Source organism: Kitasatospora sp. NPDC030952, assembly GCF_055571335.1.
Window position 1 is genome coordinate 123,409 of sequence record NZ_JBVIFM010000003.1, and the last position, 56,579, is coordinate 179,987.

The 56,579-nt window shown below is 72.3% G+C and carries 51 protein-coding genes, 1 tRNA gene and 1 pseudogene (1 of these 53 running past the window's edge); 10 read left to right on the plus strand and 43 right to left on the minus strand.

Annotated features, from left to right (window positions below):
- Window positions 1–2,255, plus strand: a pseudogene (locus ACZ47G_RS08170) (hypothetical protein); the annotation flags it as partial.
- A 117-nt stretch (window positions 2,256–2,372) separates the two neighbouring features.
- On the plus strand, window positions 2,373–3,302 hold the full coding sequence (locus tag ACZ47G_RS08175) for a coiled-coil domain-containing protein (RefSeq protein ID WP_188306039.1): 930 nt from the start codon (window positions 2,373–2,375) through the stop codon (window positions 3,300–3,302).
- A gap of 84 nt (window positions 3,303–3,386) precedes the next feature.
- Here ACZ47G_RS08175 and ACZ47G_RS08180 read toward each other — a convergent pair whose 3' ends face one another.
- Window positions 3,387–3,698: a hypothetical protein gene (locus ACZ47G_RS08180; protein ID WP_402818902.1), complete on the minus strand. Its 312-nt coding sequence runs from the start codon at window positions 3,696–3,698 to the stop codon at window positions 3,387–3,389.
- Complete coding sequence (locus ACZ47G_RS08185) at window positions 3,695–4,492, minus strand: alpha/beta fold hydrolase (RefSeq protein ID WP_465740646.1); 798 nt, start codon at window positions 4,490–4,492, stop codon at window positions 3,695–3,697. The genes ACZ47G_RS08180 and ACZ47G_RS08185 overlap by 4 nt, the downstream gene beginning before the upstream one ends.
- A gap of 183 nt (window positions 4,493–4,675) precedes the next feature.
- Here ACZ47G_RS08185 and ACZ47G_RS08190 point away from each other — a divergent pair, with 183 nt between their 5' ends.
- Together ACZ47G_RS08190 and ACZ47G_RS08195 are read left to right on the plus strand one after the other, a co-directional pair.
- The gene (locus ACZ47G_RS08190; RefSeq protein ID WP_465740647.1) at window positions 4,676–5,680 is read left to right on the plus strand and encodes an ABC transporter ATP-binding protein; all 1,005 of its coding nucleotides are present in this window, start codon (window positions 4,676–4,678) and stop codon (window positions 5,678–5,680) included.
- A 1-nt stretch (window position 5,681) separates the two neighbouring features.
- Window positions 5,682–6,449 carry an ABC transporter permease gene (locus ACZ47G_RS08195; protein WP_465740648.1) on the plus strand — a complete coding sequence of 256 codons (768 nt, stop codon included), beginning with the start codon at window positions 5,682–5,684 and terminating at the stop codon, window positions 6,447–6,449.
- 24 nt (window positions 6,450–6,473) lie between these two features.
- Here the strand turns inward: ACZ47G_RS08195 and ACZ47G_RS08200 are convergent, their stop codons facing one another.
- The gene (locus ACZ47G_RS08200) at window positions 6,474–6,797 is read right to left on the minus strand and encodes an ATP/GTP-binding protein (RefSeq protein ID WP_465740649.1); all 324 of its coding nucleotides are present in this window, start codon (window positions 6,795–6,797) and stop codon (window positions 6,474–6,476) included.
- Between the two features lie 230 nt (window positions 6,798–7,027).
- Here ACZ47G_RS08200 and ACZ47G_RS08205 point away from each other — a divergent pair, with 230 nt between their 5' ends.
- Window positions 7,028–8,338 carry an LLM class flavin-dependent oxidoreductase gene (locus ACZ47G_RS08205; RefSeq protein ID WP_465740650.1) on the plus strand — a complete coding sequence of 437 codons (1,311 nt, stop codon included), beginning with the start codon at window positions 7,028–7,030 and terminating at the stop codon, window positions 8,336–8,338.
- A gap of 63 nt (window positions 8,339–8,401) precedes the next feature.
- Here the strand turns inward: ACZ47G_RS08205 and ACZ47G_RS08210 are convergent, their stop codons facing one another.
- Window positions 8,402–8,794, minus strand: a complete 393-nt coding sequence (locus ACZ47G_RS08210; protein ID WP_380452930.1) for an SCO5389 family protein — start codon at window positions 8,792–8,794, stop codon at window positions 8,402–8,404.
- Between the two features lie 483 nt (window positions 8,795–9,277).
- Between ACZ47G_RS08210 and nucS the strand changes: the two genes are divergently transcribed.
- A complete protein-coding gene (gene nucS / locus ACZ47G_RS08215; protein ID WP_465740651.1) occupies window positions 9,278–9,937 on the plus strand; it encodes an endonuclease NucS in 660 nt (219 codons plus the stop codon).
- Between the two features lie 4 nt (window positions 9,938–9,941).
- Here nucS and ACZ47G_RS08220 read toward each other — a convergent pair whose 3' ends face one another.
- The 5 genes from ACZ47G_RS08220 to ACZ47G_RS08240 form a co-directional block, all read right to left on the minus strand.
- Window positions 9,942–12,233, minus strand: a complete 2,292-nt coding sequence (locus tag ACZ47G_RS08220) for an ATP-binding protein (protein WP_465740652.1) — start codon at window positions 12,231–12,233, stop codon at window positions 9,942–9,944.
- Between the two features lie 292 nt (window positions 12,234–12,525).
- A complete protein-coding gene (locus tag ACZ47G_RS08225) occupies window positions 12,526–12,843 on the minus strand; it encodes an STAS domain-containing protein (protein ID WP_465740653.1) in 318 nt (105 codons plus the stop codon).
- A 433-nt stretch (window positions 12,844–13,276) separates the two neighbouring features.
- Window positions 13,277–14,146: a 3-hydroxyacyl-CoA dehydrogenase family protein gene (locus ACZ47G_RS08230; RefSeq protein WP_465740654.1), complete on the minus strand. Its 870-nt coding sequence runs from the start codon at window positions 14,144–14,146 to the stop codon at window positions 13,277–13,279.
- A 258-nt stretch (window positions 14,147–14,404) separates the two neighbouring features.
- Window positions 14,405–15,055, minus strand: coding sequence for a response regulator (locus tag ACZ47G_RS08235; protein ID WP_465740655.1), 651 nt, complete (start codon window positions 15,053–15,055; stop codon window positions 14,405–14,407).
- Window positions 15,052–16,254, minus strand: coding sequence for a sensor histidine kinase (locus tag ACZ47G_RS08240; protein WP_465740656.1), 1,203 nt, complete (start codon window positions 16,252–16,254; stop codon window positions 15,052–15,054). The genes ACZ47G_RS08235 and ACZ47G_RS08240 overlap by 4 nt, the downstream gene beginning before the upstream one ends.
- A gap of 156 nt (window positions 16,255–16,410) precedes the next feature.
- On the opposite strand from ACZ47G_RS08240, the gene ACZ47G_RS08245 reads away from it, so the two are divergent.
- Window positions 16,411–17,004 carry a hypothetical protein gene (locus ACZ47G_RS08245; protein WP_465740657.1) on the plus strand — a complete coding sequence of 198 codons (594 nt, stop codon included), beginning with the start codon at window positions 16,411–16,413 and terminating at the stop codon, window positions 17,002–17,004.
- Between the two features lie 5 nt (window positions 17,005–17,009).
- Here ACZ47G_RS08245 and ACZ47G_RS08250 read toward each other — a convergent pair whose 3' ends face one another.
- The 26 genes from ACZ47G_RS08250 to ACZ47G_RS08375 form a co-directional block, all read right to left on the minus strand.
- Complete coding sequence (locus ACZ47G_RS08250) at window positions 17,010–17,582, minus strand: cob(I)yrinic acid a,c-diamide adenosyltransferase (protein ID WP_465740658.1); 573 nt, start codon at window positions 17,580–17,582, stop codon at window positions 17,010–17,012.
- Window positions 17,583–17,668: 86 nt separating this feature from the next.
- Window positions 17,669–18,169, minus strand: a complete 501-nt coding sequence (locus tag ACZ47G_RS08255; RefSeq protein ID WP_188302971.1) for a DUF2550 domain-containing protein — start codon at window positions 18,167–18,169, stop codon at window positions 17,669–17,671.
- 150 nt (window positions 18,170–18,319) lie between these two features.
- Window positions 18,320–18,703, minus strand: coding sequence for a F0F1 ATP synthase subunit epsilon (locus ACZ47G_RS08260; RefSeq protein WP_030282045.1), 384 nt, complete (start codon window positions 18,701–18,703; stop codon window positions 18,320–18,322).
- Between the two features lie 184 nt (window positions 18,704–18,887).
- Window positions 18,888–20,333, minus strand: coding sequence for a F0F1 ATP synthase subunit beta (atpD, locus tag ACZ47G_RS08265; RefSeq protein ID WP_465740659.1), 1,446 nt, complete (start codon window positions 20,331–20,333; stop codon window positions 18,888–18,890).
- A gap of 2 nt (window positions 20,334–20,335) precedes the next feature.
- Window positions 20,336–21,250: a F0F1 ATP synthase subunit gamma gene (locus ACZ47G_RS08270; RefSeq protein ID WP_465740660.1), complete on the minus strand. Its 915-nt coding sequence runs from the start codon at window positions 21,248–21,250 to the stop codon at window positions 20,336–20,338.
- Between the two features lie 32 nt (window positions 21,251–21,282).
- Window positions 21,283–22,857 (minus strand): F0F1 ATP synthase subunit alpha, encoded by a 1,575-nt coding sequence (atpA, locus tag ACZ47G_RS08275; protein ID WP_465740661.1) that lies wholly within the window; start codon window positions 22,855–22,857, stop codon window positions 21,283–21,285.
- 156 nt (window positions 22,858–23,013) lie between these two features.
- Window positions 23,014–23,829, minus strand: a complete 816-nt coding sequence (locus ACZ47G_RS08280; protein ID WP_465740662.1) for a F0F1 ATP synthase subunit delta — start codon at window positions 23,827–23,829, stop codon at window positions 23,014–23,016.
- A complete protein-coding gene (locus ACZ47G_RS08285) occupies window positions 23,826–24,383 on the minus strand; it encodes a F0F1 ATP synthase subunit B (protein ID WP_188302976.1) in 558 nt (185 codons plus the stop codon). The genes ACZ47G_RS08280 and ACZ47G_RS08285 overlap by 4 nt, the downstream gene beginning before the upstream one ends.
- Before the next feature lie 40 nt (window positions 24,384–24,423).
- Window positions 24,424–24,660 (minus strand): ATP synthase F0 subunit C, encoded by a 237-nt coding sequence (gene atpE / locus ACZ47G_RS08290; protein ID WP_097236234.1) that lies wholly within the window; start codon window positions 24,658–24,660, stop codon window positions 24,424–24,426.
- Between the two features lie 89 nt (window positions 24,661–24,749).
- Window positions 24,750–25,562: a F0F1 ATP synthase subunit A gene (gene atpB, locus ACZ47G_RS08295; RefSeq protein WP_380452903.1), complete on the minus strand. Its 813-nt coding sequence runs from the start codon at window positions 25,560–25,562 to the stop codon at window positions 24,750–24,752.
- Window positions 25,563–25,847: 285 nt separating this feature from the next.
- On the minus strand, window positions 25,848–26,291 hold the full coding sequence (locus tag ACZ47G_RS08300; protein ID WP_465740663.1) for a hypothetical protein: 444 nt from the start codon (window positions 26,289–26,291) through the stop codon (window positions 25,848–25,850).
- A 297-nt stretch (window positions 26,292–26,588) separates the two neighbouring features.
- Window positions 26,589–27,869, minus strand: coding sequence for an MraY family glycosyltransferase (locus tag ACZ47G_RS08305; protein WP_465740664.1), 1,281 nt, complete (start codon window positions 27,867–27,869; stop codon window positions 26,589–26,591).
- Window positions 27,870–28,048: 179 nt separating this feature from the next.
- Window positions 28,049–29,323 (minus strand): serine hydroxymethyltransferase, encoded by a 1,275-nt coding sequence (locus ACZ47G_RS08310; protein WP_465740665.1) that lies wholly within the window; start codon window positions 29,321–29,323, stop codon window positions 28,049–28,051.
- A 107-nt stretch (window positions 29,324–29,430) separates the two neighbouring features.
- Window positions 29,431–30,072, minus strand: coding sequence for an arsenate reductase/protein-tyrosine-phosphatase family protein (locus ACZ47G_RS08315; protein WP_380452987.1), 642 nt, complete (start codon window positions 30,070–30,072; stop codon window positions 29,431–29,433).
- A gap of 32 nt (window positions 30,073–30,104) precedes the next feature.
- Window positions 30,105–30,752, minus strand: a complete 648-nt coding sequence (locus tag ACZ47G_RS08320; protein ID WP_380452896.1) for an L-threonylcarbamoyladenylate synthase — start codon at window positions 30,750–30,752, stop codon at window positions 30,105–30,107.
- 169 nt (window positions 30,753–30,921) lie between these two features.
- Window positions 30,922–31,788 carry a peptide chain release factor N(5)-glutamine methyltransferase gene (gene prmC / locus ACZ47G_RS08325; RefSeq protein ID WP_380452894.1) on the minus strand — a complete coding sequence of 289 codons (867 nt, stop codon included), beginning with the start codon at window positions 31,786–31,788 and terminating at the stop codon, window positions 30,922–30,924.
- Between the two features lie 63 nt (window positions 31,789–31,851).
- On the minus strand, window positions 31,852–32,928 hold the full coding sequence (prfA, locus tag ACZ47G_RS08330) for a peptide chain release factor 1 (RefSeq protein WP_380452892.1): 1,077 nt from the start codon (window positions 32,926–32,928) through the stop codon (window positions 31,852–31,854).
- Window positions 32,929–33,075: 147 nt separating this feature from the next.
- Window positions 33,076–33,297, minus strand: a complete 222-nt coding sequence (rpmE, locus tag ACZ47G_RS08335) for a 50S ribosomal protein L31 (RefSeq protein ID WP_030235761.1) — start codon at window positions 33,295–33,297, stop codon at window positions 33,076–33,078.
- Window positions 33,298–33,460: 163 nt separating this feature from the next.
- Entirely contained in the window at window positions 33,461–34,597 is a 1,137-nt protein-coding gene (locus ACZ47G_RS08340; protein WP_465740666.1) for an LCP family protein, read from the minus strand.
- A gap of 140 nt (window positions 34,598–34,737) precedes the next feature.
- Entirely contained in the window at window positions 34,738–36,846 is a 2,109-nt protein-coding gene (gene rho / locus ACZ47G_RS08345) for a transcription termination factor Rho (RefSeq protein ID WP_465740667.1), read from the minus strand.
- A gap of 579 nt (window positions 36,847–37,425) precedes the next feature.
- Window positions 37,426–38,364, minus strand: coding sequence for a homoserine kinase (gene thrB / locus ACZ47G_RS08350; RefSeq protein WP_465740668.1), 939 nt, complete (start codon window positions 38,362–38,364; stop codon window positions 37,426–37,428).
- Between the two features lie 366 nt (window positions 38,365–38,730).
- Window positions 38,731–39,828, minus strand: coding sequence for a threonine synthase (gene thrC, locus ACZ47G_RS08355; protein WP_465740669.1), 1,098 nt, complete (start codon window positions 39,826–39,828; stop codon window positions 38,731–38,733).
- Between the two features lie 10 nt (window positions 39,829–39,838).
- Window positions 39,839–41,131 (minus strand): homoserine dehydrogenase, encoded by a 1,293-nt coding sequence (locus ACZ47G_RS08360; RefSeq protein WP_380452882.1) that lies wholly within the window; start codon window positions 41,129–41,131, stop codon window positions 39,839–39,841.
- 138 nt (window positions 41,132–41,269) lie between these two features.
- Entirely contained in the window at window positions 41,270–42,661 is a 1,392-nt protein-coding gene (lysA, locus tag ACZ47G_RS08365) for a diaminopimelate decarboxylase (RefSeq protein ID WP_465740670.1), read from the minus strand.
- A gap of 86 nt (window positions 42,662–42,747) precedes the next feature.
- Window positions 42,748–44,409, minus strand: a complete 1,662-nt coding sequence (gene argS, locus ACZ47G_RS08370) for an arginine--tRNA ligase (RefSeq protein ID WP_465740671.1) — start codon at window positions 44,407–44,409, stop codon at window positions 42,748–42,750.
- Between the two features lie 84 nt (window positions 44,410–44,493).
- The gene (locus tag ACZ47G_RS08375) at window positions 44,494–44,922 is read right to left on the minus strand and encodes a response regulator (RefSeq protein WP_465740672.1); all 429 of its coding nucleotides are present in this window, start codon (window positions 44,920–44,922) and stop codon (window positions 44,494–44,496) included.
- Window positions 44,923–45,093: 171 nt separating this feature from the next.
- On the opposite strand from ACZ47G_RS08375, the gene ACZ47G_RS08380 reads away from it, so the two are divergent.
- Window positions 45,094–45,165 (plus strand) — tRNA-Arg (locus ACZ47G_RS08380).
- 137 nt (window positions 45,166–45,302) lie between these two features.
- Here the strand turns inward: ACZ47G_RS08380 and ACZ47G_RS08385 are convergent.
- The 4 genes from ACZ47G_RS08385 to ACZ47G_RS08400 form a co-directional block, all read right to left on the minus strand.
- Window positions 45,303–46,283, minus strand: a complete 981-nt coding sequence (locus ACZ47G_RS08385; protein ID WP_465740673.1) for a trypsin-like serine peptidase — start codon at window positions 46,281–46,283, stop codon at window positions 45,303–45,305.
- Between the two features lie 102 nt (window positions 46,284–46,385).
- A complete protein-coding gene (locus ACZ47G_RS08390; RefSeq protein WP_465740674.1) occupies window positions 46,386–47,342 on the minus strand; it encodes a carbohydrate kinase family protein in 957 nt (318 codons plus the stop codon).
- A 98-nt stretch (window positions 47,343–47,440) separates the two neighbouring features.
- A complete protein-coding gene (locus ACZ47G_RS08395) occupies window positions 47,441–49,096 on the minus strand; it encodes an MFS transporter (protein ID WP_465740675.1) in 1,656 nt (551 codons plus the stop codon).
- Window positions 49,097–49,280: 184 nt separating this feature from the next.
- Window positions 49,281–51,038 carry a DUF885 domain-containing protein gene (locus tag ACZ47G_RS08400; RefSeq protein WP_465740676.1) on the minus strand — a complete coding sequence of 586 codons (1,758 nt, stop codon included), beginning with the start codon at window positions 51,036–51,038 and terminating at the stop codon, window positions 49,281–49,283.
- 153 nt (window positions 51,039–51,191) lie between these two features.
- On the opposite strand from ACZ47G_RS08400, the gene ACZ47G_RS08405 reads away from it, so the two are divergent.
- Window positions 51,192–51,962, plus strand: a complete 771-nt coding sequence (locus ACZ47G_RS08405) for a TetR/AcrR family transcriptional regulator (RefSeq protein WP_380452869.1) — start codon at window positions 51,192–51,194, stop codon at window positions 51,960–51,962.
- Between the two features lie 43 nt (window positions 51,963–52,005).
- Here ACZ47G_RS08405 and ACZ47G_RS08410 read toward each other — a convergent pair whose 3' ends face one another.
- Window positions 52,006–52,857: a fumarylacetoacetate hydrolase family protein gene (locus ACZ47G_RS08410; RefSeq protein ID WP_465740677.1), complete on the minus strand. Its 852-nt coding sequence runs from the start codon at window positions 52,855–52,857 to the stop codon at window positions 52,006–52,008.
- Window positions 52,858–53,138: 281 nt separating this feature from the next.
- On the opposite strand from ACZ47G_RS08410, the gene ACZ47G_RS08415 reads away from it, so the two are divergent.
- Window positions 53,139–53,837 carry an MBL fold metallo-hydrolase gene (locus tag ACZ47G_RS08415; RefSeq protein WP_465740678.1) on the plus strand — a complete coding sequence of 233 codons (699 nt, stop codon included), beginning with the start codon at window positions 53,139–53,141 and terminating at the stop codon, window positions 53,835–53,837.
- Here ACZ47G_RS08415 and ACZ47G_RS08420 read toward each other — a convergent pair.
- From ACZ47G_RS08420 to ACZ47G_RS08430, 3 genes are all read right to left on the minus strand, one after another.
- Window positions 53,793–55,004: a serine/threonine-protein kinase gene (locus ACZ47G_RS08420; RefSeq protein WP_465740679.1), complete on the minus strand. Its 1,212-nt coding sequence runs from the start codon at window positions 55,002–55,004 to the stop codon at window positions 53,793–53,795. The genes ACZ47G_RS08415 and ACZ47G_RS08420 overlap by 45 nt on opposite strands.
- A 144-nt stretch (window positions 55,005–55,148) precedes the next feature.
- On the minus strand, window positions 55,149–56,138 hold the full coding sequence (locus tag ACZ47G_RS08425) for an ABC transporter substrate-binding protein (protein ID WP_465740680.1): 990 nt from the start codon (window positions 56,136–56,138) through the stop codon (window positions 55,149–55,151).
- A 55-nt stretch (window positions 56,139–56,193) separates the two neighbouring features.
- A protein-coding gene (locus tag ACZ47G_RS08430; RefSeq protein WP_465740886.1) for an amino acid ABC transporter ATP-binding protein crosses the window boundary here: on the minus strand, window positions 56,194–56,579 show its 3' portion. 367 nt of this gene lie beyond the right edge of the window; the window shows 386 of its 753 coding nt (coding positions 368–753); its start codon lies beyond the right edge, outside the window — the gene reads right to left on this strand; its stop codon occupies window positions 56,194–56,196.

Here is a 56,579-nt window from a genome sequence, read left to right on the forward strand (position 1 = left end):
ACGTCCGCACCGAAGCCGAGCAGACCGCCGCCGAGCTGCGCGCCCTCACCCAGCGGGAGACCGCCCAGCACCGCGAGAGCGCCGAGGCGTACGCCGACCGCGTCCGCACCGAGGCCGAGCAGCACGCCACGGAGCTGCGCACCGAGGTCGAGCAGTACGCCGTCGACCGCCGCACCGAGGCCGACGAGCTGCTGGAGCAGGCCGGCGCCGCCGCCGAGCAGCGCCGGACGGAGGCCGCGGAGGACGCCAAGGCCACCCGGGAGAAGGCCGCCGCCGAGCTGGCACTGGCCAACGAGCAGGCCGAGACGGTCCGGGCCGAGGCCGGCCGGGAGCTGTCCGAGGCCCGCGCCACCGCCGAGGCCATCCGCGCCGAGGCCGCCGCCGAGCTGGAGCAGGCGCGCGCCGACGGCGAGGACGTGGTCGCCGCCGCCCGCGCCGAGGGCGCCGAGCTGATCGCCACCGCCGAGGAGGAGGCCGCCGAGGTCCGCCAGGCGGTGGCCGGCCTGCACGAGGCCGCCGCCGAGCAGATCGCCGCGCTGCGGGCCACCGCCGAGCAGGAGGCCGCGGACACCCGCGCCCGGGCCGAGCAGGACGCCGCCGAGCTGACCGAGCGCACGGCGCGGGAGACCGCCGAGGTGCGCGAGCTCGCCGACCGCTACGCCGCCGAGGTCCGCGAACTCGCCGAGCGCGAGACCGCCGAGCAGCGCGAACTCGCCGAGCGCGAGACCGCCGAGCAGCGCGAACTCGCCGACCGCTACGCCGCCGAGGTGCGCGAGCTCGCCGACCGCGAGACCGCCGACCTGCGGGCCCGGACCGAGGCCGAGACCGCCGCCCTGCGCGAGCAGACCGAGCTGGAGCTCACCGCCGAGCACGAGGCCGCCGAGGCCGAACTCGGCCGCCGCCGGGCCGAGGCCCAGGCCTACGACGAGCAGCTGCGCTCCGACGCCGAGGCCGAGCTGCGGGCCGCCCAGGAGGCCGCCGAGCAGCAGCGCGCGGACGCCGAGGCGCAGGCCGCCCGGACGGTGGCCGAGGCCGAGGCCCAGGCCCTCCGGACGGTCACCGACGCCGAGGAGCTGGCCGCCGTACTGCGCGCCGAGGCCGAGGAGTACGCCCTCGCCACCCGCACCCTGGCCGACGAGTACGACACCGCCGCCCACGCCCGCGCGGACGTCTACGACGCGGAGACCCGGGAGGCCGCCGAGCAGTTCGACAAGGCCACCCGCGACCGGGCCACGGCCGTCCTGGAGAAGGCCTTCGCGGACGCCGAGTCGCTCGGCGAGGACGCCCAGACCACCGCGCTGGCCACCACCGCCGCCGCCGAGGAGCAGGCGGACGCGATGGTCGCGGCCGCCCGCAAGGAGGCCGACCGGCTGGTCGCGGCCGGCGAGGCGGCCGGTCAGGCCGCGGTCGAGAAGGGCCGTTCCGACGCCGACGCGCTGCTCGCCGAGGCCCGCCGGGACGCCACCGCGATCCGCGAGCGCGCCGAGGAGCTGCGCGAGCGCACCGACGCCGAGGTGGAGGCGCTGCACGAGCGGGCCCGCAAGGAGAACGCGGCGGCCATGAAGTCGGCCGGCGAGCGGGTGGACGCGCTGGTGACGGCCGCCCAGGAGCAGCTGACCGAGGCCGAGGAGCAGGCGGTGGCCACCGTCGCCGAGGCCGAGGACCGCGCCGCCGCCCTGGTCGCGGCCGCCGAGGAGCGGGCCGGCGAGCTCACCTCGGAGGCCTCCGCGGAGGCCAGCAAGGTCCGACTGTCCGCCGTCCGCAAGGCGGAGGGCCTGCTCAAGGAGGCGGAGACCAAGCTCGCCAACTCCACCGACCGGGCCGAGTCGCTGATCGAGAAGGCCGAGGCCAAGCTGCGCGCGGCCGAGGCGGAGGCCGAGGAGCGGCTGGACGGCGCGGCCACCGAGGCGGAGAAGCGGCTGCGCGACGCCGACCGCACCGCGGACGAGCAGGTCGAGCTGGCCAAGGCGGAGGCCGAGCGGCTGGTCGCCGAGGCGAAGGCCGAGGCCAAGCGGGTCACCGACGAGGGCCGGCGGGAGCTGGACGAGCTGGTGCGCCGCCGCAAGGACATCAACACCGAGATCTCCAGGGTCCAGGACGTGCTCTCGGCGCTGGAGGCGTTCGAGGCACCGTCACCGGTCGCCCAGGCCAACGGGGGAAGCAACAGCAAGAAGGACGGGGGCGCCAAGGCCGGTGCCGGAGTCGGCTCCCCCCGGTCGGGTGGCAATCGTTCCAAGAACGCACCACCCGATTGAGCGGACATTGACGGTCATTGTCCGTGAGAGAACGGCATTTCGCCGTCGACACTCCGGTACCGTGTCAGGATTCCCTCAACCACCTCAGCGGTTTGACGACAGGAAGCCCAGAGTCCCATGAGCGACAGTCACTCCCCTCACGGCTTCGACCTGGTGCGCCGTGGGTACGAGCGCGCCCAGGTCGACGAGCGGATCACCAAGCTGGTGGCCGATCGTGACAGCGCACTGACCCGGATCAGTGCGCTCGAGAAGCGCATCGAGGAGCTCCACCTGGAGACCCAGACCGCGCAGGCGGCGGTCGCCGAGCAGGAGCCCTCCTACGCCGGGCTCGGCGCCCGGGTCGAGAAGATCCTGCGGCTCGCCGAGGAGGAGGCCAAGGACCTGCGCGACGAGGCGCACCGCGCCTCCGAGCAGCACCGCGAGCTGGCCGAGGCCGCCGCCCAGCAGGTCCGCACCGAGGCCGAGAACTACGCCAAGGACCGCAAGGCCAAGGCGGAGGACGAGGGCCTGCGGATCGTCGACAAGGCGAAGAGCGACTCCGCCCAGCTGCGCGCCGAGGCCAACAAGGACGCCCAGAACAAGCGTGAGGAGGCGGACGCCCTCTTCGAGGAGACCCGCACCAAGGCCGCCCAGGCCGCGCTGGAGTTCGAGACGAACCTGGCCAAGCGCCGCGAGCAGTCCGAGCGCGACCTGGCCGCCCGTCAGGCCAAGGCCGAGAAGCGCCTCGCCGAGATCGAGCACCGGGCCGAGCAGCTGCGCCTGGAGGCCGAGAAGCTGCGCACCGACGCCGAGCGCCGGGCCCGCCAGACCGTCGAGACGGCCCAGCGCCAGTCCGAGGACATCGTGGCGGACGCCAACGCCAAGGCGGACCGCATCCGCAGCGAATCCGAGCGCGAGCTGGCGGCGCTGACCAACCGCCGCGACAGCATCAACGCCCAGCTGACCAACGTCCGCGAGATGCTGGCGACGCTGACCGGCGCGGCCGTGGCCGCCGCCTCGCTGCCGAACGACGACACCATGGGCGTGCCCGCCCAGCAGTCGCGCTGACGCAGCCGCGGCCGTGACCGCGGACGCCGTCACGGACAGGCCCTCACCCTGGCGGGTGAGGGCCTGTCGCGCGTCGCGGTGTCACTACCTCGGGTAGGCCCCGTCGGGCCGCTGGTGCCCGCTGCTGAGCTGGTTCCCCTCGTCGTCCGAGACGGTGCCGAACCAGGAGGTGCACCAGACCGACACCGAGTCGGGCCAGTACTGCACCTCGAACGGGTGCCCGGATCCGTAGTCGCCGTACGAGGTGACGATGAAGGTCTCGCCGGGGCGCATCCAGTAGTCCTCGCCGAGCGGCTCCAGGGTCAGCTCCACCAGTCCTTCGCCGCGGTTGGTCACCGGCATCCGGCCGGTCACCTCCAGTGCGGAGAAGTCCCAGCCCGCCGGGTCCGGGCTCATCCGGCCGCCACCCGGAGGAGCAGCCGGCGGACGGCGGCGTCGAACGCCCCCGGGGACTCCAGGGCGCTCAGGTGGCCCACGCCGGGGACGACGATCAGCTCGGCGTCCGGGCGGGTCCGGGCCATCAGCTCGACCTCCTCCAGCGGCACCAGGGCGTCCAGGGCGCCCGCCAGGAGCGAGACCGGCACCCGGAGCCCGGCCAGGACGTCCAGCGCGTCGGGGCGGGCCGCCATCGCCCGCTGGGCCCAGGCGACGGCGGCCGGCGACGCCGCGGCCACCATCGTCTCCACCCGCTCCACCAGGTGCTGCGAGTCGGGCCCGAGCTGCCCGGCCGCCACCTGCTCGTCCAGCAGCAGCCGGACGCTGTCCCGGGCGGTGACGGCGGCCGCGATCCGCTCCCGGTTGCCCCGGACGGCGTCGGTGTCGGCGGTGGCGCGGGTGTTGGCCAGCAGCAGGCCGGACAGCCGGTCCGGGTGCCGGCGGGCGAAGGCGAGCGCCACGTAACCGCCCATGGAGAGCCCGCCGACCACCGCGCGGTCGATCCCGGCCGCGTCCAGCAGCAGCGCCAGGTCGTCCGCGACGAGGTCCAGCGAGGGCTCGTCGGTGCCCAGTTCGGTGCCGCCGAAGCCCCGCTGGTCGGGGGCGAGCACCCGGACCTCGTCCCCACCGAGGCCGGGCAGCGCGTCCAGCTGGGCGGACCACATCGAGGAGTTCAACGGGAAGGCGTGCAGCAGCACGAGGGGTGTTCCGGTACCGCTCTCACGAACGGAAACTGCCGAGGGGAGCTCGCTCATGCGCCCACCTCGCTACGCTCGGCAGGGGCATTCGCCAACGCGCACCTCACATCGATTCGCTCGCTCTGCTCGCTCATGCCGCCCACCGTATTCCGGTGCGCCCGGTGAGCCCACTCAGCGGGCCCACTCGACGGGCCACGCCATCCGCTTTGTCCTAGCCTGACAGAGAGTAAGGGAGCGCGAATGATCGAGTTGCACGACCTGACAAAACGTTACGGCAAGACTCTCGCGGTGGACCGGCTGAGCTTCTCGGTCCCCCAGGGCGTGGTCACCGGCTTCCTCGGCCCCAACGGCGCGGGCAAGTCCACCACCATGCGCATGATCCTCGACCTGGACCGCCCGACCAGCGGCCGGGTCACCATCGACGGCAAGCGCTACGGGCAGCTCAGCGAGCCGCTCAAGTACATCGGCGCCCTGCTGGAGGCCAAGGCCGTCCACCCCGGCCGCACCGCCCGCGACCACCTGCTCTGGCTCGCCCAGAGCAACCGGATCCCCGAGCGCCGGGTCGACGAGGTGCTCGCCCTGGTCGGCCTCACCCCGGTCGCCCGCAAGCGGGCCCGCGGCTTCTCGCTCGGCATGGGCCAGCGCCTGGGCATCGCCTCCGCGCTGCTCGGCGACCCGGAGATCGTCATGTTCGACGAACCGGTCAACGGCCTGGACCCGGAGGGCATCCTCTGGATCCGCAACCTGATGAAGCGCCTCGCCGGCGAGGGCCGGACGGTCTTCGTCTCCTCCCACCTGATGAGCGAGATGGCCGTCACCGCCGACCACCTGGTGGTCATCGGCAAGGGCCGGCTGCTCGCCGACCTGTCGATGCCGGAGTTCATCCGGCGCAACTCCCGCTCCGCCGTACGGATGCGCACCCCCCACCCCGAGCGCCTGCTCGACGTCCTGGCCGGCGCCGGCGTGCGGCACGAACCGGGCCCGGGCGGCTCCTACGAGGTGGTCGACGGCGACATCGCCCGGCTCGGCGAGCTGGTCGCCGAGCACGGCCTGGTGCTGCACGAACTCAGCCCGCAGCAGGCCTCGTTGGAGGAGGCGTTCATGCAGATGACCGCGGACTCGGTGGAGTACCACGCGGGCGACGGCCCGGGCCGGGACGCGGCCGGCTCACCCGGCGCCTGGGGCGCGGGCTGGAAGGCGGACGGCACCCGGCCGACCGCGGCGGCGCGGCAGGAGGAGAACTGAGATGACGTCCTTCCCGGCGATCCTGCGCTCCGAGTGGACGAAGATCCGCAGCGTCCGCTCCACCGTCTGGACGCTCGCGCTGGCCTTCGTGGTCACCGTCGGCATCGGCGCGCTGCTGTCCCTGCTCACCAACAACAACTTCACCGAGTTCAGACGCCACGAGGAGACCCCGTTCGACGCCACCGGCACGGCGTTCTCCGGCATCATGCTCGGCGAGCTGGCCATCATCGTCTTCGGCGTGCTGGCGATCGGCAACGAGTACAGCAGCGGAATGATCCGGGTCACCCTGGCCGCCGTCCCCCAGCGCGGCACCCTGTTGGCCGGCAAGGCGATGGTGCTCGGCGGGCTGGCCTTCCTGGTCTCGCTGGTGACCGCCTTCGTCACCTTCTTCGTCGGCCAGGCGCTGCTCGGCTCGCACTCCACCACCCTCAGCGAGCCGAACGTGCTGCGCGCGGTGCTCGGCGCCGCGCTGTACCTGACGATGCTCTGCCTGTTCTCGGCCGGCGTCACCGCCATGCTGCACAACCAGACGCTCGCGCTCGGCGTGCTGGTGCCGTTCTTCTTCCTGCTCTCGCCGATCCTCTCGGCGGTGCCGAAGGTCAAGACCCTGGCCCACTACTTCCCCGACTACGCGGGCTCCCGGATGCTCCTGGTGTACGAGCAGAACGGCCAGCCGTACGGGCCGTGGGCGGGTTTCACGATCTGCCTGGCCTGGACCCTGGCAGCGCTGATCGGCGGCGCGCTGGTGCTCAAGAACCGTGACGCGTAGGGCCTTTCCGGGGAGAGCCCGGCTTCAGTAGCGCGGAGCGCCGCGGCCTCGCAGGACGTTGGAGGCCCGGCGCTCCCGCGCTCCCCAGCACGCGCGGTGCCAGTGCCGCCGGTCGTCCACGCCGCCGCCGTGCATCGGCCAGGCCACCACGTGGCCGACCCCGGGCCGGATCTCCTGGTCGCAGCCCGGGCAGCGGTAGAAGCGCCCCGCGGTGCCGGCGACCGTCTGCACCACCCAGTCGTCGCCCTGGTAGTTCTCGGTACGGCGCAGCGATCCGCCGAGCGGGGCGGCGGCCGGTTCGGCGCTCTCACGGGGGGCGTCGCTCTTGATCCGGTTGCGGCGGGGCACGGCGGACTGCCTCTCTTCCGGGGGGCTTGAGTTCGTTCCAGCCTACGGGTGTCAAACCCTTTTACCGGCCCCTATCACGGCGTCGGCCGACCGTCCGGCCTTTTTGCCGAGATCCACCCGGTCATCGGGGAAATTCGGGGTTCCGCGTGCCATTGGCACATGACATCGGATACCCACGAGTGGACAGGCGGGGCCCGCAGACCCTGCGTGCACCCGAGGAGGCCCCCAGGATGACCAAGACCAGCCCCCGCGCCGAGACCCGCCGGCCCGTCGGCGTGCGCCCACCCGCCCCCGGCCCGACGCTCACCTCCGTACCGCCGCTGACCGCCGTCACGGGCGAACCGCTGACCGCCGCGCAGCGCAACGGCGCACTGCCGCCGGACACCGCCCCGGTACGGGTCGGCGCGTTCCTGTTGTCCGCCCAGTTCCCCGGGCAGAGCCACGGCGAGGCGCTGGAGCGCACCGTCCGGGCCACCGTCGAGGCCGAACGCGCGGGCCTGGACAGCGTCTGGCTGGCCGAGCACCACTTCGTCCCGTACGGGGTCTGCCCCAACGCCGCGACCCTGGCCGCACTGCTGCTCGGGCGCACCCGCCGGATCGGCATCGGCACGGCCGTCAGCGTGCTCTCCACCAGCCACCCGGTGGCGCTCGGCGAGCAGGCCGCGCTGCTCCACCTCACCTCCGGCGGGCGCTTCACGCTCGGGGTGGGCCGCGGCGGGCCGTGGATCGACCTGGAGGTGTTCGGCGCCGGCGTGGACGCCTTCGAGAGCGGCTTCCCGGAGCGGCTGGACCTGCTGCTGCGCTGGCTGCGCGGCTCCCGGGTGGGCGCGGACGGACCGCAGTTCGCCTTCCCCGAGGTGGCGGTGGTGCCGCAGGCCACCGAATCGCCGCGCCGCCCGGGCCTGGGCAGTTGGCTCGGCCTGGACGAGCCGACCGGCCCGGTGCGCTTCCCGCGCCAGCGCCAGGACACCGACGGCCCGGCCGAGGAACTCACCGCCGCCGGACGGCCGGTGGCCGGACCGCCGGTGGTGGTCGCCTGCACCTCCCCGGGCGGGGTGAAGCTGGCCGCCGAGCGCGGGCTGCCGATGCTGCTCGGCATGCACTCCGGCGACGACGACAAGCTGCGGATGCTGGAGCTCTACCGCGCCGCCTGGCTGGCCGCCGGGCGCGGCGAGGAGCAGCTGCGCCGGGTGACCCGCCAGCACGTCGCGGCCGGCGTGGCCCAGGTGGACGACCGCACCTCGGCCGCCCGCGCCACCCTGCTGAACGCGATGCCCGGCTGGTTCGAGTACGGGCTGGGCGCCCACCGCACCGTGGACGGCCGCGAACGCAAGATGCGCGACCCGCACCAGTACACCGAACTGCTCTGCGACCTGCACGCGGTGGGCACTCCGAGGCAGTGCGCCGACCGGCTGCTGGCCACCGCCGAGCGCACCGGCATCCGGCGGTTCGCCCTGCTCGCGGAGGGCAGCGGCGACCGCGAGACGACCCTGCACAACATCGCCCGGCTCGGCTCCGAGGTGCTGCCGCAACTGAGTTGACCCCGGCGCGGACCGCCGCCCTCCCCCCGCACCGGGGGACGGGGGCGGCCGGCACCGGCCGGGTCAGCAGTCCCGCAGCTCCTCGGACTGGTTGAGCAGCTGCTCCCGGACGGAGGTGAAGCGGCCGTACCGCGCCTCGTTGGCCTCCGACGGCAGGAACACCGCCACCCGGTGACAGTTCTGGAACGCCAGCCGGACGCCGAAGTGGCGCTGCAGGGCGCCCCGGATGGCATCGCTGGCCAGGGCGCGCAGCAGCTGGCCGCGGGCCTGCTCGCTGGGCGGCGGCACCTGGTTGTCGGCGAAGTCGGTGCCGTCGACCTTCGCCTGGGCCACCAGGGAGCTGATCAGGTCCCAGGCGTACGGCAACGAGACGCGGACGCAGTCGACGAATTCCCGCTCGTCGACCTCGCCCCGCTCGGCCTTTTCCAGCAGGGCCGGTGAGACGTCGAGCGACATGGATTCTCCTCTCGCGGTCCACCCGCGGCGGCGCCCGGGTGGTCATGCGTAGTCCAAGCTCACAGTGAGGGTGGGCGATATCGCAGACGGTGTCCGGAACACCGTGGGACGGGGGTTTCCGGCACCTGTTGCGAAGGGCGGCGGCGCCACGGGACGTGACGTCCTGAACACCGACCGCGTCAGAACAGCGTGGCAGTCAACGGCGGAGCGGGCTGGTCGTTCCTACGGATTGCTCCGGAAATACGCCGCGGTGCACCAGATTGGCCGGATCCCGTCGGATCGTTCACCTGAAGTCTCCATCCCCGTTGACAGCGACCCCGCATCCGTGGCGTCACACACCGTAGCGACCCCAGGGGGCGTACGCCAGAGCGCGGCGGGCGGCGGCGGGACCACCGAACCTCCATGTTCGCGGGGTTCGCGGTTTCTTCACCCGGTCGTCTCGGAATCGCATCAACTGGCCCCGGTGGGCTAGCGTGGTCGACCGTGCGTCTCGTAATTGCCCGCTGCTCAGTCGACTATGCCGGTCGGCTCTCCGCCCATCTGCCCTCCGCCACCAGGCTGATCCTGGTCAAGGCCGACGGCAGCGTCAGCATCCACGCCGACGACCGCGCCTACAAGCCGCTCAACTGGATGTCCCCGCCGTGCGCCCTCAAGGTGGCCGACGGGGTCTGGACGGTGGAGAACAAGGCCGGCGAGAAGCTCATCATCACGCTGGAGGAGGTGCTGCACGACTCCTCGCACGAGCTGGGGGTGGACCCCGGCCTGATCAAGGACGGCGTAGAGGCCCACCTCCAGGAGCTGCTCGCGGACCGGATGGAGGTGCTCGGGTCCGGCTGGTCGCTGATCCGCCGCGAGTACCCGACCGCCATCGGCCCGGTCGACATCCTCTGCCGTGACGCCGACGGTGCCACGGTCGCCGTCGAGATCAAGCGCCGCGGTGAGATCGACGGTGTCGAACAGCTCACCCGCTACCTCGAACTCCTCAACCGGGACCCGCTGTTGGCCCCGGTCAAGGGCGTCTTCGCCGCGCAGGAGATCAAGCCCCAGGCCCGCGTCCTGGCCACCGACCGGGGCATCGGCTGCGTGGTGCTGGACTACGACGAGCTGCGCGGCATCGACGACGACAAGCTCAAGCTGTTCTGACCGGTCAGCCCGGTCCGCTCTTCGCCGAGGTGGTCGGGCTGGCCGTTCCGGTCGGGGTCGACGACGGCGTGGACGGCGTCGAGGACGCGCTCGGACTGGTCGCCGGGGCCGACGGAGTGTGGCTCGGCACCGACGACGGCGAGGACTGCGGCCCCGGCGGCTGAGACTGCTGCGGCGGCTGCGGCTGGCCCGGCGCGGGCGGCTGCGGCTGCCCCTGCGGGGCGTCCGACTGGGTCGCCCCCGGCGAGCTGCTCGGCCGCTTCGTCGGCGAGGCGCTCGGCGAGTGCGACGCGCTGCCGCTCGCCGAGGGCTCCGGGCTGGTCCCCGTCCCGGCCGGAGCCCCCGGCGCGGTGCCGCCGCTCCCGGCGGTGCCCGGAGCGCTGTCGGCGGACGGCAGCGGCAGCGGCGCGTTGCCGGTGTCGCCGACCTCGTCCATCCGCCCGTGCGGGTCGTTCCCCTTGGCCCCGTCGGGCCCGGCGAGGCTCATCGCCACCGCCGTACCGAGCACCCCGAAGGTGAGCAGGGCGGCGGAGGCCACCACCACCCGACGGCGCTTCCCGGCACGGGCCTTCAGCCCGGCCGGCACCCGGGCCGCGATCTTGCGGATCACCGGCCCGCGGCCCGCCGCCGCCCCGGCGGGCGCGGCGGCCGGCAGCTGCCGGCCGTCGGCGCGCAGCAGGTCGAGCATCCGGCCCGCGGCGGCGACCCCGCGCTGCTCACCGGCGGCGGCCCGCAGGGTGAGCGCGCTCTCCAGTTCGGCGATCGCCCGGGACGGCTGCCGGAGGCAGATCGCGTGGACGCCCGCCTCGTGGTGGAACCAGGCCTGGTCGACCGCCGAGCCGGTGCTCCGGGCCGCCTCCATGCCGAGTTGCAGCACCCGCTCCCAGGCGCCCCAGCGCAGCGCCAGTGCCAGCGCGGGCGCGGCCGCCCGGGCCAGCCGGACGACGGCGTCGTGCCGCCCGGCGGTCCGGTCCGCGAGCAGCACGCCGATCAGTACCTCGGCCTCGGCGGCGATCTGCGCCAGCGACACCGAGCTGTGCCCGACCCACCAGGCGAAGTGCTGGGCGGCGCCGTCGACGCAGCCGCGGGCCGGCCAGTGCGGGGCGAGCAGTTCGAGCGCCCCCGCGGTGAGCCGGTGGTGCCCGCCGATGGACACCGCGAGCCCGGCGTCGGCGAGTTCGGCCAGCGCGCTCTCGCCCTGGCCGACGTCGATCAGCGCGGGCAGGTGCGGCGCGGTGGGGCACTCTCCGCCGAGCGCGACGGCCAGCCTCAGCACGGCCTGCGCGGGCTCGCTGAGCCCCTCGGCGAGGCGGACGGCGGGCGAGGCGGTCTCGGCGACCGAGGGCAGCGGTACGGTGCGCCGCAGCGCGTTCTCCCGGATCGCCGGGTCGGGGTCGTGGACGGGCTCCTCGAGCGCGCCGAAGACGTCCCGCCGGTCCTCCTCGGCGGCGACCAGCGCGTCCACCGAGACGTCCCGCTGGCGCAGCAGCGCGGCGGCCTGGACGAAGCGCAGCGGCAGTCCCTCGGACTCGAACCAGAGGTCGACCGCCCAGGCCTTCTCGGCGACGTCCAGGGGCCGTCCGGCCAGTCGGCCGGTGAGGGCGAGGCAGGCGGCCCGGGACAGCCCGGGGACGAGGTGGTCCCGCAGCCGGGAGCCGGCCGGCAGCGGCGGGCCGTCCGGGGCGCCCGAGATCAGGAAGGCGCAGCCGGGGGCGGTGGCGAGCAGTTCCTCCAGCTCGGCGCCGGTCGGCTCGGCCCCGTCGATCACGACGACCGCGCGGACCTCGGCGAGGTGGGCGGTGAGCTGGCCGGGGTCGGGCCGGTAGCCGGGGGCGTGGTGAGTGGCCGCGAAGAGGTCCTGGAGCAGGTCGGCGGCGGTGCGGCGGTGCCCGCAGAGCTGGACGACACCGCCGGGGGCGAGGTCGGCGGCGGCTTCGGCGACGGCCGACAGCAGGGTGCTGCGGCCCGAGCCGGCCTGGCCGACCAGGCGTATCGAGCGCCCCTCGGCGAGCAGGCCGAGCAGTTCGGCGATGTCGGCCTCGCGGTCGAGCAGCGGCAGGTCGGTGGGCCCGGCGCCGAGGGCGAGCGGGCCGACCGCCCGGCCGACGCCGCCGAGCGGGCCGCGCGCGGGCTCGCTGCGTTCGATCCGGCGCGGGCGGGGCCGCCACTCCTCCGGACAGGGTCGGGCCTCGGAGCCGTCCGGGGCGCCGACGCCGACCAGCAGGCCGCCGGAGACCAGTTCGCCGCCGCGGGTGCGGACGGCCTCCTGCCGGAACTCGCCGGATGGCTGTGCCACGTTCTGCTCCGCATCGTGTTCGGCCGCCGGCGCCCCGCGCCGGCCGGCACACGTCTCGGTCGCGGCCGCGGGCGGGCGGTGGGCACCCGGCCCCGGGCGGCCGTCATCTGACGGGCAGACTCTTGCACATCCGGGCCCGGCCGTGCAGCGCGGTCCGGGTGCGGGGAAGGTGAAGGCCTGCCGGGTCGTCCCCGACCTGCCGGGCGGTCCGCCGGGCCGGCGCGCGGCACTCGGCGCGCACCGCCGCACGCGCCCCCTGGTGGGCCCAAGGCCCGAAGGCGGGCCCCAGGAGCTAGAGGACCTGCACCTCGGGAATGCCCCCGTCGACGGCGAGGATGCGGTGCAGCTTGGTGGCCACCAGCAGCCGCTGGAGCTGGGCGGGGACGGAGCGCAGCACCAGCCGGCGGCCGATCCGGCCGGCCCGCCGGTGGGTGCCCATGATCACGCCGAGGCCGGTGGCGTCCCAGAACTCCAGCCGGCCGAGGTCGAGCACGAGGTCGCCGAGGCCACCGTCCACGGCCTGGTGCAGCCGGACGCGCGCGTCGGCGGCGGTGCGCACGTCGAGGCGGCCTTCGATGGCCAGCGCCGTGTGGTTGCCGGTGATGCGCATGCTCTCCTCCTTCGCCTGGGTGGCCTGGCTGGTCCGGTTCTTCCGGGGGGGGGTGGGTCCGGCCCCGGCCGCGACGGGCCGGGAGGCGGGGTGGCCGCTGGTTCGGGGTGGCCGCTGGATCGAGGTCGGGACCGCCCGGGCGGGACGCCGGTGGCGGCTCGGTCCGCGCCCGGCCCCGGTCGGAATGCCGGGTTCCCTCATCTGACGGTGGAGCAGCGCCGCAGGTTGCTGCTTTCCGCCCTGATCTGAAGCAACTTCACTCGTCCGAGGGAATATACGCAGGAACTCTCCACACCTACGCTCGATTACCGCCCAAATCACCCGTCTGCGGCACCCTGCGTGAGGAAACTCACCCGCCCCGGAACAGCGGGCCGTACGATGCCCGATCGCACGGCCCACCAGGTCGTTCAGGGCCGGGAGAGGCCGCTGGGGCTCACTTGCCCTCGTACGGGTAGAAGCCGCGGCCGCTCTTGCGGCCCAGGTCGCCGGCGGTGACCATGCGGGCCATGATCTCCGGGGCGGCGAACTTCTCGTCCTTGGTCTCGGTGTAGATGTTGTGGGCGGCGTGCAGCAGGATGTCGACGCCGGTCAGGTCGGCGGTCTGCAGCGGGCCCATGGCGTGGCCGAAGCCGAGGCGGCAGGCGGTGTCGATGTCCTCGGCGGTGGCGACGCCCGACTCGTACAGCTTGGCGGCCTCGACGACCAGCGCGGTGATCAGCCGGGTGGTGATGAAGCCGGCCACGTCGCGGTTGACCACCACGACCTCCTTGCCGACGCCCTCGGCGTAGGCGCGGGCGGCGGCCAGCGTCTCGTCGCTGGTCTTGTAGCCGCGGACCAGCTCGACCAGCTTCATCATCGGGACCGGCGAGAAGAAGTGGACGCCGACGACCGACTCCGGCCGGCCGGTGACGGCGGCGATCCGGGTGATCGGGATGGCGGAGGTGTTGGAGGCCAGGACGGCGCCGTCCTTGGCGAGCTTGTCCAGCTCGCGGAACAGGCCCTCCTTGACCTCCAGGTTCTCGAACACGGCCTCGACCACGATGTCCGCCTCGGCGACGGCGCCCAGGTCGGTGGTGGTGGTGATCCGGCCCAGCGCGGCCTCGGCGTCCTCGGCGCTGAGCTTGCCCTTGGAGACGAACTTCTCGTACGAGGCGCGGATGCCGGTGAGGCCGCGCTGCAGCGCTTCCTCGGTCACGTCCCGCAGCACCACCGGGTGGCCGGCCTGGGCGGAGACCTGGGCGATGCCGGCGCCCATCAGGCCGGCACCGATCACGGCGATCTGCTTGCTGGACGCATTGCTCATGGCTGGGTCTCCCGATGCCGTCGCCGCCCCGCGGGCGGGCCCTGAAGGCGGCTCAGGGCAGGGGTCGCCCACCCGGGAGCCGCTGTGCTCAATTCTCCCGCCGCGCTGGCGCTCGGCGGTCGCTCTCGCGAAGCGCTCAGGCCGAATCGTTCACTCGCTCCGCTCGCTCACGCGGGGACTCTAATGCCCAAATCGCCCGTGCAATAGCAATCGGGAGTGTGATCTGCAACCGACCTGGTCACCCGACCAGGATGGTCGTCAGATGGTCAGACCGAGGTCCTGGGCCAGGATCGCCGCCTGTACCCGGCTGCGCAGCCGCAGCTTCGCCAGGATCCGGCTGACGTGGGTCTTGGTGGTCGCCTCCGCCATCTCCAGCCGGGCCGCGATCTCCCCGTTGGACATCCCGGCGCCGAGGCAGGCCAGCACCTCCCGCTCACGCCCGGTCAGCCCCGCCACCGCCGTCCGGGCCTCCGGTCCGACCGGCCGCTCGGGGCGGGCGAAGGTCCCGATCAGCCGCCTGGTCACCGAGGGCGCCAGCATGCCCTCGCCGCGCGCCACCGTCCGGATGCCCTCGACCAGGGTGTCCGCCTCCAGGTCCTTGAGCAGGAACCCGGCCGCGCCGGCCCGCAGCGCGCCGTAGACGTACTCGTCCAGGTCGAAGGTGGTCAGCACGAGCACCTGGGCGGCGCCGGCCTCGACCACCTGCCGGGTCGCCGAGACGCCGTCCAGCCGGGGCATCTGCACGTCCATCAGCACCACGTCGGGCCGCAGCTCCAGCGCCAGCCGGACGGCCTCCTCGCCGTCGGCGGCCTGCCCGACCACCTCGAACCCGGGCTCGGCCCGCAGGATCATCACCAGCGCCGCCCGCACCGCCGCCTGGTCCTCGGCCACCAGCACCCGGATCGTCATGCCCGTCCCTCGCTCTCCCGGCCGCGCGGCAGCACCGCGCGCACGCTCCAGTACCCGTCCCGCGGCCCGGCCTCGAAGCTGCCGCCGAGCAGCCCGGTCCGCTCCGCCATGCCCACCAGCCCGGCCCGGGCGCCGGGCAGCCCGCGGCCCGGCTCGCCGCGGTACGGGCTGTCGACGGCGATCCGCAGTTCCTCGGGGCCGAACTCCAGCCGCAGCGCGACCAGTCCGGGCCCGGCGTGCTTGAGCGCGTTGGTCAGCGACTCCTGCACGATCCGGTACGCGGCCAGCCCGACCGGCACCGGGACGTCTCCGCGCTCGCCCAGCTCGGTCAGCTCGAACGCCAGCCCGATGTCCTCTCCGGCCGCCCGGGCCTTCGCCAACAGGGCGTCCAGCGCGGCCAGGTCGGGCGCGGCGTAGGACTCGTCGGCCTCTCCCCCGCCGCTGTCCCGGAGCAGCCCGATCATGCGGCGCATTTCGGCCAATCCCTGGACGCTGTTCTCCCGGATCACCGCCAGCACCTCCACCAGCGGATCGTCCGCGGCCAACCGCTGCCGCCGGGCCACCGACTGGGCCCCGGTGGCGTGGATCGCGATCGCCGACAGGTGGTTGGCCACCACGTCGTGCAACTCCCTTGCCATCCGCGCCCGTTCGGCGCCGACCGCCTCGCGCCGGTCCATCTCCGAGAGCAGCGCGGTCTGTTCGGCCCGCAGCCGCTCGGTCTCCGCCTCGTGCCGGTGCCTGCGCATCAGGTCGCCGGTCCACACCGGCGCCAGGAACACCAGCGAACTGACCACCACGATCAGCACCCCGGCCGAGGTCCCGGACGTGTACCAGGCCAGGCTGGAGAGCACCAGCACGGTCGCCCCGCCGCTCAGGTGCAGCACCCGGGACATCCGGCTGGAGCCGTAGAGCACCGCCGCGTACAGCAGGTCGGTGTACATGATCGTGGTCGCCAGCAGGCTGCCGGCGAACACGCTCCCGGCGAAGGCCAGCCCGCCGACCGACACCGCGACCACCGGCCGGGTGCGCCGGAACAGTTCCAGCCCGGCCATCACCAGCAGCGGCAGCACCACCGCCCAGAGCGGCAGCCGATCGGCGCGGTCGTACACCTTGAAGACGATCAGCACCGCGCCGCCGAGCAGCCCGCACAGGGCGATCAGCCGGTCCAGTTGCCGCGGGGGGAGGGACGGTACGAGCACGACCCCATCTCACCATCCCCGACGGCCCACCCGGCTCCGGTCCGCGGAGGAGTCCGCTACATCGAAAGGTGCAGGCCCGGACGGCACCGGACGACGACGACACCGCACCGCGCCCGCGCGAGGCTGGAGCCACCGCCGAAACGACCGGAGCTCAACATGATCGTCACCCTCATCGTCGCGGCCGAGATCTCCTGGTGGATCGTGCTCGGCCTCGCCCTCTCCGCCCGCTACCTGCTGCGCTGGCGCCGCACCAGCACCGTGCTGCTGATCGGCCTGCCGGTGGTGGACCTCGCCCTGTACGCGCTCACCGTGCTCAACCTGCGCGGCGGCGCCGAGGCGAGCTGGATGCACGCGCTGGCCGCGAGCTACGCCGGTTTCTCGGTCGGCTACGGCCCCTCGCTGGTGGCCTGGGCCGACCGGCACTTCCTGCACCGCTTCGCCGGCGGCCCCAAGCCGCCGCCCTCGCCGAAGTACGGCCCGGAGCGGACGGCGTACGAGTGGCAGATCGCCAAGCGCACGGTCGTCTCGGCCGTGATCACCCTGGCCCTGATCAGCCTGCTCGTCCCGCTCTCCGCGGGCTCCGCCCACTTCGGCGCCTTCGCCCCGTGGTACTGGAAGCTGGGCATCGCGGCCGTGGTCAACGTGATCGTGGCCGGCTGCTACTCGATCTGGCCCAAGGAACCGCCGGCCGGCGTCACCGTGGTGGACGGCCGGGTGGCCGAGCAGCCCGCTCCGGAGAAGGTGCCCTGAGGCTCCTAACGGTTCTCGCCCGGCACCCAGAGCACGTCCCCGCGCTCCTTGTTGGCCACCCGGGCCAGGATGAACAGCAGGTCGGACAGCCGGTTGAGGTACTTCGCGGTCAGCGGGTTGACGGAGTCCCCGTACTCGGCGATCGCCGCCCAGGTCGAGCGCTCGGCCCGCCGCACCACCGTGCAGGCCAGGTGCAGGTGGGCCGCGCCGGGCGTGCCGCCGGGCAGGATGAAGCTGCGCAGCTTCTCCACCTGCTCCAGGTAGTGGTCGCAGTCCCCCTCCAGCCGGTCGATGTAGGACTGCAGCACCCGCAGCGGCGGGTACTTCGGGTCCTCGACCACGGGCGTGGAGAGGTCGGCGCCGACGTCGAACAGGTCGTTCTGGACCCGGATGAGCACGGCCGCCACGTCCTCGGACAGCGCACCGACCGCGAGGGCCACCCCGATCGCCGCGTTCGCCTCGTTGGCGTCGGCGTACGCCATCAGCCGCGGGTCGGTCTTGGTGGTCCGGCTCATGTCGCCGAGCGCGGTGCTGCCGTCGTCCCCGGTACGGGTGTAGATGCGCGTCAGATTGACCATGCCGCCACCCTAGCCGCCCAGGTTAGGCGACGTTGACCCTCCCCCAGCCTCCGGCCGGGGGTGCCCCCATCCCGAGAGTCTCGTCGCTACGCGACATTGACTCTCTGCCCGGGCGGGGCCGCCTCCAGCCAGGCCAGGAAGCCGGTGAGCGCGTCCTCGCTCATCGCCAGCTCCAGCGGCGCCCCGTTGTGCAGGCAGCGCAGCACCACCGAGCCGGAGAGCAGCGCCAGCTCCTCCTGGCCCTCCGGGTAGCGCCGGCCGAGCACCTCGATCTCCCGCCGCGGCAGCACCCGGCGCGGGCGCGGGGCGTACGAGAAGACCCGGAACCACTCGATCGAGTCGCCGCTGTACCGGCCGATACCAAAAACCCACCCCTTGCCGTCGGTCGGGGGGACCGGGGCGGAGGTGGGTTTGCCGTTCTCGTCGAGGTCGGGCTGCGTCGAGGCGTCGGCGGGCATTTTGAGCCGGTAACTGCAGTCGAACGTGCCGCCGACCCGCTGGATCAGGCGGCGGCGTACGGCGAAGGCCATCAAGCCGATCACTCCCAGCGCCACGACCGCCGCACACACCACAAGCGCGAGGACCATGCTCACCTACCTCCTCGCTACCCGCGTTCCCCGTTTACGGTCGTACCGGACGACCGCGCTGACCTACCAACTACGACGACAGTCCCGGGGTCACGCTCGCGCGTCCCCGGGACCGTCGGTCGACCCCGCCAAGCCGGGGGTCCGGCACACTCAGGCGTGGGCCTTGAGGCCGCGCGCCGCGAACAGCCGCACCTCGGCGCGACGCTCGGCGTGCGCGTCCAGGTCGGACTTCGCCTGCTCCAGTGCGCGCTCGGCACGCGCGACGTCGATCTCGTCCGCCAGCTCGGCGATCTCCGCGAGCAGAGACAGCTTGTTGTCGGCGAAGGAGATGAAGCCGCCGTGCACCGCGGCGATGACGGTGCCGCCGTCCACCGTGCGGATGGTGACCGGACCGGTCTCCAGCACGCTCAGCACCGGGGTGTGGCCCGGCATGATGCCGGTGTCACCGGAGGCCGTACGGGCGACGACGATGGTGGCCGCACCGGACCACACCTTGCGGTCGGCTGCGACCAGCTCGACGTGCAGCTCAGCCAACGTGGGCTCCTAGGCTCATGCAACCCCCGATTACTCGGGAGTTTCGGTAAGAATAACGGCCCCGCGCCCCCGGCATGAAACCGGCGGCACGGATTTGACCGGAATCACAGCCGATGCGACGCGAGGGGTGGTCCCCAGGCTCGGGGGCCACCCCTCACGGTCACTCAGCTGCTACCGGCCGCGATTACTTCTTCGCCAGCTCGGCGGCGTTCTTCTCGAGGTCCTCGATGCCACCGCACATGAAGAAGGCCTGCTCCGGGACGGAGTCGTACTTGCCGTCGGCGATCGAGTTGAAGGCCTCGATGGTCTCCGACAGCGGCACGGTCGAGCCCTCGACACCGGTGAACTGCTTCGCCACGTAGGTGTTCTGCGAGAGGAAGCGCTCGATGCGACGGGCCCGGTGCACCGTGATCTTGTCCTCTTCGGACAGCTCGTCCATGCCGAGGATCGCGATGATGTCCTGGAGGTCCTTGTACTTCTGCAGGATCCCCTTGATGCGGAGGGCCGCGTCGTAGTGGTTCTGCGCGATGTACCGCGGGTCGAGGATGCGGGACGTGGAGTCCAGCGGGTCGACGGCCGGGTAGATGCCCTTCTCCGAGATCGGACGCGACAGAACGGTGGTCGCGTCCAGGTGGGCGAAGGTGGTGGCCGGCGCCGGGTCGGTCAGGTCGTCCGCGGGGACGTAGATCGCCTGCATCGAGGTGATCGAGTGACCGCGGGTCGAGGTGATGCGCTCCTGCAGGAGGCCCATCTCGTCGGCCAGGTTCGGCTGGTAGCCCACCGCGGAGGGCATGCGGCCGAGCAGGGTCGACACCTCGGAACCGGCCTGGGTGAACCGGAAGATGTTGTCGATGAAGAGGAGCACGTCCTGCTTCTCGACGTCACGGAAGTACTCCGCCATGGTCAGCGCGGAGAGCGCGACGCGCAGACGGGTGCCCGGCGGCTCGTCCATCTGGCCGAAGACCAGCGCGGTCTTGTCCAGAACGCCCGAGTCGACCATCTCGTCGATGAGGTCGTTGCCCTCACGGGTGCGCTCGCCGACGCCGGCGAACACCGACACACCACCGAAGTTCTCGGCGACGCGGTAGATCATCTCCTGGATCAGAACGGTCTTGCCGACACCGGCACCACCGAACAGACCGATCTTGCCACCCGTGACGTACGGGGTGAGCAGGTCGATGACCTTGATGCCGGTCTCGAACATCTCGGTCTTGGACTCGAGGTCCTTGAAGTCCGGGGCCTTGCGGTGGATCGGCCAGCGGACCTCGACCTGCTTGTCGAACTCCGCCTTGTCGACGTTCAGCACGTCACCGAGGGCGTTGAAGACCTTGCCCTTGGTGATCTGGCCGACCGGGACGGAGATCGCGGCACCGGTGTCGGTGACCTGCGAACCGCGGACCAGGCCGTCGGTCGGCTGCATCGAGATGCCGCGGACCAGGCCGTCGCCGAGGTGCTGGGCGACCTCGAGGGTGAGGGTCTTCTTGCCCGTGCCGTCGGGGTTGTCCACCTCGACGTGCAGGGCGTTGAACATGTCCGGAATCGCGTCGACGGGGAACTCCACGTCGACGACCGGGCCGATGACCCGCGCGACGCGGCCCGTCGCCGTGGTCGGCTCAACAGTGGTGGTCATACTCATTCGCTCCCGCGGCTAGCGTCGGCGAGGGCGTTGGCGCCGCCGACGATCTCGCTGATTTCCTGGGTGATCTCGGCCTGACGGGCCGAGTTGGCAAGCCGCGTGAGCGACTTGATGAGCTCGCCGGCGTTGTCCGTCGCGCTCTTCATCGCGCGGCGGCGGGCGGCGTGCTCGGAAGCAGCCGACTGCAGCAGCGCGTTGTAGATCCTGCTCTCGACGTACCGCGGCAGCAGCGCGTCGAGCACGCCCTCCGCCGACGGTTCGAAGTCGTACAGCGGGAAGATCTCCGACTTGGCCGGCGTCTGGTCGCTGAGCTGGACCTCGTCCAGCTTCAGCGGCAGCAGCCGCGCCGCGACCGCGTCCTGCGTCAGCATGGACACGAACTCGGTCGAGACCACGTGGAGTTCGTCCACGCCGCCGGTCTCGGCCGCGAAGGCCTCGATCAGCTCGGCCGCCACCGTCTTCGCGTCGCCGTAGGTCGGCTTGTCCGAGAAGCCCGTCCACGAGTTCCCCACCGCCAGGTTGCGGAAGGTGTAGTACGACAGACCCTTCCGACCGACGATGTAGGTCACGACGTCCTTGCCCTCGCCGCGCAGGCGCTCGGTGAGCGTCAGCGAGGCCTTGATGGCGTTGGACGAGTAACCGCCGGCCAGGCCGCGGTCCGCCGTGATCAGCAGGACGGCCGCGCGCTCGGCGTTCGGGTTCTCGGTGGTGAGCGGGTGCTTGGCGTTGGACCGGGTGGCCACCGCCGTCACCGCCCGGGTGAGCTCATCGGCGTACGGAGCGGAGGCCGCCACCGCGCGCTGCGCCTTGCCGATGCGCGCCGCGGAGATCATCTCCATCGCCTTGGTGATCTTCTTCGTCGCGGTGACAGAGCGGATCCGGCGCTTGTAGACCCGAAGCTGTGCTCCCATGGGTCGTTACGTCCTTTCCCTCGCTACCGGACTCAGGCCTGCTCGGAGAGCAGCTTGCCGTCGGCGGTCTGGTAACCCTGCTTGAACGACTCGATCGCGCCGGTCAGGGCGTCGACGGTGCCGTCGGCCAGCAGGCCGGTCTCGACGATGCCGGCCAGCAGGTCCTTGTGCTGCAGGCGGACGAAGTCGAGGAACTCGCGCTCGAAGCGGCGGATCTCCGCGACCGGGACGTCGTCCAGCTTGCCGGTGGTGCCGGCCCAGATGGAGACGACCTGCTCCTCGACCGGGAACGGCTGGTACTGGCCCTGCTTCAGCAGCTCGACCATGCGCGCACCGCGCTCCAGCTGGGCCTTGGAGGCCGCGTCCAGGTCGGAGCCGAAGCCGGCGAAGGCCTCCAGCTCACGGTACTGGGCGAGGTCCAGGCGCAGACGGCCGGCGACCGAGCGCATGGCCTTGATCTGGGCGGAGCCACCGACGCGGGAGACCGAGATACCGACGTTCACGGCCGGGCGGATGCCGGCGTTGAACAGGTCGGACTCCAGGAAGCACTGGCCGTCGGTGATGGAGATGACGTTGGTCGGGATATACGCCGAGACGTCGTTGGCCTTGGTCTCGATGATCGGCAGACCGGTCATCGAGCCGCCGCCCAGGGCGTCGTTCAGCTTGGCGCAGCGCTCCAGCAGACGGGAGTGCAGGTAGAAGACGTCACCCGGGTAGGCCTCGCGGCCCGGCGGGCGGCGCAGCAGCAGGGAGACGGAGCGGTAGGCCTCGGCCTGCTTCGACAGGTCGTCGAAGATGATCAGGACGTGCTTGCCGTCGTACATCCACTCCTGGCCGATGGCCGAACCGGTGTACGGGGCGAGGTACTTGAAGCCGGCCGGGTCGGAGGCGGGAGCGGCCACGATGGTGGTGTACTCCAGCGCGCCGGCCTCCTCCAGGGCGCCGCGGACGGACGCGATGGTGGAGCCCTTCTGGCCCACGGCGACGTAGATGCAGCGGACCTGCTTCTCCGGGTCGCCCGAGCGCCAGTTGTCGCGCTGGTTGATGATCGTGTCGACGGCCACCGCGGTCTTGCCGGTCTGGCGGTCACCGATGATCAGCTGACGCTGGCCACGGCCGATCGGGGTCATCGCGTCGATGGCCTTGATGCCGGTCTGCAGCGGCTGCTTGACCGACTTGCGGGCCATGACGCCGGGGGCCTGCAGCTCAAGGGCGCGGCGGCCGGTGGCGGCGATGTCGCCCAGGCCGTCGATCGGGTTGCCCAGCGGGTCCACGACGCGGCCGAGGTAGCCGTCGCCGACCGGAACCGAGAGGACCTCGCCGGTGCGGCGCACGGTCTGGCCCTCTTCGATACCGCCGAACTCACCGAGGACGACGACACCGATCTCGCGGGTGTCGAGGTTCAGCGCGAGGCCGAGCGTGCCGTCCTCGAACTTCAGCAGCTCGTTCGCCATGACCGAGGGCAGGCCCTCGACATGCGCGATGCCGTCCGCCGCGTCAGTGACCGTACCGACCTCTTCCACAGAAGCGGCGTCCGGCTGGTACGACTGGACAAAGTCGGCCAGCGCGTCCCGGATCTCCTCCGGACGGATCGTAAGCTCCGCCATCAGGCTTCCCTGCTCTCCTAGTTTGCGATCCTCGGCCCGCCATTGAGGGCCGCAAGTACTCGACTCTCGGCCGGGTCGTATGAACCGGCCGTACGTTTTGCCGACTCCTTGGGGAGCCGGTTTCCCGACCGAGGGTCGGATGTGCTGCTGGTTTGCTCAGCCTTCGAGCGACTGGCGAGCGCCTTCGAGGCGGCTCGACACGGTGCCGTCGATGATCTCGTCGCCGATCTGCACCCGGACGCCGCCGACGACCTCGGGGTCGACGTCGATGTTCAGGTGGACCTGGCGGCCGTACATCCGGCCCAGAGCACCGGACAGGCGCTCCTTCTGGCTGTCCGACAGCGGCACCGCACTGGTGACCAGGGCCACCATGCGGCCGCGGCGCGCGGCGGCGAGCTTCGAGTAGGACTCGAGGCCCTGCTCCAGGCTACGGCCACGCGGCACGTTGACCAGGGCGGTGACCAGCCGGACGGTGCCGGCGTTGGCACGGCCGCCGAGCAGCTTGTTCACCAGCGCGGCCTTGGCCACGGCACCGGCCTTCGGCTCGGTCAGCGCGGCGCGCAGCTCGTGCGAGCCGCTCACCACCCGGCCGAAGCGGAACAGCTCGTCCTCGACGTCGTCCAGGGCGCCGGCCTTGTCCGCGGCGATGACCTCGGCGTACGCGGCCAGCTCCTCGGTCGCGTCCACCAGGTCGCGCGAGCCCGACCAGCGGGAGCGGACCAGGCCGGAGACCAGGTCGACGGTCTCGCCGGAGACCTGACCGGTCAGCAGCGAGGTGACCAGCTGGGCCTTGTCCTGACCCGACCGGGACGGGTCGGTCAGGACTCGGCGCAGCGACACCTCACGGTCCAGTACGGCCGTGACGGCGGCGAGCTCCTCGGCGAGCTTGGCCGCGTCCACCGAGGTGGAGTCGGTCAGGCTGTCGAGGTTCTGCCGACCGGCGGCGAGGGCCTCGCGGCTGGCGCCGATCACTTGGCCGCACCCTGAGCAACGGCGGCCTTGGCCTCCAGCTCGTCCAGGAACCGGTCGATGACGCCGCTCTGCCGGGCGGAGTCCTCCAGGGACTCGCCCACGATGCGGGAAGCCAGCTGGGTGGCCAGCGAACCCACGTCCTGACGCAGGGCGGCGGTCGCCTGCTTCTTGTCGGCCTCGATCTGGGCGTGCCCGGCGGCGACGATGGCCTCGCGCTGACGCTGGCCCTCCTCGCGCATCTCGGTGAGCTGGGCGGCACCCTGCTCGCGAGCCTGCTCGACGATGCGGGCGGCCTCGTGGCGCGCCTCGGCGAGCTCGGCACGGTACTGCTCAAGCACGGCCTGGGCCTCGGCCTGAGCGGCCTCGGCGCGCTCCATGCCGCCCTCGATGGCGTCCCGGCGCTCCGACAGCACCTTCTCGATGCTGGGGAGGAGCTTCTTGCCGAGCAGACCGAAGACGATGAAGAAGCAGAGCAGGCCGATGATGACCTCGGGCCACGCGGGGAGAAGAGGGTTCATCTTCTCCTCGGCCGCGAAGGCGACCACGGGGTTCATATCTGAACCTTTCGTCTGGGGGACTACCGGTGCGCCGGAATTACTTGCCGGTACCGAACACGAACGGCATGACGATGCCGATGAGCGCGAGCGCCTCGGTCAGCGCGAAGCCGATGAACATGTTGGAACGGATGAGACCGGCGGCCTCGGGCTGGCGGGCCATGGCCTGGACACCGTTACCGAAGATCAGACCGACGCCGATGCCGGGGCCGATGGCGGCAAGGCCGTAACCGACGGAAGCGATGGAACCGACGACGCCCTCAGCGATCATGGTCATTGCAGTTGTGTCCTTTGCAGGGGGTGGTGAACCGGTGGTGATTGGCCACCGGGCGATCCGGATGGTTCACGAGAGGCAGGGCCTCAGGCTCAGTGCGCCTCTTCCAGGGCACCGGCGATGTAGCTGCTGGCCAGCATCACGAAGATGTAGGCCTGCAGGAACTGGACCAGCAGCTCGAAGGCGGTCAGGCCGACGGCGACGATGAACGAGGCCGAGCCGTAGAGCGCGCCCAGGGTCGGGCTGAGCAGGTACCAGGAGGCGATGGAGAACATCACGATCAGCAGGTGGCCGGCGAACATGTTCGCGAAGGCTCGGACCGCGAGCGTGAAGGGGCGCACGAAGATGTTCGAGAAGAACTCGATCGGCACCAGGATGAACATGACCCAGCCGGGGATGCCCGACGGCCAGCAGAGGTTCTTCAGACCGCCGACGAAGCCGTGCTTCTTGAAGGTCAGCGTCATGTAGGTGATCCACACGACCGCCGCGAGGCCGGCCGGGAACGCGATCGCCGCCGTCACGGGGAACTGCGCGAACGGGATGATCGACATGATGTTCAGCAGCCACACGAAGAAGAACATCGAGACCAGCATCGGGACGTACTTCTCGCCCTTTTTGCCGATCGTCTCCAGCACGATGGACCGCTTGACGAAGTCGTAGCCGATCTCACCGACCAGCTGCAGCTTGCCCGGAACCAGGCGCGGCTTGGCGAAGGCGGCCCAGAAGAACACGACGACCAGCAGCGCGACGATGATCGACAGCAGCATCGGCTTGTTGAAGTCGATGCCGCCGACCGAGAAGATCGGCTTGAACTGGAACTCGTTCAGACCCGGGGCCGGGAAGCCGCAGCCAGCGTCCCCGAAGTGGCAACTGCCTGAGGCGAGGGACGTGAGTTCAGCACTCACCACGGACTCCTTCGTCGTGACGCATGGATACGGCAACCTCGGTGTGTCGGCGTGGCCTGCGACCACGGAGCGGCACTGGAACTTGATGGGTTTCTCGCCGACCCCGCGCGACGGCTCGCTGCGCGACTGCGGGATCATCGAAGACTGCGCGGGTCCGGGGGGCGATCGGTCCGCTATCCGGACAGACCTGGCCTCTTCCCGTACTCCGTTGTTGCGACGGACGATAGCAGGCCGTCAGTGCGGCATAAACACCGCCCCCCTCGTTGGGGGGACAGCCAGGCCTCGTCACTGTTGACGTCCCGAGTCGGAGGGCTTGTCGCCCTTCTTTTCCGAGGCGTCGGTGTCGACGTAGAAGGTCTTGGCCTTGAGTGCGCCGCGCACCTGGAAGGCGGTCCAGATCAGCGCGCAGCCCAGCAGGGTGAAGGCGAAGGCCTGCCGGTTGAACAGTTCGGTGTTCTTGAAGATCGCGAGCACGATGCCGACCAGCAGGATCTGCGTGGTGTACACCAACAGCCCTGCGGCCATCATCATTTGAGGGTTCGACCTGGTCAGCCGGTCGAGCGCGATCTGGCCGAAGCTGAAGAAGGCCATCACCAGCAGCGCGCCGAAGAAGGCGCCGAGCAGCCCCTTCCCACCGGCAACAGCGAACGAGATCGCCATGGCGATGATCCCGGCGACCGCAGTGGGAATCGCGGCGCCTCGGAGGATCCGGGCGTCGGTGGACGGCATGTCGGCAGCTCCGGCGGCATGTCGAGGTGGCGGGGGGACGGGCACAGATGGTGGCGGGGTGACACCGGACCGAGTGGCCGCCGCCGGGCCGCCCGCGAGGCGGGCCCGTCGAGGGAGACCGACCAGGGACGGAAGTCATCCACCTGTCAGGTCTTTCGGCGTGTTCTCGGTACTCGTGAACGGTATCACAAACTATTTGATGAGAGCTTTACCATGAATGTGTGGCTCCTGTCACACCGACGGAGCAGTGATTCCGCCGAACGAGTGAGCCCAGTTGGCGGGTCGTCAACATCCGTGTCACCGACGGCCGGTGGCCTTGCCGTGGCCGGAGGTCGCGGACGGGTCCCGGCCGGCTTCACCGAGAAGTTGCTTGTCCTTCGCCGACAGTTCGGCCATCGGTGCGGCGGACGACCGCCGCCGGTACCGCGGCGGGACGAAGGACTGCACCGCCCGGGGCGCCCGCGGCCGGAACCGCGGGGTCAGCAGCACCACCAGGCCGACCAGGCAGAGCCCGGCGAGGGTCAGCACCACCGCGCGGCCGGTGTTGGTCACCGAGAAGGCGACCGTGCCGAAGGCGATCAGCGCCGCCCAGAAGTACATGATCAGCACGGCCCGGCTGTGCGAGTGCCCGACCTGGAGCAGCCGGTGGTGCAGGTGGCGCTTGTCCGCGGCGAACGGGGACTGGCCGGCCCAGGTGCGGCGCACCACGGCGAGCAGCAGGTCGGCCAGCGGCAGCGCGATGACCGTCAGCGGCAGCAGCAGCGGGATGTAGATCGGCACCAGGGTGTGCACGGTGGCGGTCTGCGAACCGGTCTCGCTGTTGATCAGGTCCGGATCGACCCGGCCGGTGATCGAGATCGCGGCGACGGCCAGCATCAGCCCCAGCATCATCGAGCCGGAGTCGCCCATGAAGATCCGCGCGGGGTGCATGTTGTGCGCCAGGAAGCCGATGCACATGCCGATCAGCAGCACGCTGAACAGCACCGCGGGGGCCGCGTCGGTGATCGCGTAGCCGTACCAGAGCCGGTAGCTGTACAGGAAGAACGCCATCGCGGCGATGCAGACCATGCCGCCCGCCAGGCCGTCCAGGCCGTCGATGAAGTTCACCGCGTTGACCATGACGACGACCAGGGTGACCGAGATGACCATGCCCTGGGTCGGGCTCACCGCGACCGGGCCGACGCCGGGCACCGGGAGGGTGATCACCGTGACGCCCTGCCAGACCATCACACCGGCGGCGATCATCTGGCCGCCGAGCTTCACCAGGGCGTCCACGCCCCACTTGTCGTCCAGCACCCCGAGCAGGAACATGATCCCGGCGCCGGAGAGCAGCGCGCGGATGTCGCTGCCACCGTTGAACACCTTGCTCAGGTTGTCCAGTTGCGAGGCGACCAGGATGCCCGCGCACAGCCCGCCGAACATCGCGATGCCGCCGAGCCGCGGGGTGGGCTCGCGGTGAACGTCGCGGGCGCGGACCGGGGGCATCGCGCCGGCCGCGATGGCGAACTTCCGGACCGGTCCGGTCAGCAGGTAGGTGACGGCGGCGGTGCAGAACAGCACCAGCAGATACTCACGCACCACTGGCCTCCTGCATCACTGTCGAACGGGGAGGTACCGAAGGTACTCCCCTGCCTTCCCGGGGTTCGAGGTGCGTCGCCACGGCACACACCTTATTGAGTCGGACGCCCGGTGCGTGCATCGCGGTTCGCCCTCCCGGGTAGGAGAACCGAATACCTGTGGACGCCCGGCCCCCGGGCTCACCCCGCGAAGGCCGCCGCCAGCCCCCGGACCCGCTCCGCGACCGGCGCGGACGCCTCCCCGGCGAGCAGCCGGGCGATCAGTGCGGCGATCTCGGCCAGCTCCGCCCCGCCCATCCCCTGGCTGGTCACGGTGCCCGTGCCCAGCCTGATCCCGGAGGCCTCGGCGACCGGCGCCGGGTCGAACGGCAGCGCGCACTTGCCGAGCAGCAACCCGGCCGCCGCGCAGCGCCGTTCGGCCTCCGCGCCGGTCACGCCGAGCGGACTGACGTCGACGGTCACCAGGTGGGTGTCGGTACCGCCCGTCAGAGGGCGCATACCGGCCTCTGCGAGCCCCCTGGCGATCTCCTGCGCCCCGGACACCGTCCGCTGCGCGTACGCCCGGTAGGCGGGCGTCCCGGCCTCCGCCAGCGCCACCGCCTTGCCGGCCACCTCGTTCATCGCCGCCCCGCCCTGGCTGAACGGGAACACCGCCCGGTCGATCCGCTCGGCCAGCTCCGCGGTGCACAGCAGCAGGCCCCCGCGCGGACCGCGCAGCAGCTTGTGGGTGGCCGCCACCGTGACGTCCGCGTACGGCACCGGGGAGGGCGCCACTCCGGCCGCGACCAGGCCGGTGGTCTGCGCGACGGAGGCGATCAGATAGGCGTCCACCTCGTCCGCGATCTCCCGGAAGGCCGCCCAGTCCGGGTGCCGGGGGTGCGAGATCGACCCCGCCACGATGGCCTTCGGACGGTGCTGGTGGGCCAGGTCGCGCACCTGGTCGAGGTCGATCAGGCCGTCCGCCTCGCGCACGCCGTAGCCGGTGAAGTCGAACCAGCGGCCGGAGAAGTTGGCCCGCGAGCCGCAGCTGAGGTGGCCGCCGTGCTCCAGCGACATCGCCAGCACCCCGTCACCGGGCCGCAGCAGCGCCGCGTACGCCGCGAGCATCGCCGAAGTCGCCGATCTGGGCTGGACGTTGGCGTGCGAGGCGGCGAACAGCTCGCGCGCCCGGTCGATCGCCAGCAGCTCGGCGGCGTCCGCCAGCGCGCAGCCGGTGTGGTGCCGGCGGCCCGGGTAGCCCTCGGCGTACTTGTCGATCAGCGGGCCGGTCAGCGCCGCCAGGACGGCGGGGCTGGTGAGGTTCTCCCCCGCCAGCAGCTGGATCGTCTCGGCCCGCCGCTCGGCCTCGGCGGCCAGCAGGTCGGCGATCTGCGGATCAGCCCGGTGCAGCGCCTCGGACGCCCACGGGCGCCCCCTCGTCGCGGTCGAGCCGCTCGCGGCATCGGTGACGGTCATGGCAGGCTCCCGGGCGCTGCAGGGACGGTCCACCCAGGGTATGACCGGGCCGCACGCTCAGCACGGCGACGCAGGGCCGTTCGGCCCCGGGGCCCGCCCGAAAGGCCTCAGCGCGGCGCCGGGACGCCGGTGAGCGCGGTCACCACCGGGTCGACCGCGTGGAATATCTCCTCGCCGCAGTTGCGGAACATGCCGATCGGCGCCCCGTACGGGTCGTCCACCTCGTCGGACTCCGGGGTGGCGGCCAGCAGCCAGCCGCGCAGCGCGGCGGCGGCCCGGACCAGGGCGCGGGCCCGCTCGGTGACGTCGGCGCCGCGGCGCGGGTCCGGCAGGGTGCCCGGGTCGATCGTCCGCACCAGCCGGGTGAACTCCTTCATCGTGAAGGTGCGCAGGCCCGCCTCGTGGCCCATCGAGATCACCTGGGCGCGGTGGTCCAGGGTCGCGGTGAGCACCAGGTCGGCCTCGACCACGTGCTCGTCCAGCAGCTCCCGGCCGGTGAAGCCGCCGCTGTCGGCGCCGTACTCGTCGAGCACGGTCACGGCGTGGTCCTCCATCGGCGCGCCCACATGGCCCCAGGTGCCGGCGCTCTCCACCAGGATCCGCCCGGCCACCCGGGGGCTGAGCCGGGTGTCCAGCTCACGCCGGGTGAGCCGCTCGGCTATCGGCGAGCGGCAGATGTTCCCGGTGCAGACGAACAGGATCCGGAAGTGGTCCAGCGGCCTGGGACCCACGCTCAGGTACGGCGCTATGCCGGGCCCGTCATGGAGCGAGGCGATGGGTGTCAACTTCCGGCCTCCAGGTCGGGGACGACCTCCCTCAGCTGCTCGATGCTGATCGCGCCGGCCCGCAGCAGGACCGGGACCTTGCCGGTGACGTCGACGATGGACGAGGCGGTGGCGTGGTCGGCCTTCCCGCCGTCCAGGTAGACCGAGATCGCGTCGCCGAGCTGGGCCTGCGCCTCGTCGCAGGTCGCCGGGGACGGACCGCCGGTCTTGTTGGCACTGGAGACGGCCAGCGGGCCGGTGGCGTTCAGCAGCTCGATGGCGACCGGGTGCAGCGGCATCCGGACCGCGACGGTGCCGCGGGTCTCGCCGAGGTCCCAGCGCAGCGAGGGCTGGTGCTTGGCGACCAGGGTGAGACCGCCGGGCCAGAACGCGTCGACCAGCTCCCAGGCCTGCTCGGAGAAGTCGGTGACCAGGCCGTGCAGGGTGGTCGGCGAGCCGACCAGGACGGGCGAGGGCATGTTGCGGCCACGGCCCTTGGCGGCCAGCAGGTCACCGACGGCCTCCGGGGAGAAGGCGTCCGCGCCGACCCCGTAGAGGGTGTCGGTGGGCAGCACGACGAGTTCGCCGCGGCGGATGGCCGAGGCGGCCTCGCGCAGACCCGTTGCGCGGTCCCCGGCGTCGGCACAGTCGTAGCGGCGGCTCATCGGTGCGGTCCCCTTCCGGACAGGCTCATGACGTTCACGGCGGTCTTCACAGCGCGGCTTTACGGGCGGTCGTGCTGTGCTCGATGCTCACGACCCGACCCTCCGGGCGGTCGTGCTGTGCTCGATGTTCACGACCCGACCCTCCGGGCGGTCGTGCTGTGCTCGATGTTCACGACCCGACCCTCCGGGCGGTCGTGAAGCGCGGCCGGTTGTTCAGGTCGCGGTGGTCGGCGGTGTCCGTCCAGCCGCGTTCCTCGTTGAAGATCCACGGCACCTGGCCGCCCTGCTGGTCGGCGTGCTCGATCACCACCGCGCCGCCCGGGCGCAGCAGCCGGGCGGCCACCCGCTCGATGCCGCGGATGGTGTCCAGGCCGTCCTCGCCGGAGAACAGGGACATCTGCGGGTCGTGGTCGCGGGCCTCCGGCGCGACGTACTCCCACTCGGTGAGCGGGATGTACGGCGGGTTGGAGATCACCAGGTCGAAGCGGCCGTCCCAGGAGCGGTCGTCCTCGAAGGCCTTGGTGGCGTCCCCGGCGTGCAGGGTGACCCTGGCGCGGTCCGGGCTGGCCTCGATGTTGCGCCGGGTGTACTCCAGCGCGCCCTGGTCGAGTTCGAAGGCGTGCACGGTGGAGCGCGGCAGTTCCTGGGCCAGGGCGAGCGCGATGGCGCCCGAGCCGGAGCACAGGTCGACCACCAGCGGCTCGGCGACGTCCATGTCGCGCACCGCGTCTATCGCCCACTCGACGACCGTCTCGGTCTCCGGCCGGGGCACGAACACCCCGGGGCCGACCGCCAGTTCGAGGTAGCGGAAGAACGCCCGCCCGGTGATGTGCTGCAGCGGCTCGCGGGCCTCGCGGCGCGAGACCGCCTCCCAGTAGCGGGCGTCGAAGTCGGCGTCCTTCACCGTGTGCAGCTGGCTGCGCTTGACGTTGTGGACGTAGGCGGCGAGTTCCTCCGCGTCGAAGCGCGGCGACGGCACGCCGGCCGCGGCCAACCGCTGGGTGGCCTGGGCCACCTCGGCGAGCAGCAGGTTCATCCGTACGACCTCATGTTTCTGCGCTCCGGCTTCGGGCTTGCGTCGGGCTGGGGCGCGCCGGTCTCAGTTCTCTTGGGCCGCGGCGAGCTTGGCCGCCGCGTCCTTGTCGACGCAGGACTGGATCACCGCGTTCAGGTCGCCGTCCAGGACCTGGTCCAGGTTGTACGACTTGAACCCCGTGCGGTGGTCCGAGATGCGGTTCTCCGGGTAGTTGTACGTCCGGATCCGCTCGGAGCGGTCCACCGTACGGACCTGGCTGCGACGCGCGTCCGAGGCCTCCCGCTCGGCTTCCTCCTGCGCGGCGGCCAGCAGCCGCGAACGCAGGATGCGCATCGCCTGCTCCTTGTTCTGCAGCTGGCTCTTCTCGTTCTGGCAGGACGCCACGATACCGGTCGGCAGGTGGGTGATCCGGACCGCGGAGTCGGTGGTGTTGACCGACTGGCCGCCGGGGCCGGAGGACCGGTAGACGTCGATCCGCAGGTCGTTGGCGACGATCTCGACCTCGACCTCCTCCGCCTCGGGGGTGACCAGCACGCCCGCCGCGGAGGTGTGGATGCGGCCCTGCGACTCGGTGGCGGGGACGCGCTGCACGCGGTGCACGCCGCCCTCGTACTTCAGCCGGGCCCAGACGCCCTGGCCGGGCTCGGCGTTGCCCTTGGTCTTCACGGCCACCGAGACGTCCTTGTAGCCGCCGAGGTCGGACTCGTTGGAGTCGATGAGCTCGGTCTTCCAGCCGACCCGCTCGGCGAAGCGCAGGTACATCCGGAGCAGGTCGCCGGCGAACAGCGCGGACTCCTCGCCGCCCTCGCCCGCCTTGATCTCCAGGATGACGTCCTTGTCGTCGCTCGGGTCGCGCGGGACGAGCAGCAGGCGCAGTTCCTCGGTCAGCTCGTCGCGGCGCGCCTCGGAGTCCTTCACCTCGGAGAGGAACTCCGGGTCCTCGGCGGCGAGTTCGCGCGCGGCCTCGATGTCCTCGCCGGCCTGCCGCCACTGCCGGTAGACCCGGGTGATCGGGGTCAGCTCGGCGTACCGCTTGGCCAGCTTGCGGGCGTTGTTCTGGTCCGCGTGGACCGACGGGTCGGCCAGCCTCGTTTCGAGGTCGGCGTGCTCGACGAGGAGCTCTTCGACTGCCTCGAACATGGGGTGGCCTTCTTCCCGGGGGCTCGGAACGTGTGGGGGTTCGGAACGGGTGGAACTGCGGAACGCGCGCTGGGACGCGAACGGCGCCGGTCCCCTGCGCCCCCGACAACGAGTACGGGGGCACCGGGAACCGGCGCCGAGGGAGCGCTAGGCCTTCGCGCTGTGCTGCTTGCCGAAGCGGGCCTCGAAGCGGGCCACGCGGCCACCGGTGTCGAGGATCTTCTGCTTGCCGGTGTAGAACGGGTGGCACTGCGAGCAGACCTCGGCGCGGATCTCGCCACTGGTCTCGGTCGAGCGGGTGGTGAACTCGGCGCCGCAGGTGCAGGTCACGCGGGTGACCACGTACTCCGGGTGAACGTTGGACTTCAAGGGGTTCTCCTAGTTTTCGGGAGGGCACCGGGTCGGCGGCTGGGAGTGCCGCACGTGAACCGGGACCGACGTACCAGTCTGCCAGGACCGGCCGCATCTTCCCAAACCGGGGCCCACCGCGGCTTATTCCGGGGGACATTCCGGATACTTCCGGCGGGCCCCGTCAGCGCCGCGCGGTGGCCGTCGCGGTGGACTTCGCGGCGGGTTTCGGGGCGACCTTCGGGACGGCCGCCGGGGAGGCCGTGGGGGCCGCCTGGGCGGGGTTCTCGGGCTGGGCCGAGACGACCGCCTGCGGGATCGGCTGGTCGGCCTTGAGCGCCCCCCAGAGGTTCCCGGCCTGCGGCTGCTGCTCGACCACCCGGTTGGGGTCACTGGGGGCGGTCACCACCGGCAGGGTGACCATGGTCAGCTGGTCCGGTCCGATCCCCTTGAGCTCCTGGACGAGCCCCACCAGCGAGTTCACCGAGCCGAGCACCGAGTCGGTGGTGATGCTCTTGGTCATGGTGTCGCCGATCGACCACAGCTTGACCGGGTTGGAGAACAGCCCGATCCCGCCGGCCTGCTGGAGCAGCGACTTGACCATCTGCTTCTGCAGCTCGATCCGGCCGAGGTCGCTGCCGTCGCCGACGCCGTGCCGGGTGCGCACGAAGGCCAGCGCCTGCTGGCCGTCGAGGTGGTGCCGGCCGGCCGGCAGGTCGAGCCCGCTGTCCTTGTCGTGGATGGCCACCGTGGTGTCCACGGTGGCCCCGCCTATCGCGTCCACGACCCGGGCGAAGCCGGCGAAGTCCACCTGGAGGTAGTGGTCCATCCGCAGCCCGGTGAGCTGCTCGGTGGTCTTGACCGCGCAGGCCGCGCCGCCGGACTCGAAGGCGCTGTTGTACATCGCGCGCTTGAGCGCCGGGACGGCCTTGCCGCCGGCGTCGGTGCACTGCGGGCGGTCGACCAGGGTGTCGCGCGGGATCGAGACGACCGAGGCCCGCGAGTGGTCCTGGCTGATGTGCACCACCATCGCGGTGTCGGAGCGGGCGGAGTCACCGGTGTCCCCGCCGGCCAGGTCGCCGTTCTCGCCGACCCGGGAGTCGGAGCCCAGCACCAGGATGTTGAAGGAGCCGTCGGTGGCGGCCGGGGGCCGGGCGTCACCGAGGCGGGAGTCGATGTCGACGCTCTTGATGTTGCCGTTGAGCTTCAGGTACGCGTAGGCACCCGCCCCGCCGCCGGCGACGACGAGCGCGGCGACCGCGCAGGCGGACCACCGCAGGACCTTGCGGCGGCGACTCGGGACCCTCTTGTGCTCGGCCATACGGTCCAGAGTAAAACGGACAAGAAGATCAAATAGTCCCAAGCTGTCCCAACTCTGGAACAAAGCGGCCGCGGACGCGCGGAACCCCGGACCGCTCGCGCGATCCGGGGTTCCGTGGTCCGTCGGCCGTCCGGCTACCGTCAGTCGTTGGAGCCGGGGGTGGTCTTGGCGATCTGCATCAGGAACTCGGCGTTGCTCTTGGTCTGCTTCATCTTGTCCAGGAGCAGCTCGATCGCCTGCTGCGAGTCGAGCGCGTGCAGCACCCGGCGCAGCTTCCAGACGATGGCCAACTCCTCGCTGCCGAGCAGGATCTCCTCCTTGCGGGTGCTGGAGGCGTCCACGTCGACGGCCGGGAAGATGCGCTTGTCCGAGAGCTTCCGGTCGAGCTTGAGCTCCATGTTGCCGGTGCCCTTGAACTCCTCGAAGATCACCTCGTCCATGCGCGAGCCGGTCTCGACCAGCGCGGTGGCCAGGATGGTCAGCGAGCCGCCGTTCTCGATGTTGCGCGCGGCACCGAAGAACTTCTTCGGCGGGTACAGCGCGGTCGAGTCGACACCACCGGACAGGATGCGGCCGGAGGCCGGCGCCGCCAGGTTGTAGGCGCGGCCCAGGCGGGTGATCGAGTCCAGCAGGATGACCACGTCGTGGCCCAGCTCCACCAGGCGCTTGGCGCGCTCGATGGCCAGCTCGGCGACGGTGGTGTGGTCCTCGGCCGGGCGGTCGAAGGTCGAGGAGATGACCTCGCCCTTCACCGACCGCTGCATGTCGGTGACCTCTTCCGGACGCTCGTCGACCAGGACGACCATCAGGTGGCACTCGGGGTTGTTGTGGGTGATCGCGTTGGCGACCGCCTGCAGCACCATGGTCTTGCCGGTCTTCGGCGGCGCGACGATCAGACCGCGCTGGCCCTTGCCGATCGGCGACACCAGGTCGATGATCCGGGTGGTCAGCACGCCCGGGTCGGTCTCCAGGCGCAGCCGGTCCTGCGGGTACAGCGGGGTGAGCTTGTTGAACTCGGGGCGGCCGCGGCCGGTCTCCGGGTCCATGCCGTTGACGGAGTCCAGCCGCACCATGGCGTTGAACTTCTCGCGGCGCTCGCCCTCGCGCGGCTGGCGCACCGCACCGGTGATGGCGTCACCCTTGCGCAGGCCGTTCTTGCGGACCTGGGCGAGCGAGACGTAGACGTCGTTCTGGCCCGGCAGGTAGCCGGAGGTGCGGACGAACGCGTAGTTGTCGAGGATGTCGAGGATGCCCGCGACCGGGATCAGGACGTCGTCCTCGCCGATCTGCGTCTCGACCGGGCCGGCCTCGAAGCCCTCGCGGCCGCGACGGCCCCGGCGGTCGCGGTACCGGCCGCGACGGCCCCGACGGCCCTCGCCGAACTCGTCGTCGTCGTAGCCGCCCTGCTGGGCCTGCGGCTGCTGGGCCTGCTGGGACTGCTGGGCCTGGCCGCCCTCGCGGCGCGGCTGGCTCTCGCCCTGGCCCTGCTGCTGACCCTGCTGGCCGCCCTGGCGGTCGGTCCGCTCGCGGCGGTTGCGGCGGTCGCGGCGCGACTCGCGGCCGTCGGCGTCCTGCCCGGCCTGGGCCTCGCCGGCGTCCTGACGCTCGGTGCGCTCGCCGCCGTCACGGCGGTCGCGGCGCTCGCGGCGGTCGCGGCGGGTCTCGCGGCTCTCCTCCCGGCCCTCGAAGGCGCGGGTCTCGGCCGGACGGTCGGCCTGCTTGGGCTCGGCCACCGCGACGGTGGCGGCCTCGGCGGGGGCCTCGGCGGCCGCGACCGGGGCGGTGGGGGCGCCGGCGGCCGAGGTGGCGCGGCGGCGGGTGCGCTCGGCACGGGCCGGCGCGGCGGTCTCGGCGGCGGCCTGGACCGGGATCTCGATCTGGGCCTGCGGCTCGGCGGCCGGGGCCGCGGCAGCGGCGGCGGCGGCCTTGGTGCGGCGGGCCGGCTTCTCGGCCGGGGCCTCGGCGTCCGCCTTGGCGGCGGTGCGCTTGGCGGCCGGGGCGCCACCGGCGGCGAGCAGCGGGTCCCCGCCGCTCTTCTCCTTGATGGTCTCGATCAGCTGGCTCTTGCGCATGCGTCCGGTACCGGTGATGCCCAGGTCCGCGGCGAGCTTCTGCAGCTCGGCGAGGACCATGCCGTCCAGGCCCGCGGCGGCACTGCGGCGGCGGCGGGCCGGGGCAGCGGGGGCGGCGGCTGCGTCCGACGCCTCGGCGTCCGGGCGCGCGCCCATCAGATCGGTGGAGTCGCTCACTAAGGGTCCTTCCCTGGAGCGGACGTCGGCCTGTCTGGCTCGGCGACCGGTTGTGCTGTCCTGACCAACGCTCGACTGCGTCGGTCCGAGGCGGTGATCCCTCGAATGGCGGGAGCCCGTCGAGGGAGAGCTGCGAGGTGCGGTGCATGAAGCACGGTGGTGCTGAGGTGGCGCGGTGGGCGGCCGTGTATCGGCCTCCCCAGAGGGCGTTGCCCCCACGCTGCCTGCGAATCCCGGGCCCCCGTCGCGTGACGGTGGCCCGCGCTCCGCCCGTCCTGTGCCTCCAGGTGGGAGGCCGCGGGTGGGAGTCAGGTGCCGTCACGGCTTCGGGATGCGGCCGCGTGTCGCGCAGGCAGGCTGCGTACGCGCTGCGGTGGGCTCCCGGAGAATCGTCGCCCCGGACATCGCGGCGGCTCCACGGCAGTGGAGTGCTGGGATCGGGACGCGGCGCACCGAGCCCCGGAGGGCACCTGGTGCAGCAATGAGGTTAACACTACCGACCCCCTCAGACATTCCCCGACCTCGGGCTTGCCAATCGTGTCCGGACGACCCGGCTCGACGCCGGGCCGAACCCGCAGCTCAGACGTCCAGCGGGAGCACGGTGGCCCCGGTCCGGTCGACGCCGAGGCGGTGCGCGGCGAACGCCGGATCGCCGCCGTGGCCGTGGTGCCCGGCGAAGGAGAGCACCTTGTCGACGCCCGCCTCGTCGGTGAGCGCCAGCACGGTCGGGCCGGCGCCGGAGATGACCGCGGGGACGCCCTCCGCGCGCAGCACGCCGACCAGCGCGGCGCTGTCCGGCATGGCGGAGGCGCGGTAGTCCTGGTGCAGCCGGTCCTCGGTGGCGGCGAGGAGCAGCTCGGGCCGCCGGGTCAACGCCTCCACCAGCAGCGCGGAACGGCCCGCGTTGACGGCGGCGTCGGCCAGCGGGACGGTCTTCGGCAGCAGGCCGCGGGCGGTCTCGGTGAGCACCTCGCCGGCCGGGACGAACACGACCGGGACGACCTGCTCGGAGGGCTCCAGGGCGACCGCCTTGGCCGACTCCTCGTCGGTCCAGGCGATGGTGAAGTTGCCGCGCAGGCAGGCCGCGACGTTGTCGGGGTGGCCCTCCAGCTCGGAGGCGAGGGCCAGCAGCGCGTCGTCGTCCAGCGCGGACGGGCCGCCGATGGTGACGGCGCGGGCGGCCACGATGCCGGCGCAGATGGCGGCCGAGGAGGAGCCCAGGCCGCGGCCGTGCGGTATCCGGTTGGCGCAGACCACTTCGAGGCCGCGCGGCTGGCCGCCGAGCCGGTCGAAGGCGGCCCGCATCGAGCGGACCAGCAGGTGGCGCTCGTCCCGGGGCAGCGTCCCGGCGCCCTCGCCGGCGATGTCGACGGCGAGGCCGGAGTCGGAGACCCGGACGACCACGTCGTCGTACAGACCCAGCGCGAGCCCGAAGGCGTCGAAGCCCGGGCCGAGATTGGCGCTGGTCGCGGGAACCCTGACCCGGACGGCGGCGGCACGGAACGCAGGACCGGCCATGCGGTGGACTCTCCTGGGGAAATCGGGCGGCGCGGAGCGCGTCGTCGGTGCGAGGGTGGGGGAAGGGCCGCGGGCCACTCGGGCCTGGCGGTCGCTGTCGTCGGCGCGGCCCGTACCAGGACGAGCCCGGGGCATGTGCCACACGGCCGGACCCAGAGTATCGAAGAGAGGTTCCCCAGTGGTACACCCCGTGGGCCTTCGATCTGGTGTGTTGCCGGTTCTGGCCGGAATGCGCACCCCTCCCGGTCAAAGAGCGGGACGGAATCGGATCGGAATGCGAAGCGGAATTGACACAAAAGTGTCACCGGAGAACTTCGACGGGCCGCCCCTCGAAAGGGTCGGCCCGTCGACGTGTCCGACCCGCCGTCAGTCGAGCAGTCCGAGCTGCCGGGCCGCGGCCGCCGGGTCGACCGGGACGACCTGCGGCTGCGGCGCGCCGGCCACCGCCCAGTCCGGGTCCTTGAGGCCGTTGCCGGTCACCGTGCAGACGATCCGCTGGCCCGGGTCGACCAGGCCGGCCTCCGCCTTGGCCAGCAGACCGGCCACCGAGGCGGCCGAGGCGGGCTCCACGAAGACGCCCTCCTGCGAGGCCAACAGCCGGTAGGCGGACAGGATCTGACGGTCCGTCACCTTGTCGATGAGGCCGCCGGACTCGTCCCGCGCGGCGAGCGCGAAGTCCCAGGAGGCCGGGTTGCCGATCCGGATCGCGGTGGCGATGGTCTGCGGCTTGAGGACGGGCGCGCCGTCCACGATCGGGGCCGAACCGGCCGCCTGGAAGCCCCACATCCGCGGGGTGCGGGCGGCCATCCCGTCGGTGGCGTACTCCCGGTAGCCCTTCCAGTAGGCGGTGATGTTGCCCGCGTTGCCCACCGGCAGGACGTGGATGTCCGGGGCGTCGCCGAGCATGTCGACGATCTCGAAGGCCGCCGTCTTCTGGCCCTCGATCCGCACCGGGTTCACCGAGTTGACCAGCGCCACCGGGTACTTCTCGGACAGTTCGCGGGCCAGCGTCAGGCAGTCGTCGAAGTTGCCGTCGACCTGCAGGATCCGGGCGCCGTGCACCAGTGCCTGGCCCATCTTGCCCAGGGCGATCTTGCCCTGCGGGACGAGCACCGCGCAGACCATCCCGGCCCGCACCGCGTACGCGGCGGCGGAGGCCGAAGTGTTGCCGGTGGACGCGCAGATGACGGCCTGCGCGCCCGCCTCCTTGGCCTTGGAGATGGCCATCGTCATCCCGCGGTCCTTGAAGGAGCCGGTCGGGTTGGCGCCCTCGACCTTGAGGTAGACCTCGCAGCCGGTGCGCTCGGAGAGCACCTGCGCGGGTACCAGGGGCGTGCCGCCCTCCAGCAGGGTGACCACCGGGGTGGCCGCGGTGACCGGCAGGCGGTCCCGGTACTCCTCGATCAGGCCGCGCCACTGGTGGGTGTGCGCGCCTCGGACGACGTTCTCGGCAACGGCGTTCATGGCTGGTTCCTTATTCCCCTTCGACCCGCATGATGCTGGCCACGTCCCGCACGCTGTCCAGCGCGCGGAGCTTGTCGACCGTCGCCGACAGCGCGGCGTCGGTGGCACGGTGGGTGACCACGACGAGCGAGGCGTCGCCGTCGCGGCCCTGCTGGCGCACGGTGTCGATGGAGACGCCGTGCTCGGCGAAGACGGACGCGACCTGGGCGAGCACGCCCGCCCGGTCGTCCACGTCCAGGCTGACGTGGTAGCGGGTGACCACCTCGTCCATCGGCTTGGCGGGCAGCTGCGTGTACACGGAGTCACCGGGGCCGGTGGACCCGGCCAGCTTGTTGCGGCAGACCGCGACCAGGTCGCCGAGCACCGCGGAGGCGGTCGGCGAGCCGCCCGCGCCGGGGCCGTAGAACATCAGCCGGCCGGCCGCCTCGGCCTCGACGAACACCGCGTTGTACGCCTCGCGGACGGACGCCAGCGGGTGCGAGAGTGGGATCATCGCCGGGTGGACGCGCGCGGTGACGGACTCACCGTCGGCGGCCCGCTCGCAGATCGCGAGCAGCTTGACCACGGCGCCCATCTCCTTGGCGGAGGCGATGTCGGCGGCGGTCACCTCGGTGATGCCCTCGCGGTAGACGTCCGCCGCGGTGACCTTGGTGTGGAAGGCGATCCCGGCCAGGATCGCGGCCTTGGCGGCGGCGTCGAAGCCCTCGACGTCGGCCGTCGGGTCGGCCTCGGCGTAACCGAGCGCGGTGGCCTCCTCCAGCGCCTCCGAGTAGCCGGCGCCGGTGGTGTCCATCTTGTCCAGGATGAAGTTGGTGGTGCCGTTGACGATGCCCAGCACCCGGTTCACCTTGTCCCCGGCGAGGGACTCGCGCAGCGGGCGCAGCAGCGGGATCGCGCCCGCAACCGCGGCCTCGTAGTACAGGTCCACACCGGCCGCGGCGGCGGCCGCGTGCAGCTCGGTACCGTCCTGGGCGAGCAGCGCCTTGTTGGCGCTGACCACCGAGGCACCCTGCTCGAAGGCGGACAGGATCAGCGATTTGGAGGGCTCGATCCCGCCCACCACCTCGACCACCACGTCGATGTCGCCCCGGCCCACCAGGGCCTCGGCGTCGGTGGTGATCAGGTGCTCGGGCACCCCCGGGCGCACCCGGCCGGCCCGGCGGACCGCGATCCCGGCGAGCTCGACCGGGGCACCGATGCGAGCGGCGAGGTCGTCGGCCGTCGTCGTCATGATGCGCGCCACCTCGGAGCCCACCACACCACAACCCAGCAACGCCACCTTCAGCGGGCGCGTACGCATCATCCGACTCCGCTCTGCATTCTTCGTGCTTCGGTATTTCCGGCGGTTTTTCGGGGGCCGCCGGGAACTTCGGTCCGTACCAGTCTCGGGGACTTTCCGCACGGATCTACGGTCGTTCCATGATCTGAGACAAGGATTTCGTCATCCGATATCCAGACGCAGGAGATCCTCCTCCGTCTCGCGCCGGACGAGCACCCGGGCCGCACCGTCCTTGACGGCGAGCACCGGGGGCCTGAGGGCGTGGTTGTAGTTGCTCGCCATCGAGCGACAGTAGGCACCGGTGGCGGGCACCGCGATCAGGTCGCCCGGGGCCAGGTCGGCCGGCAGGAAGGCGTCCTTGACCACGATGTCGCCGGACTCGCAGTGCTTGCCGACCACCCGGACCAGCATCGGCTCCGCGTCGCTGGTGCGCGACACCAGGGCCACCGAGTACTCGGCGTCGTACAGCGCGGTGCGGATGTTGTCGGACATCCCGCCGTCCACGCTGACGTAGGTGCGCAGGCCCTCCAGCGGCTTGACCGTGCCGACCTCGTACAGGGTGAACGCGGTCGGGCCGACGATCGCACGGCCCGGCTCCACGCTCAGCCGGGGGGCGCTCAGGTTCGCGGCGGCGCACTCGCGGCGGACGATCTCGGCCAGTGCGGCGGCGATCTCGGCCGGCTCGCGCGGGTCGTCCTCGCTGGTGTACGCGATGCCCAGGCCGCCGCCCAGGTCGATCTCGGGCAGTTCCACGCCGTGCTCGTCGCGGATCCCGGCCAGCAGGCCGACCACCCGGCGGGCGGCGACCTCGAAGCCCGCCATGTCGAAGATCTGCGAGCCGATGTGCGAGTGGATGCCGCGCAGTTCCAGGCTGTCGTGGCCGAGCACCCGGCGCACCGCCTCGGCGGCCGCTCCGCCGGTCAGCGACAGGCCGAACTTCTGGTCCTCGTGCGCCGTGGCGATGAACTCGTGGGTGTGCGCCTCGACGCCGACGGTGATCCGGATCAGCACCTGCTGGCGCACGCCCTGGCGGGCGGCGATCGTGGCCAGCCGCTCGATCTCCTCGTAGGAGTCGACCACGATGTGCCCGACCCCGGTCTTCACCGCGTGCTCGAGTTCGTCCACCGACTTGTTGTTGCCGTGCAGCGCGATCCGCTCCGGCGGCATCCCGGCGGCCAGTGCCACCGCCAGCTCGCCGGCGCTGCACACGTCGAGGTTGAGGCCCTCCTCGTGCAGCCAGCGCACGACCGCCTTGGAGAGGAACGCCTTCCCGGCGTAGTAGACATCCGCGTCGGCGCCGAAGGCGTCCCGCCAGGCGCGGGCCCGGCTGCGGAAGTCCTCCTCGTCGAGCACGTAGGCCGGGGTGCCGAACTCGGCCGCCAGCCGCCTGACGTCGATCCCGCCGACGGTGGCCACGCCCTCGGCATCACGGGCGACGGTGCGCGACCAGACCTTGGGGTCGAGCGCGTTCAGGTCGGCCGGCGGGGCCTGGTAGTGGCCCTCGGGCAGGACGTCGCCGTGGCGGGGGCCTGCGGGGTGTGCGGAACGACTCATGTCCTAAGTCCTTCGAGCTATGGCGAGGGGCGGCGACGGTCCCCGTTGACCGTCAGCCGCCCCCGCTGTGCGCTTGGGGGTGGTGCTTACATCCGCTCGGGCGCCGTCACGCCCAGGAGCGTGAGGCCGTTGGCGACGACCGTGCGCGTCGCGTCGGCCAACCAGAGGCGGGCGCGCGTGAGGTCGGTGACCTCCTCGTCGCCCCGGGGCAGGATGCGGCAGTTGTCGTAGAAGCGGTGGTACTTGGCCGCCAGCTCCTCCAGGTACACGGCGACCCGGTGCGGCTCGCGCAGCTCGCCGGCCGAGGCCAGCACGCGCGGGAACTCGCCGAGGTGGCCGAGCAGGTCGGACTCCCAGTCGGTGGCCAGCAGCTCCGGTTTGAAGTCCTCCGCCGCACCGCGCGTGATGCCCTGGTCGTCGGCGTTGCGCTGGACGGCGCACATCCGCGAGTGGGCGTACTGGACGTAGTAGACCCGGTTCTCGTTGGTCTGGCTGGTCAGGATGTTGATGTCCAGCGTGATCGTCGAGTCCGTGGAGGAGCGCGCCAGGGTGTAGCGGGCCGCGTCGACGCCGATCCACTCGACCACGTCGTCGATCGTGATGATGTTGCCGGCCCGCTTGGACATGCGGACCTCTTCGCCGTCGCGAAGCATCTTCACGAACTGGCCGATCTTCACCTCGATGTTGCGGTTCATGTCGTCGCCCGCGCAGGCCGAGATGGCCTTGAGGCGGTTGACGTAGCCGTGGTGGTCGGCGCCCAGCATGTAGAGCGCGACCTCGGCGCCGCGGTCCCGCTTGGACAGGTAGTACGCGGCGTCGGCGGCGAAGTAGGTCTTGTCGCCGTCGGCCTTGATCAGGACGCGGTCCTTGTCGTCGCCGAAGTCGGTGGTGCGCAGGAAGACCGCGCCGTCCTGCTCGAAGACGTGGCCCTGCTCGCGCAGCCGGTCGATGGCCTTCTCGACGGCGCCGGAGTCGTGCAGCGACTTCTCCGAGAACCACACGTCGAAGTGGGTGCCGAACTCGTCCATCGAGCGCTTGATCTCGGCCACCATGAGCTTGAGGCCCTCGGTGCGGAAGACCTCCAGCTGCTCGGCCTCGGGCAGGTCGAGCACGCCCGGGATCGCGTCGGTGAGGGTCTTGGCGATGTCGACGATGTACTCGCCGACGTAGCCGCCCTCGGGCACCTCGCGGCCGTTCGCGGCGGCCTGCAGGGAGGCGGCGAACTTGGTGATCTGCACACCGGCGTCGTTGAGGTAGTACTCGGTGGTGACGTCGGCGCCGGAGGCCCGCAGCACGCGCGCCAGCGAGTCGCCGACGGCGGCCCAGCGGACGCCGCCGATGTGGATCGGGCCGGTCGGGTTGGCGGAGACGAACTCCAGGTTGATCTTCAGGCCCTTGAGGGCCTCGTTGCGGCCGTAGGCCTCGCCCGCCTCGACGATGGTGCGGGCGAGCGCACCGGCGGTGGCGGTGTCCAGGGTGATGTTCAGGAAGCCCGGACCGGCGATGTCGACCTCGGCCACGCCGGTGATCCCTCGCAGGCGCCCGGCCAGGACCTCGGCAATGGCTCGCGGCGGCTTGCCGGCCGCCTTGGCGAGCTGGAGGGCCACGTTCGTCGCGTAGTCGCCGTGGTCCCGGTTCTTGGGCCGCTCGACCGTCACGTGCTCGGGCACGGCGACGGCCAGTTCACCCGCCTCGACGGCGGAGCTCACTGCGGCCTGGATTGCCTGGGAAAGGTCTGCGGGGGTCACGACGCCAAGCGTAGGCGAGACGGGGTACCCGCCCGCCACCCGGTTTGCCGGTTGAGACGCGGCGGCACCCCCGCGCCGGGGGTGTCAGCCGCGATCCGTCCGTTCTGTTCGCTCAGGGCGAAACGCATCGGACCGTTCCCCCGCCCGGACCAGCCGCCGGACCAGCGCCACCAGATCGGCGGGGTCGAAGGGCTTGCCGAGGTAGCCGTCCACCCCGACCGCCTCCCCCAGGTCGAGGTCCGCCGGGGTGCAGGCGCTCACGATCGCGATCGGCAGCGCGCTGGTGTCCGGGGTCGCGCGCAGCCGGGCCGCCGTCCGCAGGCCGTCCAGCCGCGGCATCACCACGTCCAGCGTCACCACGTCGGGCTTCACCCGGCGGATGACCTCCAGGCACTCGGCGCCGTCGGCGGCGGTCACCACCTCGAAGCCCTCGAGCTCCAGGTTGACCCTGATCAGCTGGCGGATCACCTCGCTGTCGTCCACCACGAGGACCCGCCCGGACACTCCCGACACCTCACCGAGGGTATCGGCGGCCGCGTCGCCCCGTCCGGCCTTTGGGCACTTCCGCCCACCGGGCCGCCGGGCCCGCCCCGACGATCTTTCCGGAAACCCGTGCACGGGCCCCGTCGGAAGCCTGGTAGTGTTCATTCCGTCGGAACGCGCAAGCGGCCGGCAGGCCAACAGGCCCCCGTAGCTCAGGGGATAGAGCACCGCCCTCCGGAGGCGGGTGCGTAGGTTCGAATCCTACCGGGGGCACTTCGCGGTAAGTGCAACTGAGGCCCAGATCAGTGGAGTTGATCCACCGATCTGGGCCTTCGTCATGTCCGGGCACGGCCGACCGGGGCCGGTGCCGGCGGGCCCGGCCCCGTGGGGGTGGGACCGGGGCCGCCGGATCAGGGGGCGCTGCCCTCGACCTGGGTGTACAGGGTGGCGATGGTGTGGTCGAAGTAGGCGCTGTACGAGGTGTCGTCGGAGTCGCCGCCCTGCTGGTAGCCGCCGATGGCGCCGACCACGTCACCGGTGGCGGTGTTGATCCACGGGCCGCCGCTGGTGCCGGCCGGGTAGGACGGGCACTGGATGACGCGCTGGTAACTGCTCTGCTGGCCGGTGGTGTTGGTGCACAGGTTGGGCTTCTCGGCGTCGGCCGGGTAGCCGTAGAGGCGGACGGTGGCGCCGAAGGGCTCGTCGGTGCCCAGCTTGTTGCCGCCGACCACGTCCTCGACGTTGCGGCCGTTGTTGGGGGCGGTCTCCAGGATCGCGAAGTCCTCGTCCACGTCGCCGTTCTGGGACCAGCCGGAGGCGGTGTGCACCGCGGTCACCTGCCAGGTGCCGTACGGGGCGGAGCCGTCCCGGTAGCCGGGGGCGAAGGTCACGCCGCTCGCGCTGCTGAGGCAGTGCGCGGCGGTCAGCAGCAGGTTGCCAGTGGCGCTGTGCAGCACGCTCGCGGTGCAGAAGTGGTCGCCCGCCCCGACCGGGCCGCTGAACAGGGCGCCGACGGTGGAGGTCTCCCGGTTGTCGGCGGGGGCGGGAGCGGTCGTGCCGAGCACGGCGTCGCGCACGTCGGGGGTGGCGGCGGCGGTGGGCGTCGGGGTGTCGGCGGGGGTCGGCGTGGCGGCCGGGGTCGGGCTGCCGCTCGGGGTGGTGTCCACGACCGGGGCGGGCTCCGCCGTGGTGGTGGCGGTCGGGGACGGCGCCGGGGCGGAGACGACGGGCCGGGTGCTGCGGGCGACCTTCCCGGCGGCCGACGCGTCGGCCAGGCTGAACCCGTGCGTCCCGGCGACCACCCCGGCCACCACGACCGCGGACAGCGCGGCGAACAGCGAGGGGGCCAGCAGACGGTGACGGCGTGACCTCGCGCGGCTGTGCTGGCCCATTCCTGACTCCCCTGCCCTGGTCGGCGCCTCGTTCGGTCAATGACTATGACGCCTCAGCCTGGAAGGCTCGTTACCGCAGGCTTGGAGCTCGATGAGAATCCCTCACCGGCCCGGACCGACCGGCCTCAGGAGGGTATCCAAGGCGGACGCCTCGATGAAGCCGGTGTGCGTCCCGGCGGAGGTACAGGCGAAGGCCCCCGCGGCCGAGCCGGCCCGGGCGCAGTCCAGCGGCGGGTGGCCGCGGAACCAGGCGTACAGGAAGCCGGCGGCGAAGGCGTCCCCGGCGCCGTTGGTGTCCAGCACCGGGCGGCCCGGGTCGAGGGCGGGCAGGTGGCGCAGCGCGCCGTCCTCGCGGGTGAGCAGGTGGCAGCCCTCGGCGCCCGCGGTGGCGACCACCACGGCGGCCCGGCCCTCGGCGAGGATCGCCCGCATCACCCGCTCGTAGCGGTCGCGGCAGCCGGCCACCGAGAGGAACACCAGGTCGGAGCCCAGGGCGTAGTCGCGGTGGTGCGGGTTCTCGCCGTCCCAGTCGTGCAGGTCGGTGGAGGTGGTGCGGCCGAGCCGGTGGAGGTCGCCGTACATGTCCCGGTTGACGCCGGTGATCGAGAGGTGGACGTGCCGGCTGCGCTCGGCGTACGGGAGGTGGAAGGACCGCGGCAGCCGCAGGTCGGCGGGGTGGCGGCTGTCGAAGAAGGAGAACCGGCGGCCGGCCCGGTCCACCAGGTTGACCCCGCGCGGGGTGCCGTGCGGGCTGACCAGGTGGGCGAAGTGCAGGCCGTGCCGGTCGAGGGCGGCGCGGACCAGCTCGCCCTGGGGGTCGTCGCCGAGGAAGTCCAGCAGGGCGGTGCGCAGGCCGAGGCGGTGGGCGCCGAGGGCGACGCCGGTGCCGGTGTGGCCCAGGTGGTCGCGCACCGGCTCGACGTGGTGGGAGTCGCCGGGCGGCAGTTCCAGCCGGTCGACCCGGACGATGGTGTCGACGCCGACCCCGCCGACCACGAGCAGGTCGAACTCGGGCTCCGGCACGACGGCTTGCGGCAGCACGACGGCTTGCGGCAGCACGACGGCGCCTCCTCGATCCCTGGACGGTGGCCAGGAGTCAAGCAGGCGCCGGAGGTTGACTGCAAGACCTTGCTGCAAAATTCAGTCGGCTGCTCCCGTCAGTCGGCCGGCGGCTGTTCCGCGCCCGTCTCCGTGCGGATCCCGGGCCGCACATTGGCCTGCACATCGGCGATGGCCGCGGCCCTGGGGCTCGGCCGGCCGTCCACGACGGCTCCGTCCACGCCCGTTCCGTCCACCGGGGACCCGTCCACGGCGGTCGGCACCGCGACGGGCACCTCCACCGCACCCGGGACGGCGGTCCCCTCGCCGGGCGCCGGACGGTGGTCGATCATCAGGAAGGCGACCAGCGCGGCCAGCAGCAGTACGCCCATCGCCACCCAGGTCGCGACCACGTAGCCGTGCACCGCACCCTGGGCCCGCACCAGCGGACCGCTCGCGATCCGGGTGGACAGCCAGGTCGCGGTGGCGCTGGCGGCGATCGTGTTCAGCAGCGCGGTACCGAGCGAACCACCCACCTGCTGGGCCGAGTTGATGGTGGCCGAGGCCGCGCCGGCCTCGTTCGGGGCGACCCCGAGGGTGGCCAGGCTCATCGCCGGCATGAACACCAGGCCCATGCCGAAGCCGATCAGCAGCACCGAGGGCAGCACCATGGCGGCCCACGGGCTGTCCACCTTCATCTGGGTCAGCCAGGCCATGCCGCCCGCGGCCAGCATCAGCCCCGGGGTGATCAGGACCCGGGACGGCACCCTGGTCATCAGCCGCGCCGCGACACCGGTCGAACTCAGGATGATGGCGGCCGTCATGGGCAGGAAGGAGATGCCCGAGACCACCGGCGAGAAGTGCTTGATCGCCTGCATGTAGTAGGTCAGGAACAGGAACAGGCCGAACATGCCGACCATGGCCAGGCCCACCGAGAGCGCGCCGCCGCCGCGGTTGCGCTCGGCCACGATGTGGATCGGCAGCAGCGGGTGCGCGGAGCGCTTCTCGACCAGGACGAACACCGCGAGCAGCGCCACGCCCAGCAGCAGCGAGCCGATCACCAGGGCGTCGCTCCAGCCCCGGGTGACGGCCTCGGAGGTGCCGAACACGATGGCCAGCAGGCCGCCGCAGCCGAGCAGCGCCCCGGGCAGGTCGAGCTTGATCCGGCGCCCCTTCGCGACGTGGTCTCGGTTGAGCACCCGGAACGCCGCGAAGGCGGTGACCACGGCGATCGGGGTGTTCACGAACAGGCACCAGCGCCAGTCCAGGTACTCGGTCAGCAGACCGCCGGCGATGAAGCCGATCGCGGCGCCGCCACCGGCGATCGCGCCGAAGATGCCGAAGGCCGTACTGCGTTCCTTCGGGTTCGAGAAGGTGGTGGAGAGCAGCCCCAGCGCGGACGGGGCGAGCAGGGCGCCGAACGCGCCCTGGAGGGCACGGGCGCCGAAGAGCATGGCGGGGCTGACCGACGCGCCGCCGAGGGCGGAGGCGAGGGCGAAGCCCAGCAGGCCGATGATGAAGACGCGCTTGCGGCCGAAGAGGTCGCCCAGCCGGCCGCCGAGCAGCAGCAGCCCGCCGAAGGCGAGGGTGTAGGCGGTGATCACCCACTGCCGGTCCGCGTCGGAGATGCCCAGGTCCCGCTGGGCCGACGGCAGTGCGATGTTCACGATGGTGATGTCCAGGACGATCATGAGCTGGGCGATGGCGATGATCGCCAGCGCCCACCAGCGGCGGCTGTCCGCTTCCTCATGACCGGTGACGGCTTGAGCAGACACTGGTCGAGCCTTCCGGAGGGGGTACGGAGAGGTCACGCAGTCGCCTTCCAGCCAAACCCCGGCTCCGGGGAAGCGCAAGGAAAAACCTGTCCAAATCGACCTTTATCGGACAAAAGGACCAGGGCCCCGGGACTCCTGACCGAGTCCCGGGGCCCTGGTCCCCACCCCATCCGCCGGACGGGCCCTAGAGCGCGGACAGCTCCGCGACCAGGTCGTCCAGCCCCAGCGAGCCCTGCGAGAGCGCCGCCATGTGCCAGGCCTTGAGGTCGAACTCCTCGCCGCGCGCCTCGTGCGCCGCCCGCGCCGCCGCCCGGCCGCGCAGCCAGGCCCGCTCGCCCAGCTTGTAGCCGATCGCCTGGCCGGGCATGCCCAGGTAGCGGACCAGCTCGCTGTCCAGGAAGTCGGCGGACAGCCCGCAGTAGCGGCCGAAGAACTCCCGCGCGTGCTCCGGGCTCACCGGCTCGCCCGGCCGGTACGGGGAGTCCGCCGGGAAGTCCATGCCGACGTGCATGCCGATGTCGACGATGACCCGCAGCGCCCGCATCATCTGGGCGTTCAGGAAGCCCAGCCGGTGGCCCGGGTCGGTGAGGTAGCCGAGCTCGTCCATCAGGCGCTCGGCGTACAGCGCCCAGCCCTCCATGTTGGCGCTCACCCCGCCGAGGCTCACCTGGTAGTTGGAGAGCCGGTCCGCGACGTACACCCACTGCGCGAGCTGCAGGTGGTGGCCGGGGACGCCCTCGTGGTACCAGGTCGACACCAGGTCCCAGACCGGGAAGCGCTCCTCGCCGAGCACCGGCAGCCAGGTCCGCCCCGGGCGGCTGAAGTCCAGCGCCGGCTGGGTGTAGTACGGCGCGGCGGCGCTGCCGGGCGGGGCGATCCGCGACTCGACCCGGGTGACCGGCTCGGCCAGGTCGAAGTGGGTGCCCTGGAGGTCCCGGATGGCCTGGTCCATCAGGCCCTGGAGGTACTCCCGGGCCGCCTCGGCGCCCTCGATCGACGGGCCGTCCGTCTCCAGCCACTTCATCGCCGCCATCGGGCCGACGCCCGGGCGGACCTTCTCGGCCTCGGCCTCCATCTGTGCGAGCAGGTCGTGGAACTCGCTCCAGGCCCAGGCGTAGGCCTCGTCCAGGTCCAGGTCGGCGCCCGTCCAGTAGCGCACCCAGCGGGCGTAGCGCTCCCGGCCCGTGGTGTCCGGGGTGTCGGCCGCGGCCGGGCCGTACACGTCGCGCAGCCAGTCGCGCAGCGCGGCCAGCGCGTCGGCGGCGGCGACCGCGTGGCCGGTCAGCTCGGCCCGCACGCTCTCCGGCGCGGCCTGGACGAACTCGCCGAACCAGCCCGCCCGTCGCCCACCACCGCCCTCACCCGAGCCGCTGTGCGGCGCACCTTCTTCTGGGACCTCCCCGGACAGCCACTGGCCGAACTGCCCGACCACCGTCTCCACCTGGCGCGGGCCGGACAGCAGCCCGCGCTCGATGCCCTCGGCCAGCGTCCGCCGGTACTGCTCCAGCGCCAGCGGGAAGCGGGCCAGCCGGCGGCCGATCAGCTGCCAGTCGGCCTCGGTCTCGGTGGCCATCAGCGTGAAGGCCTCCCGCGTGTTGTGCACCGGGGAGCCCAGGTTGCGCACCGCGCGGTAGTCCTCCCCCGCGTCGTGCACGGCGAGTTCGGCGGTCAGCCGCTCGCGCAGCAGGCGGGCGCAGCGGCGCTCCGCCTCGTCGTCGGCGGCGCCGGAGCGCTCGGCCTCGTCCAGCCGGGCCAGGGTGCGGCGGGCGAGGTCGGCGATCGCCTCGGCCCCGGCCGGGGAGAGGTCGGGCAGCCGGTCGTCCTCCGGGTTGAGGCCGAGGTACACCGCGGTCAGCGGATCGAGGTCGGCCAGGGCCTGGACGTAACCGTCGGCGATGCGGCGGGGGGTGTCCCCGCCGGTGGTGATCAGTTCTTCAACCATTCGGACATCATCGCGGGGCCCGGGCCGATTGCAAGCCCCTTTAGACCGACCGCGGTCCGGTTCCGGCGCCCGGCACACGACCTGAACACCCGTTCGGAGAGATCCGGTGCGCGACAGGTCCCGATCGGTCCGACGCCCATTACGCTGACGACCATGGAAGCCCGCCCCACCACGGCAACCGGGCCGGTGCCCGCCCAGGCCGCCCCCGAACCGCGCCCGCGCCGCTCCGGCTACCGGCGGCTACCGGTCGAACAGCGGCGCGAGCAGCTGATCGCGGTCGCCCTGGAGCTGTTCGCCTCCCGGCCGCCCGAGGAGGTCGGGCTGGACGACGTGGCCGAGGCCGCCGGCGCCTCCCGGCCGCTGGTCTACCGCTACTTCGCGGGCGGCAAGCAGCAGTTGTACGAGGCCGCGCTGCGCACCGCGGCGGACGAGCTGACCGCCCGGTTCGCCGTCCCGCCGACCGGGACGCCGTCCGAGCAGCTGGCCTCCGCGCTGGACGGCTACTTCGCCTTCGTGGCCGAGCACGACGCCGGCTACTCGGCGCTGCTGCGCGGCGGTTCGGTGGTGGAGACGGCCCGCACCTCGGCGATCGTGGACGACGTCCGGCGGGCGGCGCTCAAGCGGACCCTGCGGCACCTGGGCGTGCGGGAGGCCGGACCGCGGCTGACCCTGCTGGTGCGCTCGTGGATCGCGGTGGTCGAGGGCGCCTCGCTGAGCTGGCTGGACGAGGGGCGCGCGCTGCCGGTGGACGGGCTGCGGGACTGGCTGGTGGACCAGTTCACGGCGATGGCGGCGGCCACGGCGCTGCACGATCCGCAGACGGCGGAGGTGCTGGCGGGGCTGCTCGCGCTGGAGGGGCCGCGGGCGGAGCGGGCCGAGCGGCTGCGGGCGGTGCTGGGGGGCGCTTCCCCGGACGGGGACTGACGGCCTCCCGACCCCCGTGCCAAGGGTCGGGCCGGCGTGGCGGTCAGGCCTTGCCGAGCACCTGGCGCTGGCGGCCGAGGCCGTCGATCTCGATCTCGACGACGTCCCCCGGGGCGAGGAACGGCTTGCCCGGGTGGCCCAGGGTGACTCCGGCCGGGGTGCCGGTGACGATCACGTCGCCGGGCTCCAGCACCATGAACTGGCTTGCGTAGCGGACGAGTTCGAGCACCGGGAAGATCATCTCGGCGGTGTTGCCGTGCTGTCGCCGCTCGCCGTTGACCCACAGCCGCAGCACCAGGGACTGCGGGTCGGCCACCTCGTCGGCGGTGACCAGCCAGGGCCCGAGCGGGGTGAAGGTCTCCGCCGACTTGCCCTTGTCCCACTGGCCGCCGCGCTCGAACTGGAAGGCCCGCTCGGTGACGTCGTTGGCGATCGTGTAGCCGGCGATCACCCCGGCGGCCTCGGCGTGCGAGTCCAGGTAGCGGGCGGTGCGGCCGATCACGATCGCCAGCTCGGCCTCGTAGTCGGTCTTCTCGCCGCCGCGCGGCACCAGCACCTCGTCGTACGGGCCGACCACGGTAGAGCTCGGCTTGAGGAAGATCACCGGCTCGTCCGGGATCGCCGCCCCGGCCTCGGCCGCGTGGTCGCGGTAGTTGAGCCCGATGCCGACCACCTTGCCCGGTCGGGCCACCGGCGCGCCCACCCGCAGGCCGTCCAGGTCCACCACCGGCAGGACGCCGTCGGCCACCTCCCGGGCCAGCCCGGCGGTGTCCAGCCCGGACAGGAAGGCCCCGTCGAGGTCGCGGGCCCGCCCGGAGAGGTCGTACGCGGTGCCGTCCTCGCCCAGCACGACCGGGCGCTCGGCGCCCGGGGGTCCGACACGGAGGAGCTTCATCGATCCGTCACCAGCCTTTCGTCGCAGCTCACCGGGGCGGCGCGGACACCGCTCCCGAGTCTGGCAACGAGGTATATCAACGGCCCGGGCCGGTGGACCAGACCGCCCCGATGGGCGGATTCCCATCAAATCGCACCGGGCCACCGGGGCCCGAATCGGTGACCCGTACGGTTGACAGCCGCCGGGCACCCGACGTCACCCGGAGGATCCGCCGGCGAATCCGTACACGCCCAGGGCGAACGTCCGTGTGCCGGACCGCCGCGGGGCGCAGGATCCGAGGCATGGAGATCACCCGGGTACGCGACGAATTGCACATGATCACCCTGGAGTTCGGCACCGCCTACCTCTGGCGGGACGACCACGGACTGACCCTGGTCGACACCGGCGTCGCCGGATCGGCGGACGGGATCGAGAAGGGCATCCGCACCATCGGGCTGGAGCCGGCGGCCCTACGCCGGATCGTGCTCACCCACCACCACGAGGACCACACCGGCTCGGCCGCCGAGCTGGCCTGCCGCTGGAGCGCCGAGGTGGTGGCGCACCGACTGGAGGCGCCGGTCGTCCGGCGCGAGCAGCCGGCGACGCCGCCCGTGCTCAGCCCCTTCGAGCAGCAGCTGTGGGACGGACTGCCGCCGATCCCGCCGGCCGAGCCCTGCCCGGTGCACCGCGAGGTCGAGGACGGGGACGTGCTGGACATCGGCGGCGGCGCGGTGGTGGTGCACGTGCCCGGCCACACCGACGGCAGCATCGCGCTGCACCTGCCCGGGCCCGGGGTGCTGTTCACCGGCGACGTGGTGTCCAACGTGCAGGGCCGGACCGGGCCAGGGGTGTTCCACACCGACCCGGCCCGCGCCCTCGCCTCCTTCCACCGGCTGGCCGCGCTGCCGGTGGAGACGGCGGTCTTCGGGCACGGCGACCCGATCGCCGCGGGTGCCTCAGCCGCGCTGCGCGCCGCCGCCGAGCAGCACCCGCAGGTCTAGCGCCCGCCCCGGGCCGGGGCCGAGCCGGGCGGCCTCCCGCTGCCAGTGGGCGAGGTCGCGCCGCAGATCGGCCCTGGCCTCCGGGGTGGCGCCGGGCTGCTCGGCCAGCGCCTCCAGCAGCGTGGCGCCGGCGCCCCGGAGGCCGTCCCGGGCCAGCCAGAGGGCCAGGTCGTGGCAGGTGCGCAGGGTGCGCGGGTCGGCCGGGCCGCAGATCCGGGCGAAGTCCGGGACGAGCTGCACCAGGATGTCCACCGCGTCCCCGGGCCGGCCCTCGGCGCCGTGCTGCCAGGCCAGGTCGGCCCGGCGGCGCAGCTGCTCCGGGCTGGGGTCGTCCGGCCGCAGCATCCCGGGGCGGATCGCGCTCAGCCGCTCCAGCACCTCGGCGGCGGTGGCGGGCCGGTCGGTGGGCCGCTTGGCGAGCAGCTGGGCGACCAGCTCGGCCAGGGCCGGGTCCTTGCCGCGCACCCGGGGCGGGGTCTCGGCCATGTGCTTGCGCATGTAGTCGTACGGCGAGTCCGCGCGGAACGGGCGCCGGCCGGTGCTGACCTCGTACAGCATCACGCCGAAGGCGTAGAGGTCGGCCCGGCCGTCCACGGTGCCGCCGGACCAGCACTCGGGCGCCAGGTAGGGGACGGTGCCGACCACGCTGCCGGTGGAGGTGAGCCCGGTGGACTGGGTGAGCAGCCGGGCGATGCCGAAGTCCAGCACCTTGGCGCGGTCCCCGCTGTCCGCGATCATCACGTTCTCCGGCTTGATGTCCCGGTGGATGACACCGCTGCGGTGCGCGGCGTCGAGCGCCTCGCAGATCTGCGCCATCCAGGCGAGCGCCCGCCCGTGGTCGGGCAGGCCGTCCTTGAGGACCGCGGACAGCGGGCGGCCGCGGACCAGCTCCATCACCAGGTAGTGGAGCTCCCCGGAGACGTCGGTGGCCCGGCCGTAGTCGTGCACCGTGACGATGTGCGGGTTGGACAGGTTGCCCGCCAGCTTGGCCTCCCGGACGAACCGGCCGACGGCCTCCCGGTCCGCGGCGTGCTCGGCCAGCAGCAGCTTGACCGCGACCGGCCGGTCCAGCACGGTGTCGGTCGCCCGCCAGACCACGCCGAAGCCGCCCTTGCCCAGCCACTCGTCCAGCCGGAAGCGTCCGCCGAGCACCTCTCCCTTGTGCATGCACTCCCCCAACGTGCCCGCGCCCGAACGGCGTTCGCCGTCGGCGGGGTCACCATAGCGGCGGCCGGGGACGAACGGGTGAACGAGGCGGGCAGCAGTGTCGGGGCCCCGGCGTCAGGGGCCCCGGCGTCAGGGGCCCCGGCGTCAGGGCTTGGGCTTGGGCAGGCCGACCGGGTTGATCTCGGAGGTCCGCACCGCCTCGTTCTCCAGGCCCCAGCGCTTGAGCACCTGCCCGTACGTGCCGTTCCTGATCGTCTCGTCGATCGCGCCGTTGAGCGCCTTGACCAGCCCGTTGTCCTTGCGGGTGGTCGCCGCGATCTTGCCGAGGACGTCGGCGCCGCCACCCGAGTAGGTGCCGACCACCTCGGTCTGGCCGGTCTGCACGGCGTGGAAGGCCAGGCTGGGGTTGGGGCCGGTGTAGACGTCGATCCGGCCGGAGGAGAGCGCCAGGTAGTACTCGGTGCCGGAGAAGTACTTGATGTCGATCGGCTTGAGGCCGTTGCGGACGTTCTCCTCGCTCCAGGAGATCAGCAGCTTCTCCTGGTTGGTGCCGGTGGCGACGCCGACGGACCGGCCAGCCAGGTCCTTGGCGCCGGTGACCTTGATCCCGCTGCCCTTCCTGGTCTCGAAGCCGAGGACGTCCAGCCGGTAGGTGGCGAAGTCGTACTTCTCCTTGCGCTCCTCGGTGACGGTGATGTTGGACAGGCCCGCGTCGTACTTGCCGCTGTCCAGGCCGACGAAGATGTTCTCCCAGGAGACCGGGTTGAACTCGACCTTGAGGCCGAGCACGTCGCCGATCAGCGAGGCGATGTCCGGCTCGACGCCGATGACGGTCTTGTCGTCGTCGGCGTAGAAGTCCAGCGGCGGGGTGGTGCCGATGGAGTCGACGACCTTCAGGGTGCCTCTTCTCCTGATCTCCTCCGGTACCAGCGCGGCGATCGCGTCGACCTTGGGCGTGGTCACCCGGTGCTGCTCGGGCGACAGGTTCACCACCGTGCCGTCGGGCGCGGTGCTGCCCTTGGCTCCGGCGAGGTCCGCCGAGGCGCCGGTCGCGCCGCTGCCGCAGCCGGTCAGCAGGAGGACGGCGGCGAGCGGGCCGGCGGCGGCCACGAGGGCGCGACGGGGTAGGGACATGGCGGAACTCCTGCTCGGTGAAGGCGGGTTGGGGGGCTTGACGCGGGAAGGGCGGCTACAGGACCTTGGCCAGGAAGGCCCGGGTGCGCTCGTGCCGCGGGCGGTCCAGGACCTCGGCGGGCGGGCCCTGCTCGACCACCACGCCGCCGTCCATGAAGACCACGGTGTCGGCGACCTCGCGGGCGAAGCCGATCTCGTGGGTGACCACGATCATCGTGGTGCCACTGCGGGCGAGGTCCTTGATGACGTCCAGCACCTCGCCGACCAGCTCGGGGTCGAGCGCCGAGGTGGGCTCGTCGAACAGCAGCACCTTGGGCTCCAGCGCCAGCGCCCGGGCGATCGCCACCCGCTGCTGCTGGCCGCCGGACAGCTGCCGGGGGTACGTGGCGGCCTTGTCGGCGAGCCCGACCCGCTCCAGCAGGGCCAGCGCCGCCGCCCTGG

Excerpts from the sequence above, each read along its gene's own strand:
- ACZ47G_RS08175 (WP_188306039.1), top strand. The coding sequence starts at position 2,373 with ATGAGCGACAGTCACTCCCCTCACGGCTTCGACCTGGTGCGCCGTGGG.
- ACZ47G_RS08180 (WP_402818902.1), bottom strand. The coding sequence starts at position 3,698 with ATGAGCCCGGACCCGGCGGGCTGGGACTTCTCCGCACTGGAGGTGACC.
- ACZ47G_RS08185 (WP_465740646.1), bottom strand. The coding sequence starts at position 4,492 with ATGAGCGAGCTCCCCTCGGCAGTTTCCGTTCGTGAGAGCGGTACCGGA.
- ACZ47G_RS08190 (WP_465740647.1), top strand. The coding sequence starts at position 4,676 with ATGATCGAGTTGCACGACCTGACAAAACGTTACGGCAAGACTCTCGCG.
- ACZ47G_RS08195 (WP_465740648.1), top strand. The coding sequence starts at position 5,682 with ATGACGTCCTTCCCGGCGATCCTGCGCTCCGAGTGGACGAAGATCCGC.
- ACZ47G_RS08205 (WP_465740650.1), top strand. The coding sequence starts at position 7,028 with ATGACCAAGACCAGCCCCCGCGCCGAGACCCGCCGGCCCGTCGGCGTG.
- ACZ47G_RS08210 (WP_380452930.1), bottom strand. The coding sequence starts at position 8,794 with ATGTCGCTCGACGTCTCACCGGCCCTGCTGGAAAAGGCCGAGCGGGGC.
- ACZ47G_RS08225 (WP_465740653.1), bottom strand. The coding sequence starts at position 12,843 with ATGCGCATCACCGGCAACCACACGGCGCTGGCCATCGAAGGCCGCCTC.
- ACZ47G_RS08230 (WP_465740654.1), bottom strand. The coding sequence starts at position 14,146 with ATGAGCAATGCGTCCAGCAAGCAGATCGCCGTGATCGGTGCCGGCCTG.
- ACZ47G_RS08235 (WP_465740655.1), bottom strand. The coding sequence starts at position 15,055 with ATGACGATCCGGGTGCTGGTGGCCGAGGACCAGGCGGCGGTGCGGGCG.
- ACZ47G_RS08245 (WP_465740657.1), top strand. The coding sequence starts at position 16,411 with ATGATCGTCACCCTCATCGTCGCGGCCGAGATCTCCTGGTGGATCGTG.
- ACZ47G_RS08250 (WP_465740658.1), bottom strand. The coding sequence starts at position 17,582 with ATGGTCAATCTGACGCGCATCTACACCCGTACCGGGGACGACGGCAGC.
- ACZ47G_RS08255 (WP_188302971.1), bottom strand. The coding sequence starts at position 18,169 with ATGGTCCTCGCGCTTGTGGTGTGTGCGGCGGTCGTGGCGCTGGGAGTG.
- atpD (WP_465740659.1), bottom strand. The coding sequence starts at position 20,333 with ATGACCACCACTGTTGAGCCGACCACGGCGACGGGCCGCGTCGCGCGG.
- ACZ47G_RS08270 (WP_465740660.1), bottom strand. The coding sequence starts at position 21,250 with ATGGGAGCACAGCTTCGGGTCTACAAGCGCCGGATCCGCTCTGTCACC.
- atpA (WP_465740661.1), bottom strand. The coding sequence starts at position 22,857 with ATGGCGGAGCTTACGATCCGTCCGGAGGAGATCCGGGACGCGCTGGCC.
- ACZ47G_RS08285 (WP_188302976.1), bottom strand. The coding sequence starts at position 24,383 with ATGAACCCCGTGGTCGCCTTCGCGGCCGAGGAGAAGATGAACCCTCTT.
- atpE (WP_097236234.1), bottom strand. The coding sequence starts at position 24,660 with ATGACCATGATCGCTGAGGGCGTCGTCGGTTCCATCGCTTCCGTCGGT.
- ACZ47G_RS08300 (WP_465740663.1), bottom strand. The coding sequence starts at position 26,291 with ATGCCGTCCACCGACGCCCGGATCCTCCGAGGCGCCGCGATTCCCACT.
- ACZ47G_RS08310 (WP_465740665.1), bottom strand. The coding sequence starts at position 29,323 with ATGACCGTCACCGATGCCGCGAGCGGCTCGACCGCGACGAGGGGGCGC.
- ACZ47G_RS08320 (WP_380452896.1), bottom strand. The coding sequence starts at position 30,752 with ATGAGCCGCCGCTACGACTGTGCCGACGCCGGGGACCGCGCAACGGGT.
- prmC (WP_380452894.1), bottom strand. The coding sequence starts at position 31,788 with ATGAACCTGCTGCTCGCCGAGGTGGCCCAGGCCACCCAGCGGTTGGCC.
- prfA (WP_380452892.1), bottom strand. The coding sequence starts at position 32,928 with ATGTTCGAGGCAGTCGAAGAGCTCCTCGTCGAGCACGCCGACCTCGAA.
- ACZ47G_RS08340 (WP_465740666.1), bottom strand. The coding sequence starts at position 34,597 with ATGGCCGAGCACAAGAGGGTCCCGAGTCGCCGCCGCAAGGTCCTGCGG.
- thrB (WP_465740668.1), bottom strand. The coding sequence starts at position 38,364 with ATGGCCGGTCCTGCGTTCCGTGCCGCCGCCGTCCGGGTCAGGGTTCCC.
- thrC (WP_465740669.1), bottom strand. The coding sequence starts at position 39,828 with ATGAACGCCGTTGCCGAGAACGTCGTCCGAGGCGCGCACACCCACCAG.
- ACZ47G_RS08360 (WP_380452882.1), bottom strand. The coding sequence starts at position 41,131 with ATGATGCGTACGCGCCCGCTGAAGGTGGCGTTGCTGGGTTGTGGTGTG.
- lysA (WP_465740670.1), bottom strand. The coding sequence starts at position 42,661 with ATGAGTCGTTCCGCACACCCCGCAGGCCCCCGCCACGGCGACGTCCTG.
- ACZ47G_RS08385 (WP_465740673.1), bottom strand. The coding sequence starts at position 46,283 with ATGGGCCAGCACAGCCGCGCGAGGTCACGCCGTCACCGTCTGCTGGCC.
- ACZ47G_RS08400 (WP_465740676.1), bottom strand. The coding sequence starts at position 51,038 with ATGGTTGAAGAACTGATCACCACCGGCGGGGACACCCCCCGCCGCATC.
- ACZ47G_RS08405 (WP_380452869.1), top strand. The coding sequence starts at position 51,192 with ATGGAAGCCCGCCCCACCACGGCAACCGGGCCGGTGCCCGCCCAGGCC.
- ACZ47G_RS08410 (WP_465740677.1), bottom strand. The coding sequence starts at position 52,857 with ATGAAGCTCCTCCGTGTCGGACCCCCGGGCGCCGAGCGCCCGGTCGTG.
- ACZ47G_RS08415 (WP_465740678.1), top strand. The coding sequence starts at position 53,139 with ATGGAGATCACCCGGGTACGCGACGAATTGCACATGATCACCCTGGAG.
- ACZ47G_RS08420 (WP_465740679.1), bottom strand. The coding sequence starts at position 55,004 with ATGCACAAGGGAGAGGTGCTCGGCGGACGCTTCCGGCTGGACGAGTGG.
- ACZ47G_RS08425 (WP_465740680.1), bottom strand. The coding sequence starts at position 56,138 with ATGTCCCTACCCCGTCGCGCCCTCGTGGCCGCCGCCGGCCCGCTCGCC.